Annotated in this window: 52 protein-coding genes and 3 pseudogenes; 26 read left to right on the top strand and 29 right to left on the bottom strand. The window is 73.3% G+C overall.

What is annotated here, in order from left to right:
* Window positions 1–116: 116 nt before the first annotated feature.
* Window positions 117–461: a hypothetical protein gene (locus ACIOFR_RS26910; RefSeq protein ID WP_401001610.1), complete on the top strand. Its 345-nt coding sequence runs from the start codon at window positions 117–119 to the stop codon at window positions 459–461.
* A 52-nt stretch (window positions 462–513) separates the two neighbouring features.
* Here ACIOFR_RS26910 and ACIOFR_RS26905 read toward each other — a convergent pair whose 3' ends face one another.
* The 4 genes from ACIOFR_RS26905 to ACIOFR_RS26890 form a co-directional block, all read right to left on the bottom strand.
* Entirely contained in the window at window positions 514–1,305 is a 792-nt protein-coding gene (locus tag ACIOFR_RS26905; RefSeq protein ID WP_401001608.1) for a DUF4239 domain-containing protein, read from the bottom strand.
* Between the two features lie 182 nt (window positions 1,306–1,487).
* A complete protein-coding gene (locus ACIOFR_RS26900; RefSeq protein WP_401001606.1) occupies window positions 1,488–1,712 on the bottom strand; it encodes a hypothetical protein in 225 nt (74 codons plus the stop codon).
* A gap of 17 nt (window positions 1,713–1,729) precedes the next feature.
* Window positions 1,730–2,356 (bottom strand): hypothetical protein, encoded by a 627-nt coding sequence (locus tag ACIOFR_RS26895; RefSeq protein ID WP_401001604.1) that lies wholly within the window; start codon window positions 2,354–2,356, stop codon window positions 1,730–1,732.
* 203 nt (window positions 2,357–2,559) lie between these two features.
* The gene (locus tag ACIOFR_RS26890; RefSeq protein ID WP_401001603.1) at window positions 2,560–3,585 is read right to left on the bottom strand and encodes a LacI family DNA-binding transcriptional regulator; all 1,026 of its coding nucleotides are present in this window, start codon (window positions 3,583–3,585) and stop codon (window positions 2,560–2,562) included.
* A 129-nt stretch (window positions 3,586–3,714) separates the two neighbouring features.
* Here ACIOFR_RS26890 and ACIOFR_RS26885 point away from each other — a divergent pair, with 129 nt between their 5' ends.
* Window positions 3,715–4,383 (top strand): ThuA domain-containing protein, encoded by a 669-nt coding sequence (locus tag ACIOFR_RS26885; protein WP_401001601.1) that lies wholly within the window; start codon window positions 3,715–3,717, stop codon window positions 4,381–4,383.
* The gene (locus ACIOFR_RS26880) at window positions 4,368–5,474 is read left to right on the top strand and encodes a Gfo/Idh/MocA family protein (protein WP_401001599.1); all 1,107 of its coding nucleotides are present in this window, start codon (window positions 4,368–4,370) and stop codon (window positions 5,472–5,474) included. Before ACIOFR_RS26885 ends, ACIOFR_RS26880 begins: the two co-directional genes overlap by 16 nt.
* A 117-nt stretch (window positions 5,475–5,591) precedes the next feature.
* Here ACIOFR_RS26880 and ACIOFR_RS26875 read toward each other — a convergent pair whose 3' ends face one another.
* Entirely contained in the window at window positions 5,592–6,116 is a 525-nt protein-coding gene (locus ACIOFR_RS26875; RefSeq protein ID WP_401001598.1) for a hypothetical protein, read from the bottom strand.
* A gap of 295 nt (window positions 6,117–6,411) precedes the next feature.
* Between ACIOFR_RS26875 and ACIOFR_RS26870 the strand changes: the two genes are divergently transcribed.
* Complete coding sequence (locus ACIOFR_RS26870; protein ID WP_401001596.1) at window positions 6,412–7,233, top strand: NRDE family protein; 822 nt, start codon at window positions 6,412–6,414, stop codon at window positions 7,231–7,233.
* A gap of 167 nt (window positions 7,234–7,400) precedes the next feature.
* On the opposite strand, the gene ACIOFR_RS26865 is transcribed toward ACIOFR_RS26870, so the two are convergent.
* The 5 genes from ACIOFR_RS26865 to ACIOFR_RS26845 form a co-directional block, all read right to left on the bottom strand.
* Complete coding sequence (locus ACIOFR_RS26865) at window positions 7,401–8,435, bottom strand: LuxR C-terminal-related transcriptional regulator (RefSeq protein WP_401001595.1); 1,035 nt, start codon at window positions 8,433–8,435, stop codon at window positions 7,401–7,403.
* Between the two features lie 10 nt (window positions 8,436–8,445).
* Entirely contained in the window at window positions 8,446–8,898 is a 453-nt protein-coding gene (locus ACIOFR_RS26860) for an ester cyclase (RefSeq protein WP_401001593.1), read from the bottom strand.
* 111 nt (window positions 8,899–9,009) lie between these two features.
* A complete protein-coding gene (locus ACIOFR_RS26855; RefSeq protein WP_401001592.1) occupies window positions 9,010–9,564 on the bottom strand; it encodes an RICIN domain-containing protein in 555 nt (184 codons plus the stop codon).
* Between the two features lie 167 nt (window positions 9,565–9,731).
* On the bottom strand, window positions 9,732–10,700 hold the full coding sequence (locus ACIOFR_RS26850; RefSeq protein WP_401001591.1) for a helix-turn-helix domain-containing protein: 969 nt from the start codon (window positions 10,698–10,700) through the stop codon (window positions 9,732–9,734).
* Window positions 10,701–10,875: 175 nt separating this feature from the next.
* Window positions 10,876–11,847 carry an alpha/beta hydrolase gene (locus ACIOFR_RS26845; protein WP_401001589.1) on the bottom strand — a complete coding sequence of 324 codons (972 nt, stop codon included), beginning with the start codon at window positions 11,845–11,847 and terminating at the stop codon, window positions 10,876–10,878.
* A gap of 174 nt (window positions 11,848–12,021) precedes the next feature.
* Here ACIOFR_RS26845 and ACIOFR_RS26840 point away from each other — a divergent pair, with 174 nt between their 5' ends.
* Window positions 12,022–12,483: a MarR family winged helix-turn-helix transcriptional regulator gene (locus ACIOFR_RS26840; protein ID WP_401001587.1), complete on the top strand. Its 462-nt coding sequence runs from the start codon at window positions 12,022–12,024 to the stop codon at window positions 12,481–12,483.
* Window positions 12,484–12,531: 48 nt separating this feature from the next.
* On the opposite strand, the gene ACIOFR_RS26835 is transcribed toward ACIOFR_RS26840, so the two are convergent.
* Both ACIOFR_RS26835 and ACIOFR_RS26830 read right to left on the bottom strand, forming a co-directional pair.
* A complete protein-coding gene (locus ACIOFR_RS26835; protein WP_401001586.1) occupies window positions 12,532–13,539 on the bottom strand; it encodes a hypothetical protein in 1,008 nt (335 codons plus the stop codon).
* Window positions 13,536–17,030 (bottom strand): DNA polymerase III subunit alpha, encoded by a 3,495-nt coding sequence (locus ACIOFR_RS26830; protein ID WP_401001584.1) that lies wholly within the window; start codon window positions 17,028–17,030, stop codon window positions 13,536–13,538. The genes ACIOFR_RS26835 and ACIOFR_RS26830 overlap by 4 nt, the downstream gene beginning before the upstream one ends.
* Before the next feature lie 251 nt (window positions 17,031–17,281).
* Between ACIOFR_RS26830 and ACIOFR_RS26825 the strand changes: the two genes are divergently transcribed.
* Complete coding sequence (locus tag ACIOFR_RS26825) at window positions 17,282–18,187, top strand: DNA-3-methyladenine glycosylase family protein (RefSeq protein WP_401001583.1); 906 nt, start codon at window positions 17,282–17,284, stop codon at window positions 18,185–18,187.
* A 405-nt stretch (window positions 18,188–18,592) separates the two neighbouring features.
* On the top strand, window positions 18,593–20,794 hold the full coding sequence (locus ACIOFR_RS26820; protein WP_401001581.1) for a M4 family metallopeptidase: 2,202 nt from the start codon (window positions 18,593–18,595) through the stop codon (window positions 20,792–20,794).
* 300 nt (window positions 20,795–21,094) lie between these two features.
* Here ACIOFR_RS26820 and ACIOFR_RS26815 read toward each other — a convergent pair whose 3' ends face one another.
* The 5 genes from ACIOFR_RS26815 to ACIOFR_RS26795 all read right to left on the bottom strand — a co-directional run bounded on the left by ACIOFR_RS26815 (window position 21,095) and on the right by ACIOFR_RS26795 (window position 25,122).
* Entirely contained in the window at window positions 21,095–21,865 is a 771-nt protein-coding gene (locus ACIOFR_RS26815; RefSeq protein ID WP_401001579.1) for a cytochrome c biogenesis CcdA family protein, read from the bottom strand.
* A gap of 96 nt (window positions 21,866–21,961) precedes the next feature.
* Complete coding sequence (locus ACIOFR_RS26810) at window positions 21,962–22,498, bottom strand: hypothetical protein (protein ID WP_401001578.1); 537 nt, start codon at window positions 22,496–22,498, stop codon at window positions 21,962–21,964.
* Window positions 22,495–23,199: a thioredoxin family protein gene (locus ACIOFR_RS26805; protein ID WP_401001576.1), complete on the bottom strand. Its 705-nt coding sequence runs from the start codon at window positions 23,197–23,199 to the stop codon at window positions 22,495–22,497. The genes ACIOFR_RS26810 and ACIOFR_RS26805 overlap by 4 nt, the downstream gene beginning before the upstream one ends.
* 166 nt (window positions 23,200–23,365) lie before the next feature.
* Window positions 23,366–24,196 (bottom strand): CAP domain-containing protein, encoded by an 831-nt coding sequence (locus ACIOFR_RS26800; protein WP_401001574.1) that lies wholly within the window; start codon window positions 24,194–24,196, stop codon window positions 23,366–23,368.
* Window positions 24,197–24,516: 320 nt separating this feature from the next.
* The gene (locus tag ACIOFR_RS26795; RefSeq protein ID WP_401001573.1) at window positions 24,517–25,122 is read right to left on the bottom strand and encodes a hypothetical protein; all 606 of its coding nucleotides are present in this window, start codon (window positions 25,120–25,122) and stop codon (window positions 24,517–24,519) included.
* A gap of 36 nt (window positions 25,123–25,158) precedes the next feature.
* Here ACIOFR_RS26795 and ACIOFR_RS26790 point away from each other — a divergent pair, with 36 nt between their 5' ends.
* From ACIOFR_RS26790 to ACIOFR_RS26775, 4 genes are all read left to right on the top strand, one after another.
* Window positions 25,159–25,869, top strand: coding sequence for a response regulator transcription factor (locus ACIOFR_RS26790; protein ID WP_401001572.1), 711 nt, complete (start codon window positions 25,159–25,161; stop codon window positions 25,867–25,869).
* Entirely contained in the window at window positions 25,866–27,260 is a 1,395-nt protein-coding gene (locus ACIOFR_RS26785; protein WP_401001571.1) for an ATP-binding protein, read from the top strand. Before ACIOFR_RS26790 ends, ACIOFR_RS26785 begins: the two co-directional genes overlap by 4 nt.
* A 109-nt stretch (window positions 27,261–27,369) precedes the next feature.
* Window positions 27,370–27,798: a hypothetical protein gene (locus ACIOFR_RS26780; protein WP_401001570.1), complete on the top strand. Its 429-nt coding sequence runs from the start codon at window positions 27,370–27,372 to the stop codon at window positions 27,796–27,798.
* A gap of 201 nt (window positions 27,799–27,999) precedes the next feature.
* Window positions 28,000–28,665 carry a GntR family transcriptional regulator gene (locus ACIOFR_RS26775; protein WP_401001569.1) on the top strand — a complete coding sequence of 222 codons (666 nt, stop codon included), beginning with the start codon at window positions 28,000–28,002 and terminating at the stop codon, window positions 28,663–28,665.
* Between the two features lie 130 nt (window positions 28,666–28,795).
* Here ACIOFR_RS26775 and ACIOFR_RS26770 read toward each other — a convergent pair whose 3' ends face one another.
* The 3 genes from ACIOFR_RS26770 to ACIOFR_RS26760 all read right to left on the bottom strand — a co-directional run bounded on the left by ACIOFR_RS26770 (window position 28,796) and on the right by ACIOFR_RS26760 (window position 32,957).
* The gene (locus ACIOFR_RS26770) at window positions 28,796–31,717 is read right to left on the bottom strand and encodes a M56 family metallopeptidase (protein WP_401001568.1); all 2,922 of its coding nucleotides are present in this window, start codon (window positions 31,715–31,717) and stop codon (window positions 28,796–28,798) included.
* A 4-nt stretch (window positions 31,718–31,721) separates the two neighbouring features.
* On the bottom strand, window positions 31,722–32,273 hold the full coding sequence (locus ACIOFR_RS26765; RefSeq protein WP_401001567.1) for a hypothetical protein: 552 nt from the start codon (window positions 32,271–32,273) through the stop codon (window positions 31,722–31,724).
* Between the two features lie 198 nt (window positions 32,274–32,471).
* Window positions 32,472–32,957 (bottom strand): Clp protease N-terminal domain-containing protein, encoded by a 486-nt coding sequence (locus ACIOFR_RS26760; RefSeq protein WP_401001566.1) that lies wholly within the window; start codon window positions 32,955–32,957, stop codon window positions 32,472–32,474.
* Between the two features lie 288 nt (window positions 32,958–33,245).
* Between ACIOFR_RS26760 and ACIOFR_RS26755 the strand changes: the two genes are divergently transcribed.
* Window positions 33,246–33,620 carry a hypothetical protein gene (locus ACIOFR_RS26755; protein ID WP_401001565.1) on the top strand — a complete coding sequence of 125 codons (375 nt, stop codon included), beginning with the start codon at window positions 33,246–33,248 and terminating at the stop codon, window positions 33,618–33,620.
* 123 nt (window positions 33,621–33,743) lie between these two features.
* On the opposite strand, the gene ACIOFR_RS26750 is transcribed toward ACIOFR_RS26755, so the two are convergent.
* Window positions 33,744–36,398 (bottom strand): collagenase, encoded by a 2,655-nt coding sequence (locus ACIOFR_RS26750; protein ID WP_401001564.1) that lies wholly within the window; start codon window positions 36,396–36,398, stop codon window positions 33,744–33,746.
* Window positions 36,399–36,721: 323 nt separating this feature from the next.
* Here ACIOFR_RS26750 and ACIOFR_RS26745 point away from each other — a divergent pair, with 323 nt between their 5' ends.
* From ACIOFR_RS26745 to ACIOFR_RS26715, 7 genes are all read left to right on the top strand, one after another.
* Window positions 36,722–37,102: a hypothetical protein gene (locus tag ACIOFR_RS26745; protein ID WP_401001562.1), complete on the top strand. Its 381-nt coding sequence runs from the start codon at window positions 36,722–36,724 to the stop codon at window positions 37,100–37,102.
* 204 nt (window positions 37,103–37,306) lie between these two features.
* Window positions 37,307–37,591: a hypothetical protein gene (locus ACIOFR_RS26740; protein ID WP_401001561.1), complete on the top strand. Its 285-nt coding sequence runs from the start codon at window positions 37,307–37,309 to the stop codon at window positions 37,589–37,591.
* Window positions 37,592–37,719: 128 nt separating this feature from the next.
* Window positions 37,720–38,139 carry a VOC family protein gene (locus ACIOFR_RS26735; RefSeq protein ID WP_401001560.1) on the top strand — a complete coding sequence of 140 codons (420 nt, stop codon included), beginning with the start codon at window positions 37,720–37,722 and terminating at the stop codon, window positions 38,137–38,139.
* 245 nt (window positions 38,140–38,384) lie between these two features.
* A complete protein-coding gene (locus ACIOFR_RS26730; RefSeq protein WP_401001558.1) occupies window positions 38,385–38,777 on the top strand; it encodes a hypothetical protein in 393 nt (130 codons plus the stop codon).
* Window positions 38,778–38,923: 146 nt separating this feature from the next.
* Window positions 38,924–39,922, top strand: coding sequence for a hypothetical protein (locus ACIOFR_RS26725; protein WP_401001676.1), 999 nt, complete (start codon window positions 38,924–38,926; stop codon window positions 39,920–39,922).
* A 137-nt stretch (window positions 39,923–40,059) separates the two neighbouring features.
* A complete protein-coding gene (locus ACIOFR_RS26720) occupies window positions 40,060–40,395 on the top strand; it encodes a hypothetical protein (protein WP_401001556.1) in 336 nt (111 codons plus the stop codon).
* A gap of 299 nt (window positions 40,396–40,694) precedes the next feature.
* Entirely contained in the window at window positions 40,695–41,738 is a 1,044-nt protein-coding gene (locus ACIOFR_RS26715; RefSeq protein ID WP_401001555.1) for an NlpC/P60 family protein, read from the top strand.
* 121 nt (window positions 41,739–41,859) lie between these two features.
* Here ACIOFR_RS26715 and ACIOFR_RS26710 read toward each other — a convergent pair whose 3' ends face one another.
* Window positions 41,860–42,636 (bottom strand): ricin-type beta-trefoil lectin domain protein, encoded by a 777-nt coding sequence (locus ACIOFR_RS26710; RefSeq protein ID WP_401001554.1) that lies wholly within the window; start codon window positions 42,634–42,636, stop codon window positions 41,860–41,862.
* A 299-nt stretch (window positions 42,637–42,935) separates the two neighbouring features.
* Between ACIOFR_RS26710 and ACIOFR_RS26705 the strand changes: the two genes are divergently transcribed.
* Window positions 42,936–46,031 carry a tetratricopeptide repeat protein gene (locus tag ACIOFR_RS26705; protein ID WP_401001553.1) on the top strand — a complete coding sequence of 1,032 codons (3,096 nt, stop codon included), beginning with the start codon at window positions 42,936–42,938 and terminating at the stop codon, window positions 46,029–46,031.
* Window positions 46,032–46,194: 163 nt separating this feature from the next.
* On the opposite strand, the gene ACIOFR_RS26700 is transcribed toward ACIOFR_RS26705, so the two are convergent.
* Window positions 46,195–46,443, bottom strand: coding sequence for a ribosomal protein L7/L12 (locus ACIOFR_RS26700; protein ID WP_401001552.1), 249 nt, complete (start codon window positions 46,441–46,443; stop codon window positions 46,195–46,197).
* A 242-nt stretch (window positions 46,444–46,685) separates the two neighbouring features.
* On the opposite strand from ACIOFR_RS26700, the gene ACIOFR_RS26695 reads away from it, so the two are divergent.
* On the top strand, window positions 46,686–46,856 hold the full coding sequence (locus ACIOFR_RS26695) for a hydrophobic protein (protein WP_401001550.1): 171 nt from the start codon (window positions 46,686–46,688) through the stop codon (window positions 46,854–46,856).
* Window positions 46,857–46,907: 51 nt separating this feature from the next.
* Entirely contained in the window at window positions 46,908–47,354 is a 447-nt protein-coding gene (locus ACIOFR_RS26690) for a DUF5324 family protein (RefSeq protein ID WP_401001548.1), read from the top strand.
* A 196-nt stretch (window positions 47,355–47,550) separates the two neighbouring features.
* On the opposite strand, the gene ACIOFR_RS26685 is transcribed toward ACIOFR_RS26690, so the two are convergent.
* Window positions 47,551–48,006: a hypothetical protein gene (locus ACIOFR_RS26685; protein ID WP_401001546.1), complete on the bottom strand. Its 456-nt coding sequence runs from the start codon at window positions 48,004–48,006 to the stop codon at window positions 47,551–47,553.
* A gap of 565 nt (window positions 48,007–48,571) precedes the next feature.
* Here ACIOFR_RS26685 and ACIOFR_RS26680 point away from each other — a divergent pair.
* Complete coding sequence (locus tag ACIOFR_RS26680; RefSeq protein WP_401001545.1) at window positions 48,572–50,053, top strand: alpha/beta fold hydrolase; 1,482 nt, start codon at window positions 48,572–48,574, stop codon at window positions 50,051–50,053.
* A 69-nt stretch (window positions 50,054–50,122) separates the two neighbouring features.
* Here the strand turns inward: ACIOFR_RS26680 and ACIOFR_RS26675 are convergent, their stop codons facing one another.
* Both ACIOFR_RS26675 and ACIOFR_RS26670 read right to left on the bottom strand, forming a co-directional pair.
* Window positions 50,123–51,358, bottom strand: a complete 1,236-nt coding sequence (locus ACIOFR_RS26675) for a serine hydrolase domain-containing protein (protein ID WP_401001543.1) — start codon at window positions 51,356–51,358, stop codon at window positions 50,123–50,125.
* Window positions 51,355–52,860 carry a hypothetical protein gene (locus ACIOFR_RS26670; RefSeq protein WP_401001542.1) on the bottom strand — a complete coding sequence of 502 codons (1,506 nt, stop codon included), beginning with the start codon at window positions 52,858–52,860 and terminating at the stop codon, window positions 51,355–51,357. Before ACIOFR_RS26670 ends, ACIOFR_RS26675 begins: the two co-directional genes overlap by 4 nt.
* 101 nt (window positions 52,861–52,961) lie before the next feature.
* On the opposite strand from ACIOFR_RS26670, the gene ACIOFR_RS26665 reads away from it, so the two are divergent.
* Window positions 52,962–53,351, top strand: coding sequence for a VOC family protein (locus ACIOFR_RS26665; RefSeq protein WP_401001540.1), 390 nt, complete (start codon window positions 52,962–52,964; stop codon window positions 53,349–53,351).
* 38 nt (window positions 53,352–53,389) lie between these two features.
* Window positions 53,390–53,635 (top strand): annotated as a pseudogene (locus tag ACIOFR_RS26660) (recombinase family protein); the annotation flags it as partial.
* Here ACIOFR_RS26660 and ACIOFR_RS26655 read toward each other — a convergent pair.
* A pseudogene (locus ACIOFR_RS26655) lies at window positions 53,630–53,734 on the bottom strand (IS481 family transposase); the annotation flags it as partial. The pseudogenes ACIOFR_RS26660 and ACIOFR_RS26655 sit on opposite strands and share 6 nt — an antisense overlap.
* Window positions 53,735–53,828 (bottom strand): annotated as a pseudogene (locus ACIOFR_RS26650) (IS481 family transposase); the annotation flags it as partial. It lies immediately after the preceding pseudogene.
* A gap of 831 nt (window positions 53,829–54,659) precedes the next feature.
* Here ACIOFR_RS26650 and ACIOFR_RS26645 point away from each other — a divergent pair.
* Complete coding sequence (locus ACIOFR_RS26645) at window positions 54,660–55,595, top strand: major capsid protein (protein ID WP_401001538.1); 936 nt, start codon at window positions 54,660–54,662, stop codon at window positions 55,593–55,595.
* Window positions 55,596–55,669: 74 nt separating this feature from the next.
* On the opposite strand, the gene ACIOFR_RS26640 is transcribed toward ACIOFR_RS26645, so the two are convergent.
* On the bottom strand, window positions 55,670–56,248 hold the full coding sequence (locus ACIOFR_RS26640) for a DUF5919 domain-containing protein (protein WP_401001536.1): 579 nt from the start codon (window positions 56,246–56,248) through the stop codon (window positions 55,670–55,672).
* Between the last annotated feature and the right edge of the window lie 109 nt (window positions 56,249–56,357).

The following is a 56,357-nucleotide window of genomic DNA, read 5'->3' as shown; positions in this document are numbered from 1 at the left end:
CGACTTTTCCACCGTCATATGCGGAACTCGACGGTCCCTCACTATATTCGCCGAGGCGCGTCCCGGCCGCGGGTCCCAGCGGCACCGTCACCACCGACGACGAGGACGGAACCATCGTGCGCAGGAACATCAGGAGCAAGAGGTTCGGCATCGCCGGCTGTCTGCTGGCCGGGGTCGCGGCGGCGGGAGTCCTCACCGCCCCGGCCGCCCAGGCCCAGTCGGCGTCGCCGACCCGCACCGAGGGCATCAACTGCAGCAGCCCGACCATCGGGTTCCTCAACGGCCAGTGGTACTACAGCATTTCCTGCTCGGCCTGGGGCACCAGCAAGTGGTGGGTGAACGTCAACTGCTCCGACGGATCCTCACGGAGCGACGGCCCGCACACCACCTTCCTGAACGTCTACCTGTACTGCCCGCCCAACACCACCGTCACCAAGGGCTGGGTCAGCTACACCCCCTGATCCGAACCGCCCGTCCCCGCCGCGCCGGCGCCCTCGCCTGCCGAACGCACGGTCACCCGGTCCAGTACTGGGCGAGGGCTCCTTCCCGGTACGGGGCCGGGCTGACGCTGAGGTCGCCGGAGAACGGACGGTCCAGGACGAAGACCAGCAGCAGGCTGAAGCCGATCAGCCCGGCGACCGAGGCGACGAACAGGATCTGCACCCGCAGCTTGCGCAGACCGTAGAGGAACGTGAGCGGGATCAGGACGAGTGCCCCGCCGAAGGCCAACACCTGCAGCAGCGGGGGGAGTTCCTGGCGTGCCATGGTGATGCGGGCCCGGCGCTGGGCGGCCACGTCGTTGAGACGGTCGACGGCCTGCTCGTAGAAGACCTGCTCCGCCTGACCCTTGGGGTCGTACGTCTGGAGCACGTGGAACGCGTTCTGCAGATGGGCCTCGGTGGCCCCGTAGCTGGGGTCACCGGCGCGCATCCGCGGCCACTGGTCCTCGACGACCGCGTGGACGTAACCGCTCATGGCCGAGTCCAGCCCGGCCCGCACCGACACCGGGAACGCGGTGGCGTCACGGGCGATGAGCGCCGCGTCGGTGGCCTCGGAGGCGACGATGGTCTGGGTCGCGTCCAGCTGCGTCCACAGGGTGACGATCACGAACGCGAGGATGATCCCGTAGATGGCGCCGAACATCCCCAGCGTCACACCGACCATGTCGTTGTGCTCACCACGGGCCAGCGACGGGTACCTGCGGCGCACCAGCACGCTGCCGGCGACGGCCAGGAGAATGGTTCCACCGACGGCGACGACGGCCAGCGTGAAGGTGCTGAGGTTGTTGAGCAGCCATAGCGACATGGACGCGGAGTCTAGGCGGGGCACGGCGACCGCAGAAACGATCCGCACCGCGGTCTCGTGTGCCACCACGGGCAGGCGCGAAGAGATTCACACCACCGGGTGACCCCCGATCCGTCGGCCTCCCGGGTCCCGCTCCGGTGACCGCGTCGAGAGCCTGCCTCGGTGGTGCTGCGCTGCCTGGGCTACCGGAGGTCCGGGGGGAGGTCCCCGGGCTGCATCGCGGTCGCGGTGGGCCGGCGGAGGTCGACCGGCCGGCTGCCGCGCCAGGTCCGGTAGCGGTCCGCCCAGCCCCCGGTGGGCCGTCGTCGCCCGGGCCGGCGGGCGAACGTCCCCCGGTCAGACGGCGGGGACAGGCGGTGGACGATCCCGTCGATCACCGGGAGCAGGCGGTCCAGCAACTTGGCCATGGTGAGGTGTCCCGTCGTCAGGTTCCGCAGGCGGCACGGACGTAGGCGCCTACCTCGTACGGTCCCCCGTGGTCGCCCCTGGTGTCCACCAGGTGGCTCTGGACCTGGAGGTTGTAGTTGTACGTGCCGCCACCGGGGCAGCCGATGTACCAGAGGACGTCGTCGACCTCGTTGGGCGAGTACTGGGTCGGGCCGTTCGTCCAGCCGGTGTAGGCACGCGGCCCGGACCAGGAGGAACGCAGGAACTGGCCCTTGGTGTAGTGGTAGAGGAAGTCGCCCGAGCAGATCGAGTGGCTGCTGGAGGACAGGCCTCCCGGCGCGGTCACGGTGGGCCGGGCCCACGTCGAGCAGGTCCACGGCCCCTGGGTCGCCGCACCGGGGCTCGCAGCCTTCGCCGGTGCGGGGGCGAACGCGGCGGGGTCGTTGTTCTGCGCCTCGGTGGCGTCCAGGAGCCCGCTGTGCCACTCCTCGGTGCCGTCGAAGCCCCAGTGCTGGACGACGCTGCCCGGCGGCTCGGCGGCCGGCGCCGCCCCGGCCGGGGCGGTTGAGGGGGACGGGGTGGTGGTCGCGGCGCCCGCGGTCCCCGCCATCGGCGCGGCGAGCAGCACGACGGCGGCCACCACGAAGGCTGTCTTGCGGATCAAGGTCATGTCCTTCCGACGGATGTCTGCCTCGGGGACATGCTGACGCCACGGAACGCTCCGAACACAGAGAAGCCGGGCGCAGCGGCTCGAAACCGCCGAGGACGGGCTTGTTCCGGGCCCGCGGCCCCGCACGGCGATGTCGGAACCGGGGAGTGCGGCGCGCTCCGCTGACGTGCGGACGTTCCCGGGGCGGCCCGGTGGGGTCAGACGGGCGACGTGCTCCCGCGCTCGATCAGCCGGGTTTCGAGCTCGATGCGGGGTGCCCGGACCGGTTCGCCGGCCATCAGCCGCAGCAGCATGTCGGCCGCGAGCCCGGCCATCTCGCGCACCGGTTGGCGGACCGTCGTCAGGTCCGGGCCGAGCCGGTGTGCTTCCGGCAGGTCGTCGAACCCGACGACGCTGAGGTCGTACGGGATCCGGATCCCCCGCTCGGCCGCGACGTCGAAGACGCCCAGCGCCATGTGGTCCGAGCACGCGAAGACCGCCGTCGGCGGCTCGGGGAGGGCCAGGAGTTCCCGTACGGCGTCGGCGGCCCGCGTGCGGGACCAGTGTCCGTGCCGCTCCAACTCGGCCGCGCCACGCAGCCCGTGGGCCGCGAGGGCCGACCGGAATCCGTCGAGGCGTGCCTGGCCGTAGTGGTGGTGGGGTGCGCCGCCGACGGCGGCGATGCGGGTGTGTCCCAGGGCGATGAGGTGTTCGGCGGCCTGCCGCCCGCCGGTCCAGTTCGTCGCGCCCACGGTGGGAACGTCGTCGGGCGGCGGTCGGTCCGGGTCGAGGGCGACGAGGTGGACACCGGCCGCGGCCAGTCGGCGGTGTTGTGCGGCCGTCGGCGTGACCAGGGCGAGGACGGCGCCCCTGCTGCCCCGGTCGATCAGCCGCTGGACCCAGTCGGGACCGGACGGCTCCGACTCGCGGGCCACCACGACGACCACGTCACGGCCGGTCTTCGAGACCGCTCCCTCGATTCCGGACAGCATGACGTTGGCCCAGGTGCCCTCGACGCCGGACACCACCAGTTCGACGAGACGGCCCGGGCCCGGGCCCTCGGAGTCCACCGCCGCGTATCCGGCCTCCCGCAGCAGGGCGGACACCGACTCGCGCACCGCGGAGGAGACGTCGCTGCGGCCGTTCAGCACCTTCGACACCGCCGGAACGGGTACGCCCGCGGCTCGGGCGATCTGGGTGAGGGTCGGTGATCCCGGTGGTCTGCGCCAGGTTCGTGGTGTCATCCGCCCAGGATGCGGCGACGCCGCCATGTTGCGCAACTACTGCCGCTGGTTCCGCCCGTCTGGCCTCGATAGCATGACCGGAAGTCGCGGTTCGGCGCACAGGAGTTGCGCAACATCGGGAGGTGTCCCATGGCCGGTACGGCGAGACGGGCGGTGGTCGTGCGAGGGGGCTGGGACGGCCACGCCCCCACGGAGGCCACCGAGCGCTTCATCCCGTTCCTCCGCGAGCAGGGGTTCGAGGTCGTGGTGTCCGAGAGCCTGGACGCCTACACGGACACGGCGCTGATGGCCCGCACGGACCTCGTCCTGCAGTGCTGGACGATGGGCTCACCGGACGAGGGCCAGGTGGACGGCCTGCGGACGGCGGTCGAGGCCGGCACGGGGTTCGCCGGATGGCACGGCGGCATCGTCGACTCCTTCCGCTCGTCCCCGGCCTACCTCCAGCTCGTCGGCGCGCAGTTCGCGGCCCATCCGGGCGGCGTCCACGAGCACACCGTCGAGGTGGTGCCCGCCCGGGCCGACCACGAGATCGTCAGGGGCCTGCCCCCGGCGTTCACCGTCGAGGACGAGCAGTACTGGGTGGCGACCGACCCCCGCATCGAGGTGCTGGCCACGACGACCGTGCCGTCCCGTGACGGCGATCCGTGGCACACGCCGGTCACCTTCCCCGCCGTCTGGACCCGCAGGTGGGGCGCGGGGCGGATCTTCGTCTGCACCCCGGGCCACCGGCTGCCCACACTCGACGTGCCCCAGATCCGTACCGTCATCGAGAGGGGCCTGCTGTGGGCGAGCCGATGAACGTCGGCGTGGTCGGCGCCGGGAACATCAGCGGCCAGTACCTGCGCACGCTCGACGCCCTCGGGAACGTGCGGGTCCGCGCGGTGGCCGACCGCGACCCCGGCCGCGCCCTCGCCGCGGCGCGGCAGGCACCCGGATCCCGGGCGGCCACGCTGGACGAACTGCTGGCCGACGACGGCATCGACGTCGTCCTGAACGTCACCCCGCCCGAGGCCCACGCCGAGGTCGCGCTCGCGGCGATCGCCGCGGGCAAGCACGTGTACGGGGAGAAGCCGCTGGCGGCGAGCACCGCCGGGGCCCGCGAGGTGCTCCGGGCCGCCGAGCGGGCCCGGCTGCGGGTCGGCTGCGCGCCGGACACGGTGCTGGGCACGGGAATCCAGACCGCACGCAGCATCGTCGAGGACGGGGTGATCGGCGTACCGACCTCGGCGACGGCGGTCATGGTGGGCTTCGGCCACGAACGCTGGCACCCCGACCCCGAGTTCTACTACCTGCCCGGCGGTGGGCCCCTGCTCGACATGGGACCGTACTACCTGTCGGCCCTCGTCCACCTGCTCGGGCCGGTGACGTCGGTCATGGCCGCGGCCGGCCGGTTCCGGCCGTTGCGGACGATCGCCACGGGGGCACGTGCGGGCACCACGTTCGAGACCCGGGTCGACACCCACGTCACCGGGATCCTCCAGCACGAGAGCGGCGCGCTGACGACCCTGGTCATGAGCTTCGACGTACTGGCCTCCCGGGCGTCGACGATCGAGGTCCACGGCACGGCGGGATCGCTCGTCGTCCCGGACCCGAACGGCTTCGACGGCGACTGCGCGGTCCGGACGACCGCCGACCTGACGGACTGGACGGTCTTCGGGCCCACCGCGGGGTACGTCGGGGCGGGCCGCGGCTACGGTCTCGCGGAGATGGCCGAGGCGATCGAAGGGGCCAGGCCGCACCGGGCCTCCGCCGAGCTGGCCTACCACGTGCTGGACTGCTCCCACACGCTGCTGGCGGCGGCCGCCGAGCGCACGACGCTCGACGTGACGAGCCGGTGCGACGTACCGCCGCTGGTGCCGCTCGACCACCGGGCGTTCGGCGCCGGCTGACGGGCACAGCGGTCCGGCTCGGGCGGGTGGAGTGGTGGGGCGCCCCCGTCGGTGATGCCCCCTACGGGTGCGGCGGCTCCGGCGTCGGGACGGGCGCCGGGCCGCCGCACGGAGCGGTCAGGCCGCCGGCGCCGCGGCGGACGCCACCGAGGCCGGCCGACTCGCCGCAGGAGGCACGTCGGGCCGGGCGGTGGCCGTGGGTGCCGCTCCGGAGGCCAGGCCAGAGGAGGCGGCCGGTGCCGGGGCCGCGGCCACCGGGGTCGGCCGGGTCGGGGCGGGGGCCGCGTCGGGCAGGGCCGTCGGCACGGGTGCCGTCCCGTTCGCGGGAGCCGTGGAGGCGGCCGGTCGCATCATCAGCTCGGCGCTCTGCCTGGCCTGTTCCACCTGCGGGGCGACGGCCGCGGCGGGCTGCTCCAGGGCCGGGTTGCCCCGGGGGCGGGCGAGCGCGGCGGATTCCGCCCGGGCGCTCAGTGCGTGGCTGGCGGCCTCGTCGAGGCTGACGGCGCGCTGCAGGTGGGTGGCCAGCCTGCCGGCCTCCCGTCCGAGCGAGGCGACGTCGTTCCAGCTGAGGGTGAGGACGACGCGGAGCTCGGCGTTCCCGTCCGGCAGTGCACGGAGGGACGATATGGGCAGATCGTTCACTGGACCATCCTGGGTTCGGTACGGACGACGGACGACCGGTGCGGCCGCGCGCTCATAGGGGAAGAGGGACATTCCGGCGAACCATCGCGCGACTTTGCACATCTTTTACCTTCGGGTGTCCGGAGGCCGACGGCCGAGGTGCCCGACCGGGCCGGGCGGGACGCCGCGCGGGCTGCCCGGGACGCCGGACCGGGCGCAGCGTAGGCTCGTCGGCAGAGGCCGCCGCACGGCCGACGGCTCCGCACGCAGCGCCGCTTGACGGGGCGTCAGGACCGCCGGAGAGAGGGGATGCGCCGTGTGCACCGTGTTCGTCAGCTTCGATCCCGGGTCGCCGGTGCCGGTCCTCGTCCTCGCCGCCCGGGACGAGTACGCCGACCGGGCCTGGCTGCCTCCCGCCCGGCACTGGCCGCGGTACCCGCGGCTGCTGGGCGGCCTCGACCTGCTGGCGGGCGGCACCTGGCTGGCCGCCGACCCGGGCGGCGCCGGCCGCGTCCCCCGGCTGGCGTGCGTCCTCAACGGGTTCGGGCTCCCCGCCGACCCGGACCGCCGGCTCTCGCGCGGTGAACTCCCGCTGCTGGCCGCGGCGGGCGACGACCTCACCGACCGGGACTGGACCCGCTACGACCCGTTCCACCTGATCACCGCCGGGCCGGACGCGGTGACCTCGCTGGGATGGAGCGGCACCGAACTCACCCGCCAGGCGCTGGAGCCGGGCCTGCACGCCGTCATCAACGACGGGATGGAGGGCCGCGCCTCGCACCGGACCTCCTCCGAGCAGGCCTCCCGGATGATGGCCGCCCGGCTGGCGCACTTCCGCCCCCGGCTGGCCGCCGTCCGACGGCCCGAGCCGCCGACCACCCCCACCCCCACCGATGGCGTCGGCATGCCGACCGCCGAGGCGTGGGCGCAATGGCCGCCGATCGCCGACGGCGACGGGCTGGACCGTACCGCCCCGGCCGCACTCGTCCAGCACCGCGACTTCGGCGACGGCCGCATCTGGGCCACCACCTCACTGGCCCTGGTCGGACTCGGCCGGACCGGGATCCGCTACGACTTCAACCCCGCGCCGGGCAACGCCGCCTGGTACCCCGTGGACACCCGCCCGCCCACCTCCTGACCTGTGCCCGGCACGGCCTTCCACCGCCCGCGCACGGTGCGACCGGCGACTGTCCGCGCCGGTCGGGACACGTCCCGACCGGGCAGGAGTACGGTGTGACACCGTTCGACCCGCCCGTCGGCATCGCTCCGGCCCGGCCCGGATCCCTAGGGCTTGCCTGACAATCCCTAGGCGAACCCCGACATGTCCGCCAGCACCACGGCGACGAGCTCGCGGCGGCTCCGGACACCGAACTTGTCGAAGACGGCGGTCAGGTGTTCCTGCACGGTGTTGGCGGAGATGTGGAGCTCGTCGACCAGCTGGCGGGTGGAGTGTCCCCGGATGACCAGGGCTGCGACCCGGGTCTGGGCGTCGGTGAGCCCATGGGCGCTGAGCAGGACCGCTCCGAGTTCCGCCGGTCGGGCCGGTTCCACCACCACGCCGATCTGCGGGCCCAGGCGGCTGGTGTGCAGAGCGAGCCACCGGCCCGAGCGTCCGCGGACGCGGACGGTCGAGGGCACCGGGCCGGCGGCGGCCGCGAGCACGCTGACCGGGAGCAGGCCCGCATCCTGCCGGTCCCCGTCGGGGAAGTCGGTCAGCCACTGCTCGGCTTCGGGGCTCATGGACACGGTCCTGAGAGCGGAGTCGAGCAGGATGAGACCGACGCCGTCCGGGCCGGCGGTGTCCTTCGCAGGCGGTGCTGCGGTCACCGCCGTGCGCAGAGCGGTCGCCAGGACCGGAGCGACGCGTCGGACCAGGGCGACTTCCTCACCGGTGAAGCCCGAGGAGGCGGCCTCCCGGTGCAGGCAGAGCACGCCCCAGCAGCGGTGCCCGGTGACCAGCGCGGCACGCAGTTCGTCGCCGAGCCCGAGCGGGGCCATGATCTCCCGGTAGCGGGCGCTGTCCGCCCGGCTGCCCTCGGTGGCCCGGTCCAACGAGCCGACCGGATCCGCCGCCCGGGCGAGGCCCGCGAACTTGTTGACGTCCGCCCGCCCGAACTCGTTGTCGAGGAACAGCGCCGTCGCGGGACCGAGTGGGTCGTCGGCGGTCGCCGAGGTGAACAGCAGGGTCACCGGATCGACGGTCGCGAAGAAGGCCGCCTCCGCCGGGACCACCCGGCGAAGACGGCCAACGATCTCCGTGCCCAGCGTCGCGCTGTCCAGCCCGCCGCGGCACCGTCGTTCGATGTCGGCGAGTCGGCGTTCCACGGCCGCACCTGCCACGGACACGACTCTACTCCCGACCACCCCCCGGGCCCTGGGCGAGCCCGAGCTGGCGCAGCAGCCCCAGGTCGTCGAGCCGGCCCCAGCGCTCGACGATGCGGCCCTCCCGGACCCGGAAGACGTTGATCCCACGGAGCGTGACCGTGCGCCCGGTGGCCGGCGCCCCGAAGATCTCGCCGAGCTGGGTCCCGGTGGCGCTGAAGTGTTCCACGACCATGTCGTTCTCGGCGACGAGGAAGTCGGGCGTGGAGTGCCAGTCCGGGAAGGCACCGCGGAACAGGGCAGCGGCCGTGCGCATGCCCTCACGGCTGGCGTCGGAGCCGACGGGCGGGTCGTGGTCGAGGAAGTCCTCGGCGAGGTACTCGTCGACCGCCGCGAGGTCGCCCTCGGTGAACAGTGCGTCGATGAAGGCACGCACGATCTCTCGGTTGTCTGCGGTTCGGGTCTTCTTCATGGTGTCCATGACCAAAGTCTTCGACACCGCCCCGGCCCCCGGTACCCCAAGAAGCTGGGGTTTCTCGCGGGTCCCGCGTCCGGCACGCGCGGTGGGGCGCGCATCACCGGAGAGCAGGTGTCACCACCAGAGCTGGTCCGCGTAGTTCAGGCAGTCGTACTGGAAGGCGCCACTGTTGTTCGCCGTCCCCTGGACGACCAGGCACTTGCCGCTGTTCGCGTTCTGGAATCGGAGGTGACTGGCGGAGTCGACGTAGACGGCCCAGAGCTGGTCGTTGAAGTTCAGGCAGTCGTACTGGAAGCCGCCACTGTTGTTCGCCGTCCCCTGGACGACGAGGCACTTGCCACTGTTCGAGTTCCTCAGGTGGAACAGGGTGCCGGAGGAGTTCGGCACCAAGGTCCAGTACTGGTCGGCGAAGTTCCCGCAGTCGTACTGGAAGGCGCCACTGTTGTTCGCCGTCCCCTGGACGACCAGGCACTTGCCACTGTTCACGTTGTGCAGGTTCGCTCCGGAAACCTGCACGGCGGCGGACTTCTGATCGCCGACGGACGTCACCCGGGTCATCGAGGTGATCGACGTGTCCCGGTTCTCTGCGGCGGCGGCGGAGCCTGCGGTCCCGGCCAGGGCGGCGCCCGCAAGGGCTGCCGCGGCGACCGCGGATCCGAACTTCCGCAATCCGCTACCCGAATTCTTGAGCATGCATCCCCCAACCAGTGTTCCGGTGCCCGCACTTTCCGCGGGCAGGAGGAGGGCTGCCGCCGTCCCCCGAAACGGAGCATATGTACTGTCGCGGAGCGGCGTTCGACCGTCCGCGCAGACATTCTCGACCTTCCGTGCAGCCTTTACTCCCCGGACCGCCGGCGCAGGTGCGTGGGGGCGATGCCGTAGGCCTGGCGGAAGGTTCGGTTGAAAGCGGTGGCGCCGGTGAATCCCCACCGGGCCGCAATGGCGTGGACGGGAAGGTGGCGAAGCCCGGGGTCGGCCAGGTCCGCGTGGCATTTTCCGAGCCGGCGGCTACGAATGGCCCCGGCGACGCTCTCGTCCTGGTCCTCGAAGAGTTGGTGGAGGCGGCGCAGCGAGATGTTGTGCTGCGCGGCGACTGTCCGGGGGTTCAGGTCGGGGTCGCCGAGATTGGTGTTGATGAAACAGATGATCTGCTCCCGCAGGATGGCCGTCCGTGACTCGGGCGGTACGTGCGCGGCGGTGTCGAGGTGCTGCGCGAGGAGTGAGCCGAAGAGGTCCGCGGCGATTCGGCCCAGGCGTGCCCGGTCGTCCGCTGCCATCTCGTCGCCGTGTTCGGCCAGCGAGGACATGTAGCGGGCGAGTACCGCTGCGATGCCGCAGTCCGCCGGAATCGGGCGGGCCAGCATCCGGTCGATCCTGTTGGACACCGTGCGGTGCACCGTCCGCTTGGGTATCTGCAGAATCGTCGCCCGCACCGGGTCATCGCCGTCCCCGGCTCCGGCCTCGTAGGTGCGCGAGGTGTCCCAGAGCACCATGCCGCCGGTCACCAGGCCCGATTCCGTCCCGAGCTGGTTGATCCACATGGGGCCTCCGGTCACCAGCGCCAGATGGTACTGCTCCGGATCTCCCCGCCTGATGAGGCCCGATGTCCGGCGCGATCGGAGCGGGGCGTAGCGGAAATCCGCCAGTTGTACCGGCCCGTAGTCGAACACCGAGGCGTCGGCCGAGAAGTCACGTGACCGTTCGTAGGTGATTTCCGTGGGCGAGAGGGCGCGCCCGACGAGATCCGCGAACCAGTCAAACCGTTCTTCTCGCGGCACATCGGCAGAAGACAGCGAAATCGACATACGGCATCCCTCGTGGACGTTCGGACCGTCAGTGCTCGCTTCTGTAGATGGCCGATGGAATCCCGTCCAAACGCGCGGGCCGGCACGATCGCGACGAGCGGGCGGTCGTCCGGCCGCGCCCTCCCTGCGGGCGGCCCGGAGCCCGGGCTTGGGGCCGCCCGCAGGGGGTGGGTGCTCAGAGGGTGCCGAGTGCCTCGCGCAGGACTCCGACGGCCTGGGTGATGGCGGCCCCGGCGGCCTGGGTGTCGCGCAGGGCGTTCAGCATCACGAAGTCGTGGATGATGCCCTGGTAGCGGGTGGCGATGACGGGCACGCCGGCGGCGCGGAGCTTGCCGGCGTAGGCCTCGCCCTCGTCCCGCAGGACGTCGGCCTCGGCGGTGATGACGAGCGCCGGCGGCAGCCCGGTCAGCTGCTCGGAGGTGGCGCGCAGCGGGGAGGCGGTGATCTCGGCGCGCTGCGCCGGGTCGGTGGTGTACTGGTCCCAGAACCACTGCATGCCGTCGCGCCGCAGGAAGTAGCCGCTGGCGAACTGGTGGTAGGACGGCGTGTCGAAGGCGGCGTCGGTGACCGGGTAGAACAGCACCTGCTGGACCAGCGGCAGGTCGCCGCGCTCCTTGGCCATCAGGGTGAGGGCGGCGGTCATGTTCCCGCCGACGGAGTCGCCCGCCACCGCGATCCGGGTCGCGTCCAGTCCGTGGTCGGCGCCGTCGGTGACCACCCAGCGGGCGACGGCGTAGTTCTGCTCGATCGCCACGGGGTAGCGGTGCTCGGGCGAGAGGTCGTACTCGGGGAACACCACCGCGGCGCCCGCCCCCACCGCCAGCTCGCGGACGAGCCGGTCGTGGGTGTGCGCGTTGCCGAACACCCAGCCCGCACCGTGGATGTAGACGATCACGGGCAGGGTGCCGGTGGTGCCGGCCGGCTTGACGATGCGGGCCCGGACGCTGCCGGTCGGGCCGCCCTGGACGGTGACCCACTCCTCGTCGATCGCGGGCTTGTCGATCTCGCCGGCCTGGACCTCGTCGACGGCCTTGCGGCCCTCGGCCGGCGTGAGGTCGAAGAGGTAGGGCGGGTTGGCGGTGGCGGCGGCGAACTCGGTCGCGGCGGCTTCCAGAACCGGGGCGACGGCGGGGGCGCGGTCGGACATGACGGTCTCCTCACTCCAGGCGGGGCGGGCTCGGTGCCCGGAGAGAAGACTATGGCGCGATTACATTGTGCGCAAGGTAATCGCTGGCGTTGAAATCGCGCCATTGGCGGTCTACTCTCGGGGGCGCGCACCGTGCGAACGCGCTCGTGCCCGCGGGGCGAGGAGGAGGAACCGATGAACGGCCAGATGAGCTCCCCCGAACAGGAGTTCTCCCCCCTCGTGGACGACCAGCTCTGCTTCGCCCTGTACGCGGCCTCGCGCGCGGTGACCACCCGCTACCGGCCGCTCCTGGAGCCGCTCGGGCTGACCTACCCCCAGTACCTGGTGCTGCTGGTGCTGTGGCAGGACGACACCGTCCCGATCAAGGACATCGGCTCGGCACTGCAACTCGACTACGGGACGCTCACCCCGCTGATCAAGCGTCTGGAGAGCGCCGGCCTGGTCCGCCGCGAGCGCCGGCCCGACGACGAGCGGACCGTCCTGGTGACCCTCACCGACCAGGGCCGGGACCTGCACACCCGGGCCAGGACCGTGCCCGCCGCGATGGGCACGGCGATGGGCCTGACGCCGCCCCAGTTCGAGCAGGCCCGCGCCCTGCTCCGGCTGCTGACCACCAACGTCTCCGCCCCCGCGTAGCCACCGCCCGGCCGGGCCGCTGTCCGCGCGACCTGGATCCGGGGCGGTTCAGCGCGTCGACGCCGGACGGCGCCCCAGCAGGGACGCCGGACGGACGGCGGTGGTGCCGTAGCGGCCGTTGGCCTTGTCGAGGACGGGTTCCAGGCGGCGACGGTCCTCCACGGCGCGGTCGAAGGTGAGCTGGACGTAGCCGTCGGCGCTCGCGGCGAGGCCGCCGCCGCGGACGGTGAGCGCCCGCACACGGGCACGTTGCAGGCCGAGCCCGGCATGGATGGCGTAGAGGGTCTCGCGCAGGGTGGGGGTGTGGGCGGTGGGTTCGCCCAGGGTCCGGGATCGGGTGGTGGTGGAGCGGTCGGCGTAGGTGACGGTGAGCTCCAGGGCGCGGGCGGTCTGCCGGGAGTCGCGGAGGCGGGCACCGAGGTCGGTGGCGAGGGCGAGCAGGCTCCGTCGCTGGATCTCGGGGTCGAGCACGTCCGCGTCGAAGCGGCGCCTGACGCTGATGCCGGCCGGCGGTCCACCGGGGGCGACGGTGCGCGGATCGACGCCGTGGGCGCGCTCGTGCAGGAGGCGGCCGGCCGCGGCACCGGCGATGCGCTGGACGGTGGGCAACGGCAGGTCGGCGAGTTCCCCGATGGTGGTGACGCCGTACCGGAGCGTGGTGCGGGCGAGCTTCGGGCCGATGCCGGGCAGCGCCTCGACGGGGCGGGAGCGCAGGAAACGCTCGGTGTCCGGTGCACCGGCGGCGAGGACCCGGGCCTGGCCGGGGGCGCAGGTGTCGGCGGCGAGCTGGGCGTGCAGGCGGGTGGGGCCGGCGCCGATCGCCGCGAGCAGGCCGTAGCGGGCGAGCAGGCGGGTGGCGAGCAGGTCGGCCAGGCCGGCCGGGTCGCGCCGGAAGTAGGCGAGGGCGCCGGTGACGTCGAGGACGGCACTGTCCGGGGGCAGGGCCTGGACGACGGGGGTGATGTCGCCGAGCACGGTGAACAGCTCGCCGTACAGGGCCATCGGCGGGCGGTGCAGGCGCAGGTGGAGGATCGTCCGGTCGGTGGTGGCGGTCATCCGGCGCTCCCGGGGCTCGCGTGCCACAGCCGTCCGGCGCCCGTTCCACGGCGTCCGCCGTCACCGCGCGCGGGGGCGCCACCGCGGTCGGGCGCCTCCCCGTGGTCGGGGGCGTCACCGCGGTCGGGCGCGTCCCCGTGGTCGGGGTCGAACGGCTGCGCCGGGTGCGGATGTCGGGCCAGCAGCGCTCGGACGGCGGCGGTGCCGCCGGTGGCGTGGGCCTCGGCGACCTCCTTGAGGTCCCAGGCGAGGGTGCCGATGACGGTCACCGATCTGCCGCGGTGGGAGACCGTGCCGCGGGCCAGGATCAGGAACCGGTGGAAGAGCGTGCCGGCCGCCTGCTCGTGGGTGTCGTCGAAGAAGGTCAGGTCGACCTGGCCCTGGTGGCCCTGGCTGCCGTCGTCGAGGGAGACGAAGATCGTGCGCCGGCCGGAGCGCATCGGCGGGGTCTGGATGGCGACCTTCGCTCCGGCGACCAGCACGGTCTCCCCGGTCCGGTGGTCCCTCAGCCGGTGCGCGGGCGTGACGCCGAGCTCGGCGAGCAGCGGGTGGAACGGTTCCATGAGGTGGCGGGTGGCGTCCATGCCGATGACGTCCAGTTCGGCCTGCATCTCGCCCGCCGCCGTCATGGCGGGCAGGCCGGTCCGGCCCGGGGCCGGGGCGGTCGGCGGGGCGAGGAGCAGCTGAGCCGGGATCCGGGCGGTGCGGTGCTGGCGGTGGAGTTCGTCGAGTTGCAGGAGCAGCTCGCGCCGGTGGGCACCGTGGGCGATGGCGTCCAGGGCACCGATGCGGGCGAGGCGTTCGGCGATCGGCAGGGTGGGGCGGGCGCGGTTCCAGAAGTCGGGGACGTCGGTGTACGGGTGCTCGGTGGCGATGCGTTCGGCGGTCTCGGTGGTGATGCCGTGGACGTCCGCGAGGGAGACCCGCAGGCCGAGGCGCCCGTCGGGGAGCAGCTCGGTGCGGTAGGTGGCGGCGGAGTGCTGGACGTCGACGGGCAGGACCGGCACGCCGCGGCGCCGGGCGTCGGCGAGGACCAGGCGCTTGGGGTACATGCCGGGGTCGTGCTCCAGGAGGCCGCAGTAGAACGCGGCCGGGTAGTGCGCCTTGAGCCAGGCGGACTGGAGCGTGGGCAGGGCGAACGCGACAGCGTGGGACTTGGCGAAGCCGTACGCGCCCATGTTCTCGATCATCTTCCAGACCTCGTCGACCACGGCCCGGCGGTAGCCGGCCCTCGTGGCCCGCTCCCGGTACCAGGCCTCCAGCCTCGGCCGCCGCTCCGGCTTCGCGAGCGCGCGCCGGGCCTCCTCCCCCATCGCCAGGTCCGAACGCGTCATCGTCGCGAACACCTTGATCAGTTGCTCGTTGAAGATGACCACGCCGTAGGTCGAGCGCAGTGCGGGTTCGAGGTCGGGGTGCGGGTAGCGGACGGGGCGTCGGCCGTGCCGGCCGAGCAGGAAGGGGCGGATCATGTCGGCCTGGACCGGGCCCGGCCGGAAGAGGCTGATCTCGGCGACCAGGTCCTCGAAGGTCTCCGGCTGGAGCCGTCCGGCGAGGTCGAGCTGGCCGGGTGACTCCAGCTGGAAGACGCCCAGGTTCTGGCCGCTGCGCAGCAGTTCGAAGGCCTTCGGGTCGTCGAGTGGCACGGTGGCCCGGTCGTCCAGGTCGATCCGCCGGCCGGTGGTGCGGTCGATCTCCTGGACGGCGTAGGCCATCGAGGACTGCATGCGGACGCCGAGGACGTCGAGCTTGAGCAGCCCCAGGCCGTCGATCTCGACGTCCTCCTTGTCGAACTGCATCGCCGGGAAGCCCTCGGTCGGGGTCGGCACGACCGGGGTGCGGGCGAGCAGGGTGTCGTCGGAGAGGATCACGCCGCAGGGGTGCATGGCGGTGCCGCGCGGGAGCGCGTCGAGGCCTTCGGCGAGGGTGAAGAGCCGGCCGTAGCGCTCTGCGTGCCGGGCCAGGCCGCGCAGCTCGGGGAGTTCGGCGAGGGCGGTGGTGATGGAGCGGGCGGTGATGTGCGGGAAGGCCTTGGCCAGCCGGCCGACCTCGTCCGGCGGCAGGCCGAGTGCGAGGCCGGTGTCGCGGATGGCGTGGCGGGCGCGGTACGTCTCGGGCATGGAGAGGGCGCACACCCGCTCGGTGCCGTAGCGGGTGATGATGCGGCGGTAGACGTCCAGGCGGCGCGCGCTCTCGACGTCGATGTCGATGTCGGGCAGGGAGCGGCGGCGCAGGTTGAGGAAGCGTTCCATGACCAGCTCGTGATCCAGCGGGTTGGCGAAGCTGAGGCCGAGCAGGTGGACCACCAGGGAGCCGGCCCCCGAGCCGCGTGCCTGGAGGCGGATGCCCATCTCTCGTACGTCGTCTACGACTTGGGCGACCGTCAGGAAGTAAGTCGGCCAGCCCAGCGTCTGGACGGTGCGGAGCTCCTCCTCCAGGCGGCCGCGCATGGTGGGGCTGCGGTCGTAGCCGCGGCGGACCATGCCGGCCTCGCACCGCTCGCGCAGGACCCGGGCGGAGGTGCCGGGCGCGACCCCGACGACGCGCTCCTCGGGGAAGTGGACCCGGCCGATGCCGAGATCGGACTCCGGGTCCAGCCGGCAGTCGTTCGCCGTGCGTGCGGTGGTGGCCAGCAGGTGCGCCGCTCCCCCGTGCTCCTGGCCGGCCGCGGTGGCCACCTCGTCGGCCAGCGCGGCCATCTCGCGTGCGCTCCTCAGGTCCCGCCGGCCGGTGCAGGCCGAACCCACCGGCACCGGGATCAGCAGCCGCGCCGAGTCCAGCACGTCGGCGACCTGCGCCTGCTGCGCATCGGCGTAGCGGACGGCGTTGGTGAGGACGGCGAGCAGGTCGAGGTCGGCGGCCAGCCCGACGGTGCGGGCGGCCAGCCGCAGGGAGCCGGGGCCGGTGCCGGTGCGGCCGTGGTGGACTGCTTCCAGGCGCAGGTGGGCGCCGAACAGCGTCCGCCACGGGGTGAGCAGTTCGGCGGCCCGGTCGGGGCGGCCGGCGGTGAGTGCACGGACGGGTTCGGAGGCGGGGCCGAGCAGGACGGTCAGGCCTTCGGTGTGCCGCTCCAGGGCGTGGCGGGGCACGACCGGCCGGTCGGCGCCGGTCTCGGCGCGGGCCGCCCACGCGGCGGTGATCAGCCGGCAGAGGTTCGCCCAGCCGGTGCGGTCGCGGGCGAGCAGGGTGACGCGCGGGGCGGACTCGTCCACCGTCGCCCCGCCCCGTACGGGCGTGCGCGGCCCGGTCCGCGCGGGCGTGCGGCCCGGCGCCGGTGGCGGCAGGAGTGGGACGGCGAGGTCGGCGCCGAACACGGGTCGGATCCCGGCCCGCTTGCAGGCGTTGGCGAAGCGGACCGCGCCGGCGACGGTGTCGCGATCGGTCAGGGCGAGCGCGTCCAGACGGTGTTCGGCCGCCCGCTCCACGAGGTGGTCGGGCAGCGAGGCGCCGTAGCGGGCGGAGTAGCCCGAGGCGACGTGCAGATGCGTGAACACGCTCCTGTCGCCTCCCTTGCTCGCTCCCCCTCGGACGTCGGTTGTCGGCCCCGCCTCCGATTCCCCACGATAGAGGTTTTCGAACGTATGAGCGAACGACATGATTCGAACGGACTCTGCGCTCACCTGCACGGATGAATCGAACACCGAGCGTGGCGGCACTGCGGGCGGTTACCGCTCGCGAGCCACGGCGGCGTAGAGTGCGGCCCGCCCGCACAGACGCGCGGCCCGGCGACACAGGGGTGGACGTGATGAGTGGGAAGCAGCGGATCTGGCGTCCCGGCTTCGCCGTCGACCTCGGTCAGGTCCTCGGCCCCCTCACCCGCGGCGCGGACCCGACGTCCTCCTGGGACGGCGGCCTGTGGCGTGCCTTCCGCACCCCGGCCGGCATCGGCACGCTCCGCATCACCGCCCACCCCGGCGACGGCGAGGTCAGCGCGACCGCCTGGGGCCCCGCCGCCGACTGGCTCCTCGAACGGATCCCCGCCCTGCTCGGCGCCGGCGACACGCCCGACGGGCTGGTCCTGCCTCCCGGACCGCTCCGCGACGTCCAACGCCGCCACCCCGGGCTGCGGCTCGGCGCCACCGGCCTGGTGCTGGACGCCCTCGTCCCGGCCGTCCTGGAGCAGAAGGTCACCGTCACCGAGGCACACCGCGGCTGGCGCTACCTGGTCCGCCGCTTCGGCAACCCCGCCCCCGGCCCGCACCCCCACCTGCGCGTGACACCCTCCGCCCGGGACTGGGCGGCCATCCCCAGCTGGGAGTGGCACCGGGCCGGGGTCGACCCCAAGCGCTCCGGCACCGTGCTCCGCGCCGTGCGCCTCGCACCCCGCCTCGAAGAGGCGGCGGCCATGAGCAGCCCCGACGCCTTCGCCCGCCTGACCACCGTCCCCGGCATCGGCGTCTGGACCGCCGCCGAGGCCCTCCAGCGCGCCAACGGCGACCCCGACGCCGTCTCCGTCGGCGACTACCACCTCGCCAACCACGTCGGCTACGCCCTCACCGGCCGGGCCCGCAGCACCGACGACCAGATGCTCGAACTCCTGGCCCCGTACGCCGGCCAGCGACACCGGGTCTGCCGACTCGTCCGGCTGGCCGGCCTGCGGGCACCCCGCTTCGGCCCCCGCCTCCAGCCGAACGACCACCGGCACCGCTGAGCGGGCGCGGCTCCGGACCCGCGGACCGGTCGGCACGCCACCGAGCACCGCTCGGCGGCCCGAACCCGCACACGGTCCGGTGCTCCAGCGGCGCGTGCGGGACGCGGCGAGACCTCGCGGCCATGGTCCGCGAGACGCGTTCCGACGGCCCTGAGCAGGCCGATCGAGGGTTACTGACGGGCCCTCACCGAGCCGTCGGGGCGCCGTGAGATGGATCACAGTCGCCGACCGGCCCGCAGCGCCGTCCGACTGCTCGCGGTCAAGAATTCCCAGGCCGCAGCGGATCTTCCCAGGAAACTCCCAGGTTCGGACCGTTCACATCAACCGTCAACTTGAAGTCTGTTAATTTTTGCAGAATTGCCATGCGTTGACTGGTATTCATATGAACCAGCACGCTTCGACGCCATGAAGAGACCCCTTCTGAGCAGCTCGCTCACTCTCGTGGCCAGCACCCTCGTCATAGCCGGCGCCGGTGTCCCCGCCGTGGCCGCCGCCCCCAGCCCCCAGCCCCCGACCTCCCAGAGCAAGGCCGTGCAGGACGCCGACGCCCAGGTCGCCGCCCACCCGGACGCGGTCAAGGCCGGCGCCGACGACCGCTTCGTCGCCACCAACGTGCAGGTCGACGCGGAAGGCACCCGCCACGTCCACTTCAACCGGACCTACCGCGGCCTCCCCGTCCGCGGTGGCGACGTGGTCGTCCACTCCGCCCCGAACGGCACCCTCGACTCCGCCAGCCTGACCCAGGCCGCGCCGCTCTCGCTCTCGGTGACCCCCTCAGTCACCGATCAGCAGGCGATCGCCAAGGCCGCCACGCTCTTCCACGGCACCCGCGGCAGCAGCACCGCCGTCCTGACCGTGGACGTCACCGGCGCCTCGCCGAAGCTGGTCTGGGAGGTCGTGCTCAACGGCACCGGCACGGACCGCTCCCCCAGCCACCTCCACGTCCTGGTCGACGCCGTCACCGGCGCCACCGGCGAGAGCTGGGACAGCTTCTCCGCGTTCCTGCCCGACGGCACCAAGCGAACCGCGACCAAGGCGGCCCCCACCGCCGTGTCGGCGCCCGCCGCCCAGGCCGCTCCCGCAGCCCCCGCCGCCCTGGCCGCCGCGGCCTCCACCGGCACCGGCAAGGGCTACCAGGTCGGCAACGTCAGCGTCAGCACCACGCAGAACTCCACCACCAGCTACACCCTCAAGGACCCGGTCCGCGGCAACGGCGAGACCCGCGACGCGCAGAACCAGACCACCACCAACGACTCCCCGCCGGCCGGCTGGGGCGTCGCCTTCAACGACGCCGACAACGTCTGGGGCAACAACGCCCTGACCGACCGCGCCACGGTCGCCGTCGACGCCCACTACGGCATCCAGGCCACCTGGGACTTCTACAAGAACGTCCTCGGCCGCAACGGCATCAAGAACGACGGTGTCGGCGCCCGTTCCTTCGTCCACTACGGCACCAACTACGACAACGCCGGCTGGGACGACGCGAGCTTCGCGATGATCTACGGCGACGGCGCGGTCGGCTCCAAGCCGTTCACCGAGATCGACGTCGCCGGCCACGAGATGAGCCACGGCGTCACCGCCGCCACCGCCGGCCTGATCTACAGCGGCGACGCGGGCGGCCTCAACGAGGCCACCTCGGACATCATGGGCACCATGGTCGAGTTCAACGCCAACAGCCCGGCCGACACGCCGGACTACCTCATCGGCGAGAAGATCGACATGAACGGCAACGGCACGCCGCTGCGCTGGATGGACGACCCGAGCAAGGACGGAAAGTCCGTCAAGTGCTGGTCCAGCAGCACCAAGAACCTCAACCCGCACTACTCGTCCGGCGTCGGCAACCACTTCTTCTACCTGCTCGCCGTCGGCTCCGGCCAGTCCCAGTGGGGCAACAGCCCGACCTGCGACGGCTCCTCCGTCGCCGGCATCGGCAACGACGCGTCCACCAAGATCTGGTACCGCGCGCTGTCGGTCTACATGACCTCCAACACCGACTACCCGGGCGCCCGCACCGCCACCGTCAAGGCCGCCAAGGACCTGTACGGCGCCGGCAGCACCCAGTGCGCCGCGGTGGAGAAGGCGTGGGGCGCGGTCTCCGTCGCCCCGACCGCCACCACCTGCGGCGGCGGCACCACCCCGCCGCCGACCGGCACCAACCTGCTGCTCAACCCCGGCTTCGAGTCCGGCGCGACCTCCTGGACGGGCAGCTCCGGCGTCATCACCAATGACGCGGGCGCGGCCCCCCGTACCGGTTCGTACTACGCCTGGCTGGACGGCTACGGCTCCGCGCACACCGACACGCTCTCGCAGTCGGTGAGCATCCCGGCGACCGCCGCCGCCCCCAAGCTGACCTTCTGGAACCGGATCACCACCGCCGAGACCGGCAGCTCGGCGTACGACACCCTGAAGGTCCAGGTCGTCAACGGCACCACGACGACCACCCTGGCGACCTACTCGAACGTCGACGCCACCTCCGGCTACGTCCAGCGCACGCTCGACCTGTCGGCCTTCAAGGGCAAGACCGTCACGATCAAGTTCACCGGCACGGAGGACTCCTCCCTCCAGACCGGCTTCCTGATCGACGACGCCTCGGTGACCGCCGGCTGATCCCGGCACCCTGACCGGTGGACCCGGGCGGTGGACTCACAACGTCCCGCCCGGGTCCACCGCATTACGTCCCCCACCTGCCGCGGCCACCGACCCCGCGCGCCACAGCGCGGCGAGGACCGGGCGTCCCGGGCTCCGGCGGGAGGCCGCGAACGTCCTCGGACCCGAGAACTCCTCGTGGGCGCAGTGGCGTTCGCCGATCGTCCCCGTCGCCGACGGTGCATGCCGGCAAGTGCGCGACGACCTCCGGGAGAGCGTCGTCGTACCCGACCTCCCGGGCGACAGGACCTGGGCCCGGTCCTAATCGGCGACCGCCGCGGAGGTCCAGGCCTGGAGTCGGGACACCAGGTCGTCCCAGACACCGGTGACCAGCAGCAGGCCGACGGCGACCAGCATCGCGCCGCCGAGCCGCATCACCCACACGTAGTGCCGCTTCACCCGGCCGAAGGCGGCGAGTGCGCGGCGGAACGCCAGGGCGGTCGCCACGAACGGCAGGCCCAGCCCCAGGCAGTAGACCGCCATCAGCAGGGCGCCGCGGCCCGCGCTCGCCTGGCTCCAGGCCAGACCCTGCACGGCGGCCAGGGTGGGGCCGATGCAGGGGGTCCAGCCGATGCCGAAGACGAAGCCCAGCAGCGGGGCACCGGCGAGGCCGACCGCGGGCCGGCGGTGGGTGCGCAGTTCCCGCTGGGAGAGCCCGGGCAGCACGCCGAGGAACGCCAGGCCCATCAGGACGGTCACCGTGCCCAGCACCGTGGTGATGATCCGGCGGTGGTCCTGAAGGGTGGCACCGAAGTAGCCGAACAGGGCGCCGCCGGAGACGAAGACGGCGGTGAAGCCCAGGACGAACAGCAGCGAGCCCACCAGCATCCGGCCCCGGCGCCGGTCGGTCGCGTCCGCGAGGTCGGCGGCGGAGAACCCGGTGACGTAACTGAGGTAGCCGGGCACCAGTGGCAGCACGCAGGGCGAGAAGAAGGAGGCCAGGCCGCCGGCGAGGGCGACGGGCACGGCCAGCAGCAGACTGCCCCGGGCCAGGGTGGCGGTGCCGTCGAAGGCGAGCAGGGCGGTGTTCACGAAGTCTCCGTGGTGATCGGGGGTTGGGCCGGCGGATCGACCGAGGGGCGACCGCGGGGCCGGCGGGTGCGCCGTGCCGACCCCGCCATCGATCGGTCAGCCCGCGGCGGTGACGCCGTGGGAGTCGACCGTCAGCACTACCGGGTGGTCGAGCACGGGCATGAGGCAGCCCTTCGCCTCACTGCACGCCGCGTAGCTGACGTAGACGGTCGCCGTCCCCCGGCCGGAGGCCCGCAGCTTCAGGGTGGCGTGCACCGGACCGTCCGGGTAGACCGGCACGGGGGTCTCCGACCCGGCCAGGGTGATCCGGCGGACCTCGGCCCGGACGGCGAGCGGTGACTGTTCGGCGAGCACGCCGTCCACCCGCACCGCGGTCGGCCGCCCCACCCCGTCGACCCCCTCCGGTGGAAGGTCGGTGCTGTAGAGGTGGAACCCGCTCTCGTCCGGGGCGAGGTCGACGTCCAGGGTGCCGCCCGCCGCGTTCCAGTCGTGCGCGGTGAGGGTGACGCTCACCCCGCTGTCGTCGAAGCGGACCGCCGTCGAGCTCACCGCCCGCGGCGCCGAGGAGCAGCCGGCCGCCAGCACGCCCAGTGCCGCCAGCACCGCGGGCCCGGTGCGCCGGCGGGCGCTCACGCGGCCCACTGCTTCAGGAAGCCGGTGAAGCCCGAGGCGGTCAGCGCGGGGAGGGCGCCGGTGTTGGTGTCGGTGCGGACCTTCCCGTCCGGCGTGACCACGATCAGCACCGGCATCTTGTAACTGCCCTGCGAGTCGTACTTTCGGAGCAGGTTGAAGTTGGTGGTGCTGTGGTCGCCGATGTCGATCTGCACGAAGTGGTACGAGGAGTTGAGCGCGCTCTGCACCTTGGCGTCGCCGAGGACCTTGTCCAGCGCCTTGCAGTTGCCGCACCAGGAGGCGCCGAAGTCGAGCAGGACGTTGCGCCCGTCCGCCTTGGCCTGCTTGAGCGCGGCGTCCACCGCGGCGGGCGAGTCCGCGGTCGGCGAGTAGCCGAAGGTGGTCGGGTTGGCCGCGGGGGCCGCGGCCCCGCCGGCCTTGGCGGCGGCGCTCGACGCGGGGGCCTTGGCGCTCGCCGCCGGGCTGCCGGCCGAGGGGCGGGCGGAGCCGGGGGCGCCGGACGGCGTGGCGGACGGGGTCTCCGTCTGGGGAGGCGCGGTGACGATGTTGATCGGCTCGGGCAGGACGGGGCTCTGGGCCGCGACGTCGACGGCGGCCGCGGAGGCGGCCGTGCCGGTGGCCGGGTCCGCCGGGCCACAGGCCGTCAGGGCGACGCCGGTGGCGGCGGCGAACGCGATCAGCAGGGCGGGAGAGAGTCGCACGGTGAGTCCTTCGGGCTACGGGAGGGAGGATCGGGGCGGGCCCCGGGGTCGGTCGGAGGAGTCGCTGGGCAGCCGGAACCGTCGCGCGGGAGGGCGATGCCGGCGGCGGTGAACCACGGTCTTCGGAGCGCGGGTCAGGCCCTGTCCGGGGGCGGATTCGCGGAGGTCAGTCGGAGAAGTCCTGGGTCATCCAGACCGTGCCGGAGCCGTCCCGCAGGACCGAGATTCCGACGTGGGTGAACTTCGAGCTGAGGATGTTGCGGCGGTGGCCGTCCTCCGGCGGGCGCTCGGCCAGCATGTCCTGGGTCAGCCGCACCGCCATGGCGGCGCTCGCGGGGGCGGAACCGGCCGGGCCGCCGGTGCCGATGTTCTCGCCGGCGGCGCCCCAGTGGACGCCCGCCGTGCTCTCGCGCGCACCGAGCGCGGCCTCGCCGGCGCACCGGTGGGACAGCCCGCAACCGTCCGCCATCACCTGGCTGTGCGCGGTCGCACTGGTGGTGAGACCGGTCGTCAGGGTGTAGGCGGGCAGGCCCTGGTCGGCGCGGGCCCTGTTGATCGCCGCCAGCACCTGCTGGACCGCGTCCCCGTCGGCGGCGGCCGGCGCCGCCGCGGTGGACGGCCTGGTGGCGGCCGCGGGCGTGGCGGGTGCCGCGCTCCTGGCCGGGGCGGTCGCGGTGGGGGACGCGGCCACCGGGGCCGACTGCTCCGGCGCGCTCGGGGCGCCGGTGGGGGCCAGGTCGACGGCCGGGCCGGTCCCGCCCGCGGCGGAGTCCGGTGCCGGGGCGGCGGGCGGGGCGGCGGCGGGTTCGGCCGCCACACTCGCGCCGGAGCCGGTGCCGTCCGGTCGCTCGGTGACCGCGACCGCGGCCGCCAGACTGCCGGCGGCCAGCACCAGGACACCCGCCACGACGGCCCGCGGCAGGCGGACCGCTCGGCGCGGGGACCGGTGCGACCGGGCGGGGCTCGGGCGCCGCAGGGCGCGCTCAGGAGAGCTCATGACACGTACCTTCGGGATCGGAACCGGGCCCCCGGCCGCGGATCGCGGCCGTCGGGGCGGGGACTTCCGTACCGGCCGGGCACCCTCGACGTGCTGCCCGGTCCGCGGAAGGCAGGCCCGTACGCCGCTCGCGAGGCGGTCCGTACGGCGCGACGCCCGGGCCTGAACTGCCCTGACGGGCGGTCCGGAGCGTGCCTACGACAGCGAGCATAGGCAGGTCACAGCGGTGCGGACCCCCTCGGAACCGATCTTTAGACTCGGCTAAGAAAGCCCGCACTCCCCCTTCACCGGGGGCACCCGCCGCAGCCCGGACGGGTGGTTCAGAGGGCGGTCTCCCGCACCGAGGACTGCGCCCTCGGCGTGACCGTCGAGGTGATCTGCGAGCGGTGGCCGGCGCTCGTGAACGTGACCTGGAGGGTCCTGGAGTCGCCCTGCGAGGTCTGCGTCGTGAAACCCGGCGCGGGCACCGCGGAGATCAGGCAGACCGCGCTCTCCCCGTACCGCACCGACACCTGTCCCCCGGTCGACTTCACCGTGTAGACGCCCGGGCCGCCCGGGCAGCCTCCGCTCCGGTCCCCGGTCGGGGTGCCGGTCGGCGGCGTGGTGGCGGGCTTGGTGCGGCCGGTCGACGCCGTGGCAGCGGGCGTCCTGGTGGCCGGGGCGCCGGCCCCGGCCGTGACGGCCGGCTGCGACGACGACGCCGCCGGGCTCGGTTCGGCGGACACCGTCGCGTCCGGCACACCGGACTCGGCCGAGCCCACCGCCGAACCCGCCGGGCCCGGGCCCAGCTGCTGCGAGCCCGCGTGCACGGTGGGCGGGACGTCCGCGGTGGAGTCGATCACGAAACCGATCGACAGGAAGACCGCCGTCACGGCGAACGCCGTGCACAGCAGCCACAGGAGCAGAGCGCGGACGAGGCGGGGCACGGAGCACATCATCCCTGATCCGTTACGGTGTCCCGCATGGCCAGCCTCCTTGTCGTCGAAGACGAACCCGGCATCCGCACCGAACTGATCGACCTGCTGACCGCGCACGGCCACGTCGTCCGCAGCGCCGCGGACGGTTTCGGAGCCCTGCGCGAGGTCACCCGGGCGCAGTTGGACGCGGTGGTGCTCGACCTCGGCCTCCCCGACCTCGACGGCGCCGACGCGCTGCGCATGATCCGTGGGATCTCCCAGGTCCCCGTCCTGGTGGCCACCGCGCGCGACGACGACGCGGAGATCATCAAGCTGCTCGACGCCGGGGCCGACGACTACCTGGTGAAGCCGTTCTCGGGCGGCCAGCTGGTGGCCCGGCTGGGCGCCGTCCTGCGCCGCTCCGCCGCCCCCGCCGCCTTCCCGCACACCGCGGCGCCGGTGGACGGCCCGCCCGCGCTGATCACCGTCGGCGGTCTGGCGATCAACCCCCGGGCCCGGGTCGCCCACCTCGACGGGACCGAACTCCACCTCACGCGCCGCGAGTTCGACCTGCTGGCCTACCTCGCCCGGTACACCGACCAGGTCGTCCCGAAGCGCCAGATCCTGCTGGAGGTCTGGCGCGAACCCTACGTCGACGACCAGACCATCGACGTGCACCTGTCCGCACTGCGCCGCAAGCTCGGTGAACGCGGCGCACGCCCCCGCTACCTGCAGACCGTCCGCGGGGTCGGCATCAAACTGGTGACCCCGCGGTGAGACGCTCACTCGCCGGCGTCGCCCTCGCCGTCACCTCCATGGTGGCACTGGCCTTCCTGATCCCGCTCGGCGTCCTGGTCCGCGCGCAGGCACACCAGCAGAGCACCACCACGGCCCAGCAACGCGCCGCCGCGCTCGCCCCGGTCCTGGCCCTCACCACCGACCCCGCCGACCTCGGCCAGGCCGTCGCCGGCCTCGACCCGGCCGACGGCCTCGGAGTCCACCTGCCCGACGGACACCTGATCGGCGCCGCACACGCCCCCGCCGACCTCCTGCAACGTGCCGCCGCCCAGGGCGAGTCGATCGCCCAGGACGTCCCCGGCGGCTGGCTCTACCTCCAGCCGGTGGTGCTGGCCGGCGACCGGACCGCCGTGGTCGAGGAGTTCGTGCCCGACGCCGACCTCACCCGGGGCGTCACCGCCTCCTGGGCCGTGATGTCCGTCCTCGCGGTCGGCCTGATCGCGGGCTCGGTCCTCGTCGCCGACCGGCTCGGCGCCCAGGTCGTACGCTCCTCCCGCACCCTGTCGCGCGCCTCGCACGCACTGGGAACCGGCGACCTGGAGACCCGGGTCGACCCGCTCGGCCCGCCCGAACTCCGCGCCGCCGGACAGGCGTTCAACGCCATGGCGGACCGCATGGTGCGGCTGCTGGCCACCGAACGGGAACTCGTCGCCGACCTCTCGCACCGGCTGCGCACCCCCCTCACCGCCCTGCACCTGGCCACCGACCGCATGGCCCCCGGCCCCGACGCCCAACGCCTCACCACGGCGGTCGCCCACCTGGAGGAGGAACTCGACTCGATCATCGCCGCCGCCCGGACCCCCCTCGCCACCGGGCCGATGGGCCGCGCCTTCCACCCGACACCCGACCCGGCGCCGACCCCGGCCACGGCGCCGTCGCGGCGGCAGCACGCGCACGCCGCCGACACCATCCGCCACCGGGCCCGGTTCTGGGCCACGCTCGCCGCCGCACAGGACCGACCCTGCGAGCTGGACATCACCACCGAGGCCACGCCGGTCGACCTCCCGGCGGACGACCTGACGGCCGTCGTCGACTCCCTGCTCGGCAACGTCTTCCGCCACACTCCCCCGGGCACCGCCTTCGCCATCCGCGTCACCCGCACCGCCCAGGCCGTCCTGCTCACCACCGAGGACGCCGGCCCCGGCATCACCGACCCCGACGGCGCCCTCGAACGCGGCACCAGCACCGGATCGACCGGGCTCGGCCTCGACATCGCCCGCCGCGCGGCCACCGCCACCGACGGCACCCTCCGCATCGACCGCAGCCCGCTGGGCGGCGCGCGGATCACCCTCACCCTCGGCCTCGCCCCCGCCGACCCCGGCGCCGGACGCCGGCGCCGCCGCCGCACACCGAAACCCGCCCGCAGCTGAACCCGGAGCCCGCCCGCAGCCGAACCGGGATCCCGCCCGAGACCCACCGGGTACGGCTCCGCGCACGCACGGCCCGGGCGCCGACGGCCGGCGCTGCTACCGTCCCGGCATGACAAGATCCACACAGCTCGCCGTTCCCGCCGTCGCATCGGGCTTCGTGCTGGCGTTCGCCGCCCTCTTCGTCCTCCGGTCCTGCGCGCCCGACACCACGCCACCGAGCCCGGCCGGACAGTGGAGGACCGACGGGACACCCGGCCCCAGGCTGGCCCTGCTGGACGACGGCCGGCTCGGCCCGTCACTGATACCCGCCGCCGCCTGCCACGATGCCCCGGAGCCCGGGGCGACGGACGAACTGTGGGACGTGGCGGACGGCACCTGGGAAGCCACCTACGAAACGGACGCCGGAGACCAGGTGGAGATCGCCTTCGCGCAGCCGTCGCGGTGCCACCTCATGCTGTCGAGCCAGGTCGAGAGCGGCGGCAACCACACGCTGCGGCTCGGCGCGCACGACACCTCATGGACCCTCAAGCGGCCCTGACCGGCGCCGACCCGGCGGAGCCGCGGACCGTACTCGCGGGGCGTGCCCCGAGCGGGCAGCGGCCCGGTTCCTCGCCGCTGCCGTACCCGATGACGACCGGCCGGGTGTCGGCAGCCGGGTCACCGGTGGGCCGGAAACCGACCGGCCGACCCGGGTACGCTCGACGACCACTGCCAACGCCCTCACCACCGAAGGCCGCCGATGCCCCGCCAGCAGGATCCCGCCCACCGCGCCGTCCTCGACGACCTGCGCCGCCGGCTCGACGCCGGAGAGTGGACGTCCGGCGACCGGCTGCCCTCCCGGGCCCGTCTCGCCGCCGAGTACCAGGTCGGGCCCAGCATCCTGCAGCAGGCCCAGGAACAGCTGATCCGCGAGGGCCTGCTCGAAGGCCGTGCGGGATCGGGCACCTACGTCCGGCGCCCGCCGCAGCGACGCCCGCTGCGGCTGGACGCTGCCGACCTCCACGGTCTGCACACCGGCGCGGCGCCCGGTGCGTGGGAGACGATCGACCACCGGGACGCCCCGCTGCCCCCGGCCGTCGCCGAGCGCCTGCACCTGCCCGCCGACGTCCTGTTCCCCCACACCCTTCGCCTGTTCATCACCGAGGGACGGCCGACACTCCAGGTCCGCACCTGGACCACCGTGCCCCGCCCCGCCCACCTCGGCTCCCCCGGTACCCGGCTGCGCCCGGCCCGCCTCACCGCCGGGAGCGCCGCGCTGCTGGGCCTGCCGGTCAACGACCTGGCGATCGTGGTCGAGGACGTCAACCCCGTCGGGGCGACCCTGGTCGGCGTCCGGGAGGCCACCGTCCCGGCCGTCCACTGGGACCTCCTCAGCGGCGCGGACCCCACCGACCCGACCGACTGATCCCGCGGACGCGGGCGAACTGCGTTTCTGCGCCGGCCGCCCGTGCGGGTGACGGGCCGTGTCGCCGGCCACCGTCCACTCGGCGCCTCAGGACCGTGGGACGACGGCCTCTGTCGTGATCGCGTTGAGACTAGGGCTTGTCGCAGACGGCGGCGGCTCCCTTCGCGGGTGGGCGCGAGGTGCCGGGGCGTCCGCCGATGCGCAGGAACCCGTCGAGTTCCGCGTTGACCGATTCCGCACAGCGGCCTGCGGACCTCAGTTCCTGCAGAGCGGTCCGCAGCGCGCTCAGGTCGCGTGCGTCGAGCGCCTCCGTGCAGCGGCGGCTGCCCCTGTCGGCCCAGGTGCCAACCGCGTGCCAGTCGGCCCGTAGGAGTGTGTCGGCGGGCACGCGGAACCAGACCGTCTCAAACAGGGTGGCGTCCCTCCAGCGTGTGCAGACCGGCCGTAGGCGCCGGTCCATGGCGTCCCACGTGTCGTTGGGTGCCACGGCCTGCGCCTGGCGCAGGACACTGGTCAGCTGTTGGTCGTACCGGGCCGCCAGATCGATGAGAGCGTCTCCGCTGAGGCGGTACCAGGCCCGCAGTTGCCGCATCGAGGTTTCGTCCGACACCTGGGGGTCGGGGAGGCCGAAGCGCTGTACCAGGGCGCGTTGGGTGGCGATCATGTCGACGCTGAAGCCGGCCTGGTACGCCTGGAACGCGCCGTTGGCGCTGGTTGCCGCGAGGACGGAGGCGCAGAGAAGACCGACCGCGACACGGCGGCCACGGGTGCTGCCGGGCCCTGCGGCAGGAGCCCTGCCGGCGCGGCTGCGTGGCGCCCAGCGGCGGACGGCGGAGGTGGCCAGGGCCGCAGCGGTGGCGGCGAGCGCCGCGAGGACGAGGGCATTGTGCAGCACGAAGGTGAGCGGGAACAGCGGTCGCCACCAGGCCGGCCGCCAGGCGCAGCTGTCGTCGAGGACGCTGAGCGGGGCGATGCAGCCGTCCACCGAGACGAGGACGGTCGTGGCGGCGAGCCCCATCAGGGTCGCCGTCTGGGCGGCGATCAGGGCTCCCAGCAGCCGGAAACGTCTGTCCGCGGTGCTCGCCACGGCGGCGGCCACGACCGACGGCAGGGCCGGTGCCAGGATCAGCAGGACCAGGTAGCGCCAGGCGTACAGGCCACCGCGCGCGTCCGGCACCGGCTGCCCGAGGTGGAGGTAGGCCTGTACGCCCACCACGGCCAGGCATGCCACGGCGCCGCCCAGCAGTCCCGGCAGCAGGACCCTGCCCAGCGGCGCCACCGGATCACCGGACGGCGGTGCCGTGGCGGGCATCCACCGGGGGTTCCCCACGACCGGGCCGGCGGACCAGACGAGCAGCGGTGCCACCCACAGCGTGGTGACCGCCAGGGCGCACAGGGGCGTGCCGGAGACACCGTCCATGAGCCACTGCGCCGTCGCGATGCCGGGGATCCTGCTCAGGTCCCTGGCCGGAGCCGCCGAGGGGAGCCACGTCACGATCGCGCCGGCGGTCGCCTCGGAGTCCGCTTTGAGGCCACCCGCGTACGGGCTCCCCGCGAGCATCCACCAGGTGAGCCACGACACCACCGGAATGAAGCCGGCGGCCAGGCAGAGCGCGAGCGCGGGACGCAGGGACCGGCCACGCCAGGTGCGGGTCGACAGGTGTGCGCACTGCGTGATCCACCATCCGAGGGTCGCCCCCGCCAGCACCGGCACCAGGAGGACCTGGGGTCGCTGCGGCAGCCACGCCCAGCCCGTGCCGTAACCGCTGAAGACCATGCCGGCCGAGATGCCGGCCCCCAGCCACCCCCCGGCCCGGGCGCCCGCCGGCACCCGGGAGCCGGTCAGCACGGCGTAGACCATGGCCCGCCACAGCGCGACACCGATCACGCCGGTCACCAGTGCGGCGGGAATCAGTACCGAGACCACCATCAGGTTGTTGGTGAAGTTGATGCGGTACGGCGCCACCTGCCGCAGCATCTCCGCCACCGCGATCACGGGTACGGCCCCGATCAGGAAGAGCGGCAGGGCCGAGGCGCGGAACAGCGGTGCGGGGTCGGCCAGCGCCCCCTGGCGCAGGCCCCAGCGCGGATGTGTGCGCCACAGTTCGAGGAACGAGGCGAGCGCGCCGCGCACCCTCCCTGCCGGGGGCGTCGCGGAGACGGACCAGCCGTGCGGGTCCGCCCCCCAGCGGACCGCGGCCAGGTCGGCGTAGATCTCCCGGCTGCGCAACGTGTCGGACCGGGCCAGGTAGACCAGCACGACCATGACGACGGCGAACACCATCGCCCGGTCCAGTTGCGGTACGACCCCGTCCGCCGCCAGGCCGTACACCACGTACCCCTGCCAGAGGACATAGGGCAGGAGCACCAGCGCGAGGAAGGCCCGCCACAGGGCGACGGTGACGTACGTCAGGGTGACGTCGCGGTTGGCGATGTGGGCGAACTCGTGCAGCAGCACCGCGCGGAAGCGCTCGGGATCGCTGCGCCGGATGGCGAGCAGGCCGCCGTGGAGGCAGACCACGGGGCGACGGGTGCGGCCGAACACCACCGCACCGACCGAGGCGGCCGCCGGATCCACCACCACCCTCGGCAGGGGGACGACCCCCGTCACGGCGCCCAGTTCCCCCAGCAGGGCGAGCAGTTCACCCTTCGCGTCGATCAGCTCCAGCGCGACGACCCTGCCGCGGCGCGCCTTCCACCGCGGCAGCACGCCGAAGATCAGCCCGGCCACGGCGGTCAGCAGGACGGGCCAGCCGAAGACCTGCCACCACGGCGGCGCGGGTGCCCAGCGGGAGAAGCAGAAACGATAGGCGGTGGCCTGGCCGGTGATGCTCAAGGTCTTCGCCCAGAAGCCGCCGTCGTCGGGGTCCACCCCCGCGGCAAGATCGCAGCCGTCGGTGTCCCCGGCGGCGAGCCCCCTGATGACCTCCAGTGCCATGGCCCCGCTGACGGCCAGCACCAGGATCAGCAGGGTGACGAACCGGATGCTCGTCCCTGCCCCCAGGACCCGTTCATCGATCCGTGGCCGCCGAGCGGCCACCGGTACGGGCATCCGCCTACCCCCGGCCGGTGGGCGGCCCTTGGACCGCGGGGGGCTCCGGCGCGGGCGGAGCCGACGCTGCGGGCTCACCGGACAGGGCCAGGCGGGCCACCACCGCGTCGGCGATCTCCTCGGCCCGCCCGGGTGACAGCCGCCGCTGACCGGCCGCCGCCAGCACGAGCGCCCGAACCTCGGCCAGCTGCTCCCGCGTCAACGGCGGCACCGCCACCGCGGGGACGGGCCGCCGGAACAGCCTCCGCAGCGTGCCCGTCACGCCTTGGGCGGCACGGTCCGCCGCAGCCGCCACCATTCGCTGGGCCACCCCGTCGAGGACCAGCCACACCACCGGCGTCACCAGGGCCGCGACCTCGCCGATGCCGAATCCCAGCGGCTCCCGCCGCCCGGCCCTGCCGCTCAGGCGCCGCACCACCGTCGCGTCGTCGAACCGCCGCAGTCCGTCCACGAGCGGCAGTTCCTCCGGTGCCAGGGCCTCGACCACCGAACGCACCAGATCACGTACGACGGCGTTCGGCCGGCCACTGCCGGGCACACCGGTTCCAGATCCCATTCGTCTCCCCCAGACGTACGACACCGTCCCGGACGAACTACAGCGGCCCGGGACTGTCCACTCTGGCACGGTGGATGACGGCGTGTCAGAACTTTGACGGCCAAGGTCCCCGCAGCCGCGTCAAGGCCTGCCGACGACACCCCGGAAAGTGGTTCGCAGACACCCGGCAACGGCTTCGGGCGGGGCCGGGCCGGGCGGTCAGGCTCCCGGGTCGCGCGGGGCGGGGCCGCGGCCCAGGCGCCGCCAGGCGATGCGGGCGCGCAGCCCGGGGCGGGCGGGGGTGTCGTCCTGGGGCCCGGCGGAGTCGTTCACGGCGGATCGAACCTGGGTGGCGGTGATGTCGCACCGGGCCAGGGCAGCCGCCAGGGCGGACTCCTCGACGCTCAGGAGCGCGAGGAGCAGGTGCTCGGTACCGCAGTGAGCGGTACGGCGGGACGCCGCCTCCCAGCACGCCCGTTCGAGCACGCCGCGGGCGCCGGCCGACATCCCCAGCGGCCCCGGGGTGGCCGCGGGCAGGACCGCCGGCGCGGGTTCGAGAGCGTCGTGGAGTTCCTGCGGGTCCACGCCGAGCCCGGTCAGGATCCCGTGGGAGCGGCCGTCCCAGGTGTCGAGCAGCCCCAGGGCCAGGTGCAGGGGTGCCTGCTCGGGCAGGCCGTTGAGCCGGGCGTGTTCCTGCCCGAGCACGACGGCCTTCCTCGCCTGCGCAGTGAAGCGTTCGAATGCGGGTGTGGGCGGCACCGAAGGATGATGCCACGACCCGCCCGGGCGAGAGCCTTGGGGAGGCGCAGCATCTCGGCACCCGGTCCCGTGTGGAGTCGACGCGGGCATCACCGTCCCGCGGCCAACTCAAGGGGCTCGTGGCACGTGCCGAGCTGCGGGCCCCGTCCGCGTACCGTGAAGCGTCCCGCGGATAATGGCCCGGGCCCCGCGGCCCGACCGCGTGGCGGGCCCGACGGAGAGGAGAGGGAACACATGACCTTGGAGGAGGGCCGGCGCGTCAGGCTGGTCGAGGACCTCGCGATCGGCGAGGCCGTCGCCGGGGAGCCGGGGACCGTCGTCGGGTTCCTCTCCCTGGGAGCCGGGGCCGAGGGCACCGTCGAACGCGTCGACGGGGAACTCGCGGAGCCGGAGGAGGTCCGCGAGTACCAGCGGCTCACCGCGCTGTTCCAGGACTACGGGCACACCATGCCGGTGGCGAGCCGCAGCCGGCTCGAAACGCAGATCGCCGAGCTGGAGCCGGAGTGGGTCGCGCACCGGGAACGCGGGAGCCGGCTGACGCTCCGGGTCCGGCTGGACAACGGCTTCGTGCTCGACGGAGTGCACCAGGATGTCCTCGTCCCGCTGTGAGCAGCTGCTGGCGGAGGTGCCGGGCGCCGGGGTCTCCTGGCCCGTCCGCCCGGCCAGCGGGCCCCGCGCGGCTGCCGGGGAACGGGGCAGCCGGACGGGGGCGGTCGACGGCGGAGGGCCCGATCAGTAGCGGGAGGTGACGGTCACTCCGCCGAAGGCCTGCTCGGCGTGGAGGCTGAAGTAGACGTAGCCGGCGGGCGGGTTGGTGATGGTGAGGGTCTCGGTGTTGCCGGCGTTGGCGGAGCGGGTGACGTAGCTGTCCCTGGTCGCCCAGCTGCCGTAGTCGTAGTAGAGGTCGGCGTTGCCGGTGCCGCCGCTGGTGCTGACGGTGATGTTCGGCGTGCCGGCCGGCACGTACAGGTAGAAGTGGGCGTAGTTGCCGGTGGTGGCGGCGACGTTGCTGCGCCGGCAGTTGCGGTCGAGGACCCGGGTGTCGGCGGCGGCGCACTCGCTCGCGGTGGTGATCACCAGGCTGCGGCTGGTGGTCGCCTTGGCGCCCTTGTCGTCGACGACGGTCAGGGTGACGGTGTAGGTGCCGGCGCTCTGGTACGTCTTGTAGGCCGTCGCGGCGGCGGAGGTGGTGCCGTCGCCGAAGTTCCAGGCCCGGGACACGACCGTGCCGTCCGGGTCGGTGGACAGGTCGTTGAAGGTGACGCTGCGGCCGTTGACGGAGGCGGTGAACGCCGCGCTGGGGGCCCGGTTGGCCGGCGGGACGGCAATGGCGCAGGCACCGGCGGCGCAAGCGGTGAGCCAGCTGTCGAAGTCGGCGTCGTAGCGGGTGCCGATGGTGGTCTTCAGCAGGGTGCGGGCGCCGTTCCAGTCCCCCGCGCGGAACTTGGCGAGGACCGCGTCCACGTCGGGGCGGTGCTGCTCCAGCATGTAGCGCACGGCCAGGTAGCCCCAGCGGTAGGTGCGCTCGGTGTCGGTGTTCTCGTAGGTGGTGTCGAAGAGGGTGCTGAGCCGGTAGGTGTGCAGGCCCGCCGCGGCGATCGCCGCTTCGTAGTCGACCTTGCGGTAGGAGTACGAGACGTACTCGGCGAAGCCCTCGATCCACCAGATGGTGGGGGTGGTCACGCCGGCGTCGAAGTCGCCGGCCATGTCGAAGCGGCCGTCGAGGTAGTGGGTGTACTCGTGGTTGAGGTTCCACACCTCGAACGCGGGCTTGGCCCCGGGCGCCTCGTAGGCGAGGAAGCGCGGCTGGTTGCCGGCCTTCTCGGGCTTGCCCTCCAGGTACATGCCGCCGTTGTCGGTGCTGATGCCGTAGATGGCCGCCGCGAACACCTGGTAGTCGAAGGGGCTGTCGAAGACGACGACCTCGATGGTGCTGTTGAGGTCACCGGCGACCGGGCCGCCGTCCTTGGCCACCGCGTGGAAGTAGGCGTCCTGGGAGGTCAGGCTGCGGCAGGCCGCGGTCAGGTTGTCCTGCGTCGCCTGCTGGGCGATGATCCGGATGCTCGGCGAGCAGGTGTACGTGGTCGCCAGGAGCCCGCTGCGCAGCCAGCCGGCCGCGTCGGTGGTGCCGTAGTAGGCGAGCTCGGCGGCGTCGTACTCGGCGGTCATCTCGGCGACGGCCGCCCACTGGTAGGCGGTGCGCCCGCTCGGCGAGCTCTGCTGGGCCAGGCCCTTGAGCAGGGGACGGACCTTCGGCTGGAGCTGGGCGTACTGGACGAAGCGGCCGAGCTCTCGGGTCGCGTTGTAGGGCAGGTAGCCGAAGTCGCCGCCGAACAGAGGGGCGTTGGCGGCGGCGAAGTCGTGGAGGGCGTCGAGCAGCGACGGGTCGGCCGCGACCGCCGCCGGGAAGTCGGCCAGCTGGTGGCCTCGGAACAGCACGTTGAAGACGCCGTTGACCGCGCCGGCCATGCCGTTGACACCGTTGTAGGTGGCGGGGTCGTAGTCGGTGAGGATGCGCTTGACGACCGGCAGGTAGCGGCTGTTCTCCTGCGCGCTGTCGATCAGGATGATCGCCTCGCCGAGGATGGCGGCGTTGGCGGAGGTCAGGTCGCGGGAGCGGGTGCTGGTGAAGAACGCGTCCAGCGTGCCACGGATGGAGTTCTGCAGGGTGATTCCATAGGTACCGACGACATCGGGGTGGTACCACTGCACGAAGTAGCCGGCGCGCAGGTACAGCACCAGCTGGGCGGCCGAGGTGCTGTTGTCGCCCGGATAGGCCGAGGCTGTGGAGCGCAGCGCGTCGGCCACGCTGACCATCTGGGCCTCGCGGAAGGCCCGGTAGCCGTCGTCGCCGGTGAGGCCGAACAGCTGGTTGACGCAGCTGGTGGTGGACGCCTTGATCTGCTGGACCAGTGCGCCGCCGGTCCGCGAGGTGAAGTCCGAGACGTTGCACGTGTCGGCGGCCGTGGCCGGGGGCGCCGCCGCGCCGCGGGACTTGGCGGCGGGGCTGGTGGTGGGGTTGGGGTCTGTGGTGGTGCCGAGGCCGAGGGACCGGGCGGAGGCCACCGCGTCCAGCGGCGCGGTGAACGGTGCCCGGTTCCTGGCCGGAACGGGAGTGCCGTGGTCGGCCTCCCTGGTGTACGGCGAGGTGCCGGCCGCGGGCCGGGGGGCGAGAGCCCCCGCGCCCGCCGGGGCGGGAGTCGCGGGGCCGGGGACGGGGGCGGGCGCGGCGTGGCCGGTGGGTGCGGCGTGGCCGCTGGGGGCGGCGTGGCCGCTGAGGGCGGCGTGGCCGCTGGGGGCGGAGACGCCGACCGCCAGACACAGCGTCAGGACGAGGGTCGACAGCCGTGCCAGTCGTGGCAGGCCGAGTATTCGGGTGGTACGCACGTGGGGGCCTCCGAGCCGTGGTCGGCCGCCGCTGGGGGTGCGGCGGCCGGGCGAGAGTGAGCCGTCGACGGCCGCACTGAATGCGCACCGTCAAACGGGTGGAACGTGGCACGTACAATTGCACACTTCACATTGCAGTGGAAGCCCCCGGGTGCGCGAACCGCGCTGCCCCGGCCGTCTGCTGAGTGGCCGTCACGGGCCGGGCCGGAACGGGCCGCAGGTCGCGGGCGATGCCTGTCGGCGGCTGCGTCTAGGGTGCCGTCGGTGGGAGCCCGCCCGGGCTCCGCCCTCCGACCGCCCATCGCCCTCCCCTGGAGACCGGAATGGACCACTTCGCCGCGACGGACGTTCCGGAGCCGGACGGCTGGGACGCCTGGCTCGCCCACGCGGACGCGCTCACCGCGGCCGACGACCCACGGGGCGAGGTGATCCGACTGGAGCACGCCTGCGACACCGCCGGCGGCGACCGGGCCCTGCTCGCCGCGGCCTACACCGACCTGGAACGACGCCTCGGCCTCGACGGCCTTCGCCAGGACGGTTCCTGGACGTTCACCTGGAGCCGCGGCCACCTCGACGGAGCGCGGTTCGACCTCGCCGAGCACACCCGACCCGACCGCCGGGAGCTGTCGACCGGCTCCTGGCCGACCACCCGCACACCACGGCCGCCGACCCCACCGACCCCGAACAGTGGGAAGGCGTACTGATCGACGCACTGCTCTCCCACCCCACCGCCGACCGGCTGCGCACCCTCGACCTGCGGCTCACCGACTACCACCACTCCGGCCGAGCACGCCGCCCGCGCACTCGCCGCCCGACCGCGCCACCGGCTGGAACACCTGCGCTTCGGCTACGCCTTCGAGCTCCTCTACGAGAACAGCACCACCTCGACGGGAGGCCGGATCGACCCCATGGACCACCACGGCAGCGGGCTCGTACGGACCGCCCCGTGGGACTCGCTCCCGGCCCTGCGCAGCCTGGACCTCGAAGGGGCCTTCCTCTTCGACTCCGTGGACCACGACGGCCTGACGCGGCTCCGCGTACGCGGCCCCGCGACCTGCGACGGCGCCGTCTTCGACCTCGGACGGACGCCGAAGGTCGACATCGAGGGCGCCGACGCCCGGGATATCGACCGCCTCGCCCCGGGGTTCGGCGCGCGTCCGGACGGTGCCTCCGGTCAGGGGGACGGCAACTGACGTCCGGCGCCCGGGGCGCGGTGCCACCGGAGCGCGTCCCGGGCCTGCGGGCATGATCACCCGTGCTGGCGGCCGGGGACGGCGGATGGCAGGATGACGGGCCGAGCGCCGGTTCCAAGGGGGATGACATGCGGCAACGGCTCAATCTGATCCTGCTCGGCGTGCGTGATGTCGCCGCCTCGGTCGCGTTCTACCAGGCGCTCGGCTGGCGGAGGTCGAAGGCCGGCTCCGACGAGTTCGCGCTGTTCGAACTGGGTGGGGTCGCGGTCGCGTTCCAGTCCCGGACGGCCTTCGCGGCCGACACCGGGCTACCCGACCGGGAGCCGGGCGGCTTCGCCGGCTTCGCCCTGGCGTACGTGGCGCGCAGCGCGGAGGAGGTGTACCGGGTGATGGCCAAGGCGGCCGAGCTGGGCGCCACCGTCACCCGCCCGGCCGGCCCGAACGCCTGGGGGCACAGCGGGTACTTCACCGATCCCGACGGCCACCTGTTCGAGGTGCTCCACGAAGACGGTTGGATCTTCGACGAGCACGACGATCTGGTGCTCTGACCCCTGTCCTCGCCCTGTCCGGGCAGTTCGGCGCCCCGGGGAGGCACGCGCCGTTGGCGCACCCGTCGCCGTCTGCGTCCCGCTCGGTTCGCCGGCGGGCAGCACGGAGGACACCGGGCCTCCGCACGGCGGGAGTTGCAGCGCACCCCGGGGCCCGGAGAGCACGAGGCACCCGCGTGACGCGTCCGCGAAAGTGAGTACGCGCACTCTGGTCCCGTGCCCGGTCGGGCCGGGAGGCTGGCGTCATGCGATCGAATCGACCGAGTCCCGTTCTGACCCCGGTGCTGTTTCTCGTCTCGGCTGCGGCGTGGGCCGCGTGGCTGGGCTGGGACCAGCACGACGACGTGCATCCCGACGGCTCACAGACGGGCCCGTACGAGGCGTGGCAGGTCATCGGGCTGGCGGTGACCTTGCTGGTGCCGGTCTGCTGGGCGGCCTCCCGGGGCCGCGTCGCGGATGCCGTCCTCGGCACCACGGCCGGACTGACCGCCGCGGCCCTCTACGACTGGGCCGACGACTCCTCCGGCCTGTTCCTGGTCGGCGTGGGCATGGTCGCGGTGGGAAGCCTGGTGGTGACGTCCGTGCTGTCCGCCCTGGTGGCCACCGCGGCCCGGGGCCGTGGAGGGCCCGCTCGGTGAGCGGCGCCCGACCGCCCGGCCCGTTGCCACGCCTCCGCGCGCACCGGGCGCACCGCGCGCACCGAGAAGCCTGAAAAGCCGTTGCCACCCGGCCGCCGCCCTGCTGGGATGCAGAGGTTTCGACGGCGGGAGGGGACGGCTTGGCGGTGTTCGGGTGTGCCGGCTGCGGTGCGGTGCTGACGGCGGCGGTGTCGCGGGTGGTGGTGCCGGTCCATCTGAGCGACTCCCACTGGGAGTCGCTGCACCCGCCGCTCCTGGAGGCGGGGACCTACGCCGTCGACCCCGAGCCGCACGGGCCGCCCTGGCGGTCGTGGGAGGAGCTCGGAGCGCGGGAGGCGGCCGCACGGGGCCTGTTCGTGCCCACCGGCCACCTGTCCGAAGGCCGACCGGGCAGCGTCCTGCTCGCGCCCGGGGACATGCGCGGCACTGCGCTGATTCCGGGGCGGACCGAGGGCCACTGCCTGGGGATCGACGGGAGCGGCGGACCGAACCTCGCCTGTCCGGGCTGCGGGCTGCCGGTGGGGTCGCGGATCGACGACTGCGGGGCGTGGCAGGTGGTCCGTCTCCTTCCGCAGGCCGTCGCGGAGCTGCCGGGCCCGCCGGAGCGGCCGATCCTGGACTGGGCGGACCTGGCGACCGACGGTGCGCTGTGGCACGGGCTCAGCGTGTACCGGGACATCCCGGCGGGCGTGGCTCTCGCCCACGTCGTGGTGGCGGCGAGGGGCGGTCCCGTCGAGGCGGCGCCCGGTCCGGTGGCCGATCTCCTCGGGCGGGCGCTCACCGCTCCCCGGCCGGGGGACCACGCGCTGCGGCTGGACGTGGCGGGGCCGGGGGTCGGCGAGCCGGCCGCCGACCTGGTGCTGGTTCCGGTCCATCCGCAGACCGGTGAGGTGTGGCCAACGGGCGGTGGCGCGGTGGCCGTACCCGTCGAGGCGGGGCTCTGGGCCGAGCTGGCCTTTCCGCGCTGGCGGACCCGACTGCCGGTGGTCGGTGGGCTGCCTCCGGGCGTCGAGCGGGACGATCCGCTGCCCCCGCATCCGCCGGTGCCGTTTCGGCCGTCCGTCGCGGCGTTCCGCCACACGCTCGCGCGGATGCCCGCCGTCCGGGAACCGTGGCTCCGGGCGATCCACGACCGCGGGTACTGACCGCCGGCCGGCCCGGCGCGCGGGCCCCGACGAGCGCGGTCGTGGCGCTGCGTGACGATTCGTCACCCCCACCCCGAACCTCTGCTGTTCCTCAAGTTCCTTGCTGTACTTACCACACGAACGCGACGATGATCGGTATGACTGGATTCCCGGGAGTGAACTCGAAGCACAACTACGTCCTGCTCATCCGGGACGCCGACACGGTCGCGGCGGCCCTGGGCCAGGCGCTGGCCGACGCGTCGCCCGAGGAGCGCCCGGGGCTGGAGCGGGCCGTCGCGCTCGTCGAAGCCACCGCCGCCGCCACCGGGACGCAGTTGCGCGCCCGCTGGGTCCGCGACCGGCTGGCCGCCGCCGGTTTCACCGGGGCCATCGACTCGGTCGCGGCGGTGCGGGCGCTGCGCCGGGCGGAGCCGAAGCTGAGCCTGCTGGCCGCGGTGCAACTGCAGAAGGACGCGGTGGCGGAGCCCGAGTAGCCCGCGGCGAAGATCACCGGCCGAACGTCCGGACCGCGGTCTGTCGCGGTAGCGGGCGAGCCCGGGTCCGGTGAGCGGGCGCGCGGACGCTCGTCACCGCCGGACGGTGGCCGAAGGCCCCTGCGCACACGCTCTGACGGGCAGCCAGCCGATCCGCCGGGAGGACGAGTTCACAGCGGGTTCACGGCGGGGCGGCGGAGTGGACGTGGGGCAGGAATTTCATTACGGTCTGTCGGCAAACCTGTTTTCCGGATCATCACCTCTTCAGGTGAATCCACCTGGAAGAAGGAGCTTGACCGTTGGCCTCTCACCGCCGCCCCAAGCAACCGAGCCGTGCACGGGTCGCCGTGCTCACCGGTGCCGCCGCGACCGCGGTCGCGCTCACGGCCCAGGTGGCCGCGCACGCCGCGCCCGCCCAGCCGAACAAGGACGAGGTGAAGGCCCAGGTCGACAAGCTCCTCGAGGAGCAGGAGCAGGCGGCCGAGAAGTACAACGGCGCCAAGGAGCGCGCCGACCAGCTGCACAAGCAGGCCGACCAGCTGCAGGACCAGGTGGCCCGCGGCCAGGCCCAGCTGACCGAGTTGGCCGCGGGTCTGTCCGCGGTCGCGGCCGACGAGTACCGCCAGGGCGGCGTCGACGCCTCCATGCAGTTGATGCTCTCCTCCGACCCTGACGCGTACCTGGCCCGGGCGTCCAGCCTGGAGCAGGCCGCCGGCACCCAGGCGGACACCCTGCGCGCCCTGAAGGAGCAGCAGCGCCGGCTGGACCAGCAGAAGCAGGAGGCCGCCGCCGTCCTCGCCGAGCTGGACCGCTCCACCCAGACGCTGAACGACGCCAAGAACGACGTGCAGCACAAGCTCCAGGAAGCACAGACCCAGCTCAACAAGCTGAGCGTCGCGGACCGGAACGCGATCCTGCGCGGCACCGACGCCGGCGGCACCGCCTCGCGCAGTTCCGCCCGTGTCGACCCGTCCACCCTGCCGGCGGCCGCCGGGTACGCCGCGACCGCGGTGCGGGTCGCCCTCGACCAGCAGGGCGACCCGTACAAGTGGGGCTCCGGCGGCCCGGACACCTTCGACTGCTCCGGCCTCATGGTCTACGCGTACGCGAAGGCCGGCGTCTCGCTGCCGCGCACCTCGCAGGAGCAGGCCACCGTCGGCACGAGCGTCGGCAGCGACTGGCACAACGCGCAGCCGGGCGACCTGGTCATCTACTTCGGGGACCGGCACCACGTCGGCATGTACATCGGCAACGGCCTGGTGGTCCACGCCCCGCACACCGGCGACGTGGTGAAGACGATGAAGGTCGACACCCTCCCGATCTCCACCATCCGCCGCATGTGACGCCCTCCTGCGGCGGCCCGGCGCGGGCGCCGGCCCCGCCGACGACGTGACGGCCCCGGTCCCGCCCCCTCTCGTGCGAGGGGGCGGGACCGGGGCCGGCCGTACGGTGGTGGCGGCCCGGTCAGCCGACGGGCAGCTCCCACAGCTGGTTGTCGAGGCCGTTGCAGTCCCAGATGCCCAGCGGGGCACGGTCGTTGGCGTTGAAGCCGAGGTTGTCCAGGCACCTGCCGGACTGCGGGTTCATCAGCCCGCCGGTGGCGGTCTGGACCCACTGCTGGTTCCCGCCGCCGTTGCACGTGTAGAGCTGGACGATGGTGCCGTTGGAGGTGCCGTTGTGCTTGACGTCCAGGCACTTGCCAAGGGCCATGATCCGGCCGTCCGACACGATCGACCACCGCTGGGCGGGGGTGTCGTTGCACGGGAAGATCTGGACCGGCGTGCCGTCGCGGTTGACGCCGTTGTCGACGTCGACGCACTTGCCGGAGAAGACACCGACGATCGGCCCGGTGACCGCGGTCGGTTGCGGGGGGAAGGTGTAGATCCGGGCCCCGCCGACGAACGTGCCGGGCCGGCAGGCGGCCGCGGACGTCCCGCTGCCGGTGACGGCGTTGCCGTAGACCGTGTACCCGGGATCGGGGACGGTGAAGGTGCTGCAGACCGCGTACACGTACCACCGCGTTCCGGCGTCCCTGGTACACGTCGCCGACACGTACGGGCCCTGCACCTTCGGAGTGCACCCGTCGGCCGCCTGCGCCGACACCGCCGCCTGACGGGTCTGCCCGCCAGGCGCGTCCTGGGCCAGCGCCGGAGCGGCGCCGAGCCCGGCCAGGACCATCCCCATCAGTACCGTCAACACCATGCGCCAGAACACCGGTTCGCCGGTCGTCCGTCCTCGCACGTCGTCCTCCCCTCGGTCGTGACCGGGCCACCGTCCGTGACCCGCTGCGCACCATCCTCGGCACACCCCGTACACGTCCGCGCATACGAACGCCCGGGCGTTCCACACACGCTGCCGGCCCCGCCGCACGCCGGCCGCACCGGCCACCCGGCCGCGGCCACACCGGCCGGCACCGCCCTCCCGCCCGCTCCCGTCCCACCCCTTCGTCTCAGAGGAGAACCGTGCAGCTTCGCGTCCTGGGCCCGCTGGAGACCCGCTCCGGCGACCGTGTGCTCCCCCCACCACGCCGCCTGGCCAGGGTGTTCTTAGGGACGGTCGCCCTGCGCGCCAACACCGCCACCCCTGCCGACCTGCTCACCGAAGCACTGTGGCGGGACGCCCCGCCCCGGTCCGCGGCCGCCAATCTGCGGCAGTACGCAGCCGATCTGCGCAGGCTGCTCACCGGGCCCGAACCGGACGGCCCGTGCCTGCGGTCGGCCGCCGGGACGTACACCCTCACCGCGGGCCCGAAGGGCCTGGACGCGCTCGCCTTCACCACCCTCGCCGAGGAGGGCCGTCACGCCCTGGCGGAGGGACGCGCCGGCGAGGCCGCCGACCGCCTCGCCCGCGCCCTCGGCCTGTGGCGCGGCCCCGTCCTGGCCGGGCTCCCGGTCCCGCCGGCCGTCCAGGAGCAGGCACGCGCCCTCGAGGACGCCAGGACCCGGGCCCAGGAGGACCACGTGGAGGCCCGGCTGGGACTCGGCCGCCATGCCGACCTGGTCGGCGAACTGCGCGTCCTGGTCAAGGAACACGCGTTACGCGAGCGGCTGTGGTGCCAGCTGATCCTGGCGCTGTACCGCTGCGGGCGCCAGCACGAGGCCCTGGACGCGTACCGGCGTCTGTACAGCCTGCTGGACGAGGAGTTGGGCGTCGGCCCCGGCGCGTCCAGCCGGGAGCTGCACCGGCGGATCCTGTGCGGCGACCCCGACCTGGACCTGCCCCACCGCGGCCCTCGCACCGGCTCCGGATCCGCGAGCGCCCCGACCGCGAGCACCCCCCGGGCTCCCTGGCAACTGCCGCCCGGGCAACAGCCGTTCGTCGGACGCACGGGTGAGCTGGCCGCGCTGTCCACGATCATGTCGGAGGTCACGTTCGCCGGCCCGTCCGTGCTGGTGGCCCTCACCGGGCCGGCCGGGGTCGGCAAGTCGGCACTGGCCCTGCACTGGGCCCACCGGGCCCGCGAAGGGTTCCCGGACGGATGCCTCTACGTCGACCTCCGCGGCTACGGCCCCGACCGGCCGCGCACACCCGACGACGTCCTCACCGAATTCCTGCGCGCGCTCGGCACGGAGGTGCCCGGGGACAGCGTCGGCGCGACGGCCGCGCTGGCCGGACGGTTCCGAACCGCCGTCAGCGGACGCCGCATGCTCGTCGTCCTCGACAACGCCCACCGCGCCGAACAGGTCAGGCCCCTGCTGCCCGGCGACTCCTTCGGCGTCCTGGTCACCAGCCGGGAGAGCCTCGGTGGCCTGGTCGCCCGCGACGGCGCCCGCCGCATCGCCCTGGACCTGCTCCCGCTCGACGACGCCGTACGGCTGCTCGCGGACCTGGTCGGCGAACGCGACGACGCGGCCCACACCACCCTCGCGCCGCTCGCCGAGCACTGCGCCCGGCTGCCCCTCGCGCTGCGCATCGCCGCCGAGCTCGCCGCCTCCCGCAGCGGTGCCACCCTGACCGAGCTGACCGCCGAACTCGCCGACGAGCGAGGGCGCCTGGACCTGCTCGGCACCGACCACGACCCGTTCGCCGACCTGCGCTCGGTGCTCTCCTGGTCCAACCGCCACCTGCCCGCGGACGCGGCGCGGGCGTTCCGGCTGCTGGGCCTGCACCCCGGCCGGCACGTCGACCACCACGCCGTCGCGGCACTGACCGGCTCCTCCGCCACCGAAGCGCGGCGCGTCCTGGACGAACTGCTGCGGGCCCACCTCACCCAGCTCATCGGCCCCGACCGCTACACCTCGCACGACCTGCTGCGCGACTACGCGCGGGAGCTCACCACGCGACACGACCCGGCCGCCGAGCGGAACGCCGCCCTCGAACGCCTGCTGGACCAGTCCGCGCACACCGCCGCGGCCGCCATGGAACTGCTCTACCCGTACGAGAGCGCCCACCGCCCGACGGTCGGCACCCCGGCCGTACCCGGACCCCGCCTGGACGGGCCCGACCAGGCCCGCAGCTGGCTCGACGCCCAGGGCGCCAACCTGCTCGCGCTCGCCGGCGCCGCCGCGGACGGCGGCCGGCCCGACCGGCTCACCACCCTCGCCGCCCTCCTCCACCACCACCTGCACGTGACCGGCCGGTACCTGGAGGCGCACACCCTGCACGGCCTGGCCCTGGCATCGGCACTCACCGAACAGGACCGCACGGCCGCACTGCTGCGGCTCGGCCTCACCGAGTACCGGCTCGCCCGCTACCCCGAGGCGATGGAACGCCTCACGGCCGGCCACGACGCGGCCGTCCGGCACGGCGACCGGCGCGCGGAGAGCACCGCCCTGCACAGCCTCGCCCAGGTCCACGAACGCCTGGGCCGGATGCCGGAGACCTTCGACCACCACCAACGGGCCCTGACCATCAGGACCGAGCTCGGCGACCGGCCCGGCGAAGGATCCTCGCTGGGCAACCTCGGCCTCGTCCACGAACGGCTCGGCCGGTACTCCGAGGCACTCGACCACTACCACCGCGCACTCGACATCCACCGCGCCACCGGCTTCCGCTCGGCGGAGGGCGACACCCTCAACAACATCGCCATCGTGCACCGCCAGTCGGGCCGCCTGGAGGAGGCCGCCACCCACCTGGAGGACGCCCTGCACATCTACGAGGAGATCGGCGACCGCGGCGGAGCCGGCGCGGCGCTGAACAACCTCGGGCTGGTCTGCGTCAACCGGCAGCACTGGGAGGCCGCCGGCCGCCACCTCGAACGGGCCCTGGAGATCCACCGGGCGATCGGGAGCCCCGCGGCCGAGACCGAGACCCTCAACATCCTCGGCCTGCTGCACCACGAATCCGGCCGCCACGCCGAGGGCTCGGCCTACTTCCGTCAGGCCCTGGCACTCGCCGAACGGATGGGAGAACCGGGCAGCGTCAGCAACGCCCACTTCGGCCTCGGCGAGACGCTCGCGGCCCTCGGCGACACCGAACAGGCACTCGCCCACTACCGGACCTCCCTGGACCTCGCCCGGTCCACCGACAGCCGCCCCGACCAGGCCCGCGCCCTCGCCGCATCGGCCCGCTGCCTGCACCGGCTCGCCCGACCGGCCGAAGCCCACGCCGACCGGCGCGCCGCCCGGGAGATCTACACCGAACTCGGCCGCCCGGAGGCCGACGCACTCGCCGACCCGCCCGGCGGGGGCCCGTGAGCCTCACGGCGCAGGCCGTGCCGTCGCGAGGAGGCGACGGCACGGCCCCCCGACAGCGGTCGACGCGGACCGCAGGGTCCCCACGCGGCGGTGTCCACCGCCGTCCGGAGCGGAGAGCGCGTCACGCCCGTCCGAGGCAGGAGAAGGACGCCCCACCGGGCGCTCACGCTCTCACCTCGACCTGCGCACCCGCACCGCGGAGCTCGTCGGCCACCGCCTGGGCGACGTCCGCCGCCACGCCCTCAAGCACGGTGGCCGGGAGCCGACCGATGAGCACCCTGCTCTGCCACAGGCTGCGTCCCGTCCGTCGACTGATCACCTTCACGACGTCGATGGCCCGCGGGCCCGGGTCGGTCAGCAGCACCTCGGTGGGAAGCTCGTCGCAGACCAGCCACACGTACTCGACCGTCACTGCCGGCTTCCGAGCCGCTGATCGGCCGCCTCGCCCGCGCCCCGGACAACCATGCGATCCTCCAGTCGAAGTCACCACCGGCAACGCCGAGTTCACCAAGGCTCTCACGCGTCGCCGTCATCGGCCTCGCGCAGGACTGCACGAGCGGTTGCGGCTGCGGATGCGGCTGCGGATGCATGGCGTGCCGGATCGGGGGCAGCCGAACGTCGACAGCGGATCCGACTCATGACCGGGAGGCCGACATGGTGCCCCTTCTTCTTGTGCTCCTCCTGGCCCTGCTCCTGTTCGGGGCGGGGTTCGCGCTCAAGATCCTCTGGTGGGTGGCGGTGATCGTGCTGGCGGTCTGGCTGATCGGGTTCGTCGCCAGGGGTACGCACCCGTCGGGCAGCCGCCACCGCTGGTACCGCTGGTAGGTCGGCCCGCACGGACCGTACCCGGCGACAGAACCTCGACAGGAGTCCGACGTGAAGCACACCAGCACGCCCCGCCAAGCCGCCGAGAGGGTCGCGGAGATCCTCGGCACCGACCTCGGCCGGGCCACGGACGCGGCCGCGCACCGGGCCGAGCAGACCTGGCACCGGCTGGCCCCTCGCCTCGACACGGTGGCGTCGGAGGCAGGACACCTCCGTGGCAGGGCCGTGGCCGCTTCCCACGAGGTGCCCGAGCGCGGCGCCGCCGCCCTGGCCGCGCTGCGCGGTCGGGTCGGCCGCGCGGACGTCGAGCGGGCCCGTCGGCGCCGCGGACGGCGGCGGGCCGGCTCCGTCGTGGCGCTCGCCCTGCTCGCTGCCGGCGGACTCGCGGCCTGGGCCTGGTTCCGCGAGCAGAGCAGGTACGACGAACTGTTCGACGAGACCGAGGGCCGGGGCCCCACGTCCGGGACGCGGGCCGAAGCCCAGCTCGACCTGAACTGAGCCCGGGGGCGCGTCCACCCCCCGGCGCCGCAGGACCGGGCGGCCGGACGCGCCGCCGCCCACCCGGTGCGCCTTGCGGACCGCCCACGCGAAACACCACGGCTGCCGCGGCTCCGGCTCCGGCCGGGTGCTCGCCTCGCGCCGCCGCGCGAGCTCCGGGGCGGACGGCGTCCCCGACACGCGGCCGGCCGTGGCGCTACGACGAGGTGGGGATCGCCAGCAGGAGGCCGCCGTCGAGGCGTTCCTGCATGTGCCGGCCGTGGGCGGCGCAGACCACGACCGTTCCGCCCTGGGCGTCCATCGCCAGGTAGGTCGCCGGTTCCCCGCAGGGGCCCTGGGAGCGGTCGTAGCCCCATCCCGCGCCGCAGGCGTGGCACCACGAGCGGCCGTCCTCGGCCTGGAGCGTCGGCCCGCACCGCGGGCAGATCCCCCACCACGCCGTGCAGGTGCCCGGCCCCTGGGCCGCGCGGACCCGCGCCAGCTTCTCGGCCGCGCTGCCGATCCACCGTGCGGCCTGCGCGAGGGCGTCGTCCACCGTGCCCGGTAGCGCTCCGCGCACTCCGCGGGGCAGGTCGGGCTGCTGCTTCAGCCGGTCCCGCATCGCGACGACGTCCCGCGCCAGCTCGTCGGCGCGGGTCTGCAGATCCCGCAACTGCGCAGGCGTCGGCTCACCGGCACCTCCGGTGCACTCCGCGTCCGTGAACAAACCCCTCACCCCCCGACCGGTCCGCCACGCGCGGGACCACCGGCACACCTCGGCCCGGCGCCCCACCGCAGGCGGCCACCCACCAGAAACATCGCGATCAAACCATGGCAATCACGCCCCGACAAGAGACGAAGGTCACGCAGCCGAACCGGGCGAACACCGCGAGCAACGCGATCATGCCCGCCCGTGAACCCCCCCCGGGGGGTATCCCGCCGTGGCCACCCCGGCGGGACGGCGGGGCGTGGACAGGTGCAGACACGAGTGAACAGTCCTCGCGTCCGGACGCACCTGGAATGTGGACAGCGTCCGGCCCGAGGCTGTGCGTCATGAGCGGTGCACGGCCGCGGACGGCGCAGGCAGCCGGGCTGCCACCGCAACCGTACGCACCGGCAACGGTGTTGACGCACAGTCGGGCGCCGTCGCCCCCCGGACGCACCGCCGGGACGCCGAACCACGCCTCGTTCCCCCGCCGAACGCGGCACGTGATCAAGGAAAGATCGAAGGAACCCCCGTGACGAACAACCGGAAGACCCACCGCTGGACCGCCGCCCTCGGCGCCGCCGCCGTGGCCGCGCTCGCCGTACCGGCCATCGCGTACACCCAGGACTCCGCCGAGCCGGCCGCCGCCACCGGCATCGACTGGCACGCCTGCACCGACGGCGACTTCAAGAACATGCAGTGCGGGTCGATCCGGGTGCCGGTCGACTGGTCCCGTCCCGACGGCGCCGGCCTCACCCTCTCACTGGTCCGCCGACCGGCCGACGACCAGGCGCACCGTCAGGGCACCCTGCTCCTCAACGACGGCGCGGGCGGCTCGTCGATCGAGCAGCTGCGGCTGGCGATGCACGTCGGCATGCCGAAGTTCGCCGGCGACATGACCCAGAAGTTCGACCTGGTCGCGGTGGACCCACGCGGGGTGGGGCACAGCACGCCGATCCGCTGCGGCGAGGCGCTCAATCCCGCCGGGATCACCCACTTCCCGCAGGACCAGGCCGCGTTCGACGCCCTCGTCGCCCACAACCGGGCGTTCGCCGAGGACTGCCGGCGCCGCAACGGCGAGCTGGTCGCCCACGTCGACCTGACCAGCACCGCGCGGGACTTCGAGGCGGTGCGCAGCGCGCTGGGCGAGCAGCAGGTGAACTGGTACGGCATCCACTACAGCACGCTCCTCGGGCGCACCTACGCCAAGCTGTTCCCGAACCGGCTGCGCTCCATGGTCTTCGACACCGCGCTCGACGACACCGGTGCGCCCCTGGACCGGATCACGCAGGAGGCGGCCGCCGCCGAGACGGCGTTCGACCGCTTCGCCGCCTGGTGCGGCACGTCCAAGGACTGTGCCCTGCAGGGCAAAGACGTCGTGGCCGAGTACGACGCCCTCGTGGCCCGTGCCGACCGCGAGCCGATCCCGACCGGCAGTGCGGCCCACGAGCCGCTGACCGGTGAGGACATCCGGGAGGCCACCCAGGACTTCCTCACCCTGTCCGGTCTGTCCTGGCCGGAGCTGGCGAAGGCCGTCGTCAAGGCCCAGGGCGGCGACGCCGGGGACTTCACCCACGATCCGGACGACACCCTCGACGAGGTCCAGGTGCAGGTGCCGGCCTGCCTGGACGGCGCGAACCCGGTGCACACCTTCGAGGAGCTCGCCCGGCTGCAGAAGGACCTCGCGCGGGTGTCCCCGCACCTGGGCGGCGCCGTGCGTTCGTACCGGGCGGTCGCGGGCTGCCTGGGCTGGCCGCTCCCGGCCGCGCCGGTGAAAGCGGGCGACCAGGTCCAGGGTGCTCCGCCCGCACTGATCGTGCAGTCCACCCGTCAGGCGCTGGCTCCGTTCCGGGCGGGTGCGGCGATGGCCGGGCAGCTGCCGGGCAGCGTGGTGCTCGGCCGTGAGGGGGACGACTACAGCATGTTCCTGCTGTCCCGGTGTGTGCAGGAGGCCACCAACCGGTACCTGACCACCCTGGCGCTGCCGGCGGCCGGCACCGTCTGCAAGGACTGACGGCCGGTCGGCCCGGCCCGGGCGGCCCGTTCCCCGGAACGGGCCGCCCGCAGGTCGTGTGGGAGAGGCTCAGCCGAAGTCGGGGATGGGGTGGTCCGGGGCGAGGGCGGCGGCGATGCGCTGGGCGATGGTGTGGGCGGAGTGGCCGTCCCGGGCGTTGCGGCCGCCGGTGGTCGAGACCGCGATGGCGAGGCGCTCGCAGGGGAGGTAGTCCTGGGAGGCGGAGTAGCCGAAGAACAACGGGTGTTGGGCGATCCAGCCGTTCAGCAGGATCACGCCCATGCCGTAGTGGGTGGCTGCGGTGTTCGCCAGGCAGATGGTCTCGGGGCAGGCGCTGGTCGGTGTGCCGAGCCCGACCGTCCCCGGGTTCAGCAGTTCCCGGTAGGCGGACGGGGAGAGCAGTTCACCCGAGCCGATGCCGACGGCCGAGCGGGCCAGGTCGCAGATGTCCGTGGTCTCGACGGCGCCGGGGGCCGTGGTCCAGGAGGGGTTCCAGAAGGTCGACTCCTCGTACGTGCCGCGGTCGGAGGTGAAGGCGTGCAGGACGGGGGACGGGATCTCCGGCGTGAAGCTGTTCCGGGTCTCGCCCAGGCCGAGCGGTCCCAGCACCTGCTGCCGGAGCAGGACGTCCAGCCTGGTCCCGGTGATCTTCTCCAGGGCGGCGCCGAGGACGACGAAGTTGGCGTGCGAGTAGTTCCAGTTGGTGCCCGGCGCGTACAGCCGGTCCCGCCCGGTCGAGATCCCCACCAGTTCCTCCGGCGTCCACTGGCGGAACGGGTCCGCGACGACGCTCTCGGCGAATCCCGGCGCCTTGACGTAGTCGACGAGGCCGGTGGTGGAGGCACCGAGCATGCGCAGGGTGATCCCCTCGCCGTGCGGCAGGTCGGGCAGCCAGCGCGAGACGGGGTCGTCGAGGCCGACCCGCCCCTCGTCGACCAGCCGCAGGAGCGCCGTGCCCATATAGCTGATCGCGATGTTGCCGTTCCGGAAGTGCATGGCGGGATCGGCCGGCACGCCCGTCATCGACTCGCCGAGCGCGGTCGTGACGAGCTCGCGGCCGTCGAGGGTGACCCGCAGGATCACCGACTTGAGGTCCATCTCCGACCTGGCCTGCTCGGCGATCCGCAGGACGTCGGCGGCCGGCCCGCCGTCCGGCCGTGGGGAGCTGACGCAGGGTCGGCGGTGGCCGCCGCCGGCCGTCACCGCCCCGCCGGCGGTCGTGACCGGGACGCCGAGGCCGATGATGGTGCTGATCGCGGTGACCGCGGCGAGGCGTGACAGCGCGGTCCTGCCGGTGAGAGTCATCCCCGCAGTATTGGGCCGTGCGGGCCCGGAGAGCGGCCGGGCGGACTGCGACCCGCGCGAAGATCACCCGTCGGGGCCCGGACGGCCGCCCCGGCGATCCGCTGCCGCGGGGACCGCAGGGCCGCAGGCCCACGGATGGCTCCGCCGGGGGTGTCCGTGGCGTCGACGCCCGGGCGGGACGGCACGGATCCCCGTACCGTGGGCCTCAGACGGGCGGCAGGCCGGCGTAGGTGCGGAGCTCCGCCCGGCGGTGCGGGATCCCGCAGCCGCGCAGGATCGCCAGGAAGTTGCCCCAGCGCCAGGTGTCCTCGCCGAGCGTGGCCAGGGCCCGGATCAGCCGCTGCTGGCCTTCGTCCAGCTCCGCGAACTGCGGCAGGCGGGAGGGGGGGTTGGGGCCCGAAGGCCAGCCGGAGGGCGGCTGCCGCCACCGGGAACGCGGCGGGCCCGGCCACCGAGGCGAGGCCCGTCGTCACCGCGTCGAGCGCCTCCGCCGGGTAGCGGTCGGCGAGTTGGGTGAGGGCCAGCGCGGCGAGCCCGCGCAGGTCGCCGTCCTGGAACGGGACGGCGAGCCCGTCCGGCTCGCACTCCGACTCCCCGGTCTCGACGGCGGCCAGTTCGGCGAGCACCGCCACCTCGACGGCGGATTCCGCCCGGGCGGGGCCGGACCCGGCGGCGCCGAGCCGGGCGAGGGCGACCGCAGCTCCCCAGCGCACCACCGGGTCGGGCGCGGCCAGGAAGGGCCGCAGCCGGTCGGCGGTCGCCGCGTCCCCGAGCAGCCCGGCCGCGACCAGCGCGGTGGCGGCGACCGCCGGGACCGTCTCGCGATCGGCCAGGTACAGCACCTGCGGAAGGGTCGCCGAGGCCTCCTCGGGGAACCAGGCCAGCAGGTGGGCCGTTGCGGCCCGTACGGCGGGGTCGGTGTCCGCCAACAGCGCGGCCAGCGCGGGTGCCTCCCGCCGGACGGCGTCGTACGCCGCCAGCTCGGCACCGGCCGCGGCGACCTGCCGGTCGAAGTCGAACGTGCTGCGGCGGAACTCGCGTACCCGGCGCTCCCGCTCGTCGGTGGCCTCGGCGACCCAGGCGTCGTACTCGGCGATCACCGCCGCCGGGTCCTGCGCCCGGAACTCCTCGATCCCGCGCCGCCACGCCCCGACGGCCACCCCGCCGGGGAGGTGCGCCTCGTCGTAGCCGATCGCCAGCGCCGCGAGCAGCTGCACGGCCTCCGCCCGGCCGGGCAGACCCGCGGCGGACGCGATCCGGGCCAGGAACGGCACGGCGAAGGCCGAGGCCTGGTAGCGGCTGCCCTGGTGGAAGATGTTGCCGTACAGGGCGTGCAGGGCCTTCCGGCGCCCCTGCGGATCCTCGCCGCACAGATCGCGGAGCAGGTCCGGGACATCGCCGGCGGCGCCGTAGGCGTGTTCCATGGCGGCCCAGTCGATGGCGTCCAGGCCCGCGAACACCTCGTCAGTGAGATCGGTGGGATCAGTGGGATGACTCGTCACGCCCCGACCCTCCCACGCCGCACCGACACGCCGTCGTGGTCGTCCCCCGCCGCGGGCGGAGCGGAGCCCGGTCCCGGCCTCGGCTCCGTACACTGGCGGGCATGGCATGCCGCATCAGTGAGCTGGTCATCGACGCCGCCGACCCCGAGCGGCTCGCCGCGTTCTGGAGCGAGGTCCTGGGCTACGTCGAACTCGGCCGGGAGGGCGACGGAAGCATCGAGATCGGGCCGGCCGACGCCGGCTTCGGTGGCCCGCAACCCACCCTCGTGCTCAGTCCCGCCACCGACCCGCGCGCCGGGAAGCTGCGCCTGCACATCGACGTCGACGCCACCGACCGCGACCAGGACGCCGAGCTGGAACGGCTCCTCGCGCTCGGTGCCAGGCGCGTCGACATCGGCCAGACCGGCACGGAGAGCTGGCACGTCCTGGCCGACCCGAACACTCCGGATTCAGTGTTCTGGAGTGACCCCCGGTGTCGACCGCCACCCTGACCCGTGACCTGCGGAATTCGTCCCCCTCTCCCGAGGGCATGACGACAGCAACCCTGCCCGGTACCGAGGGCACCGTGTTCTCTGGGCGCCTGCGGGGCGTCTCAGCTATCCGCCTGTCCGTGCTGACGGACGAGACCACCAGCCCCGAGCGGCAGCGTGAGGCCAACGAGCGCGCCGCGGAGATGCTGAACATCAGCTTTGGCGAGCGCGACGAACGCCGCGAGGCGGTCGACCTTGACGTGTCGGCCAGCAAGACCGCTCCGTGGGAACGTCCGGAGCTAGGTGTACTGACCCGTGAGGTTGGGAACGCGGCTGGCAGGTGGCTTGCCTGCGAGTGCGGTGTGTCCGCGGTGGTGATTGTAGGTGTGGAGCCAGGCGGGGTAGAAGCGTTCGGCGGCCCGCCGCAGCGGCCAGCCGTACGCAGCGGGCCAGGCGCAGGCGTCCGGTCTCGGTCAGCGGTGCGTTACGGTGTGGCATGAGGGCCTTTCTGGGTGCCGGTGCAGATGTCGCAATCCACACCGAGCCAGAAGGCCCTCACTCATTTCAAGATCACCACGCTGTGAGCCCTGTCACCAACCTCCGTGGTCAGTACATCTAGCCACCGGTTGAACTGATCCAGCGTCACCGTGTCTACATCCATCGCCATCTCATCTCTCTGCGACTTCTTGGCATCCGGAGCACTGCCCTCTCCGATCACCCGAAACACATCAACCACTCGAACGGGTGAACTAAAGCCATTCCGCTGTTGACCGAGTTGATCCGAGGTATCCCCCATGCCCCGCAAGCCCCGCCCCCCGTGCTCGGTCCCCGGGTGCCCCGAGCTGACCACGGGCGGACGCTGCTCGCGCCACCAGGCCGAGGCCGACGCGCAGCGAGGCACACCGGGCGGAAGCGCGTACGGCCCTCGCTGGCCCCGCATCCGTCGGGCCTACCTCTACGCCCATCCGTGGTGCGTGCTGTGTGCTCGCGTCGCCGTGGTCGCCGACCACTTCCCGGAGTCGCGTCGGTCGCTGGTCGCCCGAGGTGTGCCCGACCCGGACGCGTGGTCGCGTCTTCCTCCACTGTGTACGCAGTGTCACAGCCGTGAGACGGCCGTTCACCAGCCCGGAGGATGGGCCAGTGAGCGCGTTAAGCCTGTCCGAGGCCCTGACCTGCGGTGACACCCCAGGGGGGTGCCTCCCTCCCGGTGCCATAAGGCGCGGCAGGGAGGGAAAAGACTCTCGCCGCAACTGGACCCGTTTGCGCGGGTAGTTGACGACCAGATGTCGTCAACTCCCTTTCTTTATCTACCAATTGGGAGACCCACATATGGCACTGACCCTTGCCGAGTCCGCGAAGCTCTCGGAGAACGACCTCCAGCGGGGCGTCATCGAGACGTTCATTCAGCAGTCGCCGATCCTTGACCGGCTTCCGCTGATCAGCTTCGACGGCCCGGCCTACCAGTACAACGAGGAAGCCGCACTGCCCGGCGTCTCGTTCCGCGGTGTCTACGAGGCGTACCCGGAGTCCACGGGCGCGGTGAACCAGCGCACCGAGACACTGGCGATCCTCGGCGGTGACGCCGACGTGGACAAGTTCATTGCCACGACCCGGGGTGATCTGAACGACCAGCGCGCCATCCAGGAGACGATGAAGGTCAAGGCAGCGTCGATCCACTTCGCTGACCAGTTCTTCAACGGCGACACGATGGTCAACCCTCTCGGCTTCGACGGGCTCCGCAATCGGCTGATCGGACGTCAGGTAGTCGACGGAGCATCGGTCGGCCCGGTCGCCGGCGGCTACGACTTCTTCGACAAGCTCGACGCCCTGCTCTCCGCTGTACCGGGCCTGAACGGCAGCAACGGCGCGCTCTACATGAACGCCGCACTGATCGCCAAGGTCCGCTCCGGGTTCCGGCGGCTCGGCGGCTCCGAGCTGCTCACCGCACAGATCGACGGCAAGCACGTGACCATGTGGAACGGCGTCCCCATGTTGGAGCCCGGCCAGAAGCTCGACGGCACCGATGTCCTCCCGCTGACTGTTGGCACCGGCGGCAAGGAGACGGGTGACGTTTACGCCGTCCGGTTCGGCGGCTCCGAGGCCGAGGCCGGGGTCACGGGGCTGACCAACGGCGGCATCCAGGCCACCGACCTCGGCGAGGCCCACGACAAGCCCGTCTACCGCACCCGGGTCGAGTTCTACTGCGGCATAGCCATGTTCGGCGGCAAGGCGGCTGCCCGCCTCACCAATGCCCTCAACGGCTGAACCTGAGGGACCAAAACGGCCCCCGTCCCTTCCTCCCGCTGCGGGTGGTCGGGACGGGGGCCATTTGTGCTTGGTCAGCGGGTGGGGAAGCCGCGCCCCCATAGTTCCTCGACGTGTTCTGCAAAACGATCGAACATTCCGCCGTCCTGTGACCGGCGAAGGTGCATCATCGGAGAGTCGTGGCCAACCACCCGAGCCAGATGTGGAGTCACCAGGGCATCATTGTCGAATCGGAAGACCGAGAGACTCACGTGATTGGGTCCGTCATCGGGTGCGCTGAACCGAGCTTCGACACCCTCAACGCCGGAGAGCTTTTCGAGGTGCTCCAAGGTGATACGAATCCGGGTCGAGACAGTCAGCGCCACGCCTTCGATGCGCTCCCGCTGTCGAGTAGTGTCCGAGTCCGGGTCACCCAGGAGGAACCGGACCCTGCACCCGGCCTCTGCCTTGCGCCGTAGCGTCTGGTGTAGAGCGGGCTGCTCCAGCCACACGAAGTAGTTCGTGTAACCGGCCAGGAAGATGTCGTTTGTAGCATCGCCAATCAGCTGACCCCATACCGACGTTGGGCACGTTGAGCGGTACGGGTAGGCGGCGAACACCTCTCGGTCGTGTCCGGTCTTGATGTTCGCCCGGACAGCGTTGGGCCAGATCACTTGCTCATCAACCCCTAGAAGGCTCGTGAAGATCTTGCTGAGGGGCTGTCTGGCTGCGGGCCGGGCGGCCCCTTCTGGTTATGCGCTGGCGGGGGTGAGGTGCCAGGTG

It is taken from the genome of Kitasatospora sp. NPDC088346, from assembly GCF_044740765.1.
Classification (GTDB): Bacteria; Actinomycetota; Actinomycetes; order Streptomycetales; family Streptomycetaceae; genus Kitasatospora.
Note: the sequence above shows the minus strand (reverse complement) of the source record. Positions and strands in the feature narration are given on the sequence as shown.

Coding starts and splice junctions, on each gene's coding strand:
- ACIOFR_RS26735 (WP_401001560.1), top strand. CDS start 37,720: ATGCGGCAACGGCTCAATCTGATCCTGCTCGGCGTGCGTGATGTCGCC.
- ACIOFR_RS26770 (WP_401001568.1), bottom strand. CDS start 31,717: ATGCCCGTACCGGTGGCCGCTCGGCGGCCACGGATCGATGAACGGGTC.
- ACIOFR_RS26790 (WP_401001572.1), top strand. CDS start 25,159: ATGGCCAGCCTCCTTGTCGTCGAAGACGAACCCGGCATCCGCACCGAA.
- ACIOFR_RS26675 (WP_401001543.1), bottom strand. CDS start 51,358: ATGACTCTCACCGGCAGGACCGCGCTGTCACGCCTCGCCGCGGTCACC.
- ACIOFR_RS26840 (WP_401001587.1), top strand. CDS start 12,022: ATGAACGGCCAGATGAGCTCCCCCGAACAGGAGTTCTCCCCCCTCGTG.
- ACIOFR_RS26730 (WP_401001558.1), top strand. CDS start 38,385: ATGCGATCGAATCGACCGAGTCCCGTTCTGACCCCGGTGCTGTTTCTC.
- ACIOFR_RS26860 (WP_401001593.1), bottom strand. CDS start 8,898: ATGGACACCATGAAGAAGACCCGAACCGCAGACAACCGAGAGATCGTG.
- ACIOFR_RS26740 (WP_401001561.1), top strand. CDS start 37,307: ATGGACCACCACGGCAGCGGGCTCGTACGGACCGCCCCGTGGGACTCG.
- ACIOFR_RS26695 (WP_401001550.1), top strand. CDS start 46,686: ATGGTGCCCCTTCTTCTTGTGCTCCTCCTGGCCCTGCTCCTGTTCGGG.
- ACIOFR_RS26905 (WP_401001608.1), bottom strand. CDS start 1,305: ATGTCGCTATGGCTGCTCAACAACCTCAGCACCTTCACGCTGGCCGTC.
- ACIOFR_RS26645 (WP_401001538.1), top strand. CDS start 54,660: ATGGCACTGACCCTTGCCGAGTCCGCGAAGCTCTCGGAGAACGACCTC.
- ACIOFR_RS26765 (WP_401001567.1), bottom strand. CDS start 32,273: ATGGGATCTGGAACCGGTGTGCCCGGCAGTGGCCGGCCGAACGCCGTC.
- ACIOFR_RS26665 (WP_401001540.1), top strand. CDS start 52,962: ATGGCATGCCGCATCAGTGAGCTGGTCATCGACGCCGCCGACCCCGAG.
- ACIOFR_RS26835 (WP_401001586.1), bottom strand. CDS start 13,539: ATGACCGCCACCACCGACCGGACGATCCTCCACCTGCGCCTGCACCGC.
- ACIOFR_RS26900 (WP_401001606.1), bottom strand. CDS start 1,712: ATGGCCAAGTTGCTGGACCGCCTGCTCCCGGTGATCGACGGGATCGTC.
- ACIOFR_RS26780 (WP_401001570.1), top strand. CDS start 27,370: ATGACAAGATCCACACAGCTCGCCGTTCCCGCCGTCGCATCGGGCTTC.
- ACIOFR_RS26885 (WP_401001601.1), top strand. CDS start 3,715: ATGGCCGGTACGGCGAGACGGGCGGTGGTCGTGCGAGGGGGCTGGGAC.
- ACIOFR_RS26720 (WP_401001556.1), top strand. CDS start 40,060: ATGACTGGATTCCCGGGAGTGAACTCGAAGCACAACTACGTCCTGCTC.
- ACIOFR_RS26820 (WP_401001581.1), top strand. CDS start 18,593: ATGAAGAGACCCCTTCTGAGCAGCTCGCTCACTCTCGTGGCCAGCACC.
- ACIOFR_RS26850 (WP_401001591.1), bottom strand. CDS start 10,700: ATGTCGATTTCGCTGTCTTCTGCCGATGTGCCGCGAGAAGAACGGTTT.
- ACIOFR_RS26825 (WP_401001583.1), top strand. CDS start 17,282: ATGAGTGGGAAGCAGCGGATCTGGCGTCCCGGCTTCGCCGTCGACCTC.
- ACIOFR_RS26775 (WP_401001569.1), top strand. CDS start 28,000: ATGCCCCGCCAGCAGGATCCCGCCCACCGCGCCGTCCTCGACGACCTG.
- ACIOFR_RS26890 (WP_401001603.1), bottom strand. CDS start 3,585: ATGACACCACGAACCTGGCGCAGACCACCGGGATCACCGACCCTCACC.
- ACIOFR_RS26845 (WP_401001589.1), bottom strand. CDS start 11,847: ATGTCCGACCGCGCCCCCGCCGTCGCCCCGGTTCTGGAAGCCGCCGCG.
- ACIOFR_RS26745 (WP_401001562.1), top strand. CDS start 36,722: ATGGACCACTTCGCCGCGACGGACGTTCCGGAGCCGGACGGCTGGGAC.
- ACIOFR_RS26800 (WP_401001574.1), bottom strand. CDS start 24,196: ATGAGCTCTCCTGAGCGCGCCCTGCGGCGCCCGAGCCCCGCCCGGTCG.
- ACIOFR_RS26755 (WP_401001565.1), top strand. CDS start 33,246: ATGACCTTGGAGGAGGGCCGGCGCGTCAGGCTGGTCGAGGACCTCGCG.